Origin of the sequence: Bacillus cereus group sp. MYBK216-1 (assembly GCF_051916495.1) — a bacterium.
Classification (GTDB): domain Bacteria; phylum Bacillota; class Bacilli; order Bacillales; family Bacillaceae_G; genus Bacillus_A; species Bacillus_A thuringiensis_K.
Genome location: NZ_JBQAGT010000003.1, coordinates 230687 through 288357, shown reverse-complemented (window position 1 = coordinate 288357; position 57671 = coordinate 230687). Strand labels below are relative to the sequence as shown.

The window sequence follows — 57671 nt, the reverse complement described above, 5'->3', positions numbered from 1 at the left end:
AACGTTGTAAATTTCCTTATGATTATTGGAATATACGAAGAAATTTACGTATCCGTCTAAGAAAAAAAGTTGAGAAATACACATGTTTTAGCATTCTTTATTTAAAACATAAAAGAACCGATACTTGTTACATGCAAGCATCGGTTCTTTATACAAAATTGCCATTTTTTCTTTTATATAAAATAAATATTTCTCCACTTAATCTGTTGTAAAAAACTCCCTAGTCACATCAATAAATTGCTGCAGTGGCGCTGTCATCCATTTATCTTTATGCCAAGCAATTTGTGTATAAATCGGTGAGATTTCATTTTCTAAATGTAACTCTTTTATCGTCCCCTCTCGTATATCTTTTTCTACTACTATTGCTGGTAACACAGCTATTCCTAAATCTGCAATAACACATTGTTTAATTGCTTCGACACTAACGAACTCAATTTTATTTGCTGGATACACACCTTCTGTACGAAATAGCTCTTCAAATAAAGTCCGGTACGAGCATCCTAGCTCTGTTAGCAACAACGTCTCACTTTCTAAATTTTTTGTAGAAATGGAAGCTTTCTCGAGTAAATGATGCCCTGAAGCAGCTACTATTTTTAATTCTTCTTTCATAAGCGGCTCCACATGTAAAGTATCTTCTGTTTTACATTCGTCCAAAATAAATACAAGATCGACTTTTCCCTCCATCAATTGTTCCTTCGCATCTTTATTGGAATGCGCTGGTTTAAATATAAGCTTGATTTGAGGAAATTGTGCTTTAAACCTCTTTAATATAGAAGGAAGTCTATATGTACATTGACTCTCTTGCGCACCGATTATTAACGTCCCTGCTATTTCCTCATCATCTTTCACAGCCATTTTCGCTTCGTTACTGAGTGCAATCATCTTGTCGGCATATAGTTGAAACTTCCTACCTGCTTCAGTTAAGAAAAGGCGTTTTCCTAATCTTTCAAATAACGGCGTACCTAGCTCAGCTTCTAACGTTTTAATTTGCGCTGTTACGCTCGATTGAGCAAAGTTTAATTTCTTCGCAGTTTGTGTAAAGTTCAAAGTGTCCGCGGCTATTTTAAATGTAATTAATTGTTTTATCTCCATTTATCATCCCTCTTTTCAATCGTAATTTCCGATTGATTTCATCGAAATAACCCTCTTTGCCTATCGATATTTGTATTGTATGATAAAGAGCATCGACAAACAATATAAATGGAGGTATTCCATATGAAAGCACTTTGTTTCGAACAGTTTGGAAATCCAGATGTACTACAATATAAAGAAATACATGACCCAATTATAAACCCAAATGAAATTCTTATCCGTACGAAAGCAATTGGATTAAACTTTGCTGATATTTATAGACGCCGCGGCGATTATCATCTCGCTGGTACCCCGCCTTTTATATTAGGTTATGAAGGGGCTGGCATTGTTGAAAAAGTAGGAGCTGACGTTACGAATATTAATCCTGGAGATCGTATTGCATTTGCTGACGTTCCATTTGCAAATGCAGAACTAGTTGCCGTTCCATCGAAGAAAGCAATTAAGCTTCCAGATTCTATCTCTTTTAAAACAGCCGCTTCTGTCTTATTACAAGGATTAACAGCACATTATTTAACGAAAGATAGCTATCAAATAAAACAAGGTGATATAGCTTTAGTACACGCTGCTGCTGGAGGTGTTGGGCAACTTCTTATCCAAATAATTAAACTACTAGGCGGAAAAGTAATCGGCCTCACGTCATCAAAAGAAAAAGCACAAATAGCTACATTAGCTGGTGCTGATCACGTATTTTTATATAAGGTAGCATGGCCTGTGAAAGTACTTGAAATAACAAACGGTGATGGAGTAAATGTTGTATATGAATCAGTAGGTTCTACGCTAGAGGAAAGTTTTAACGCTACTAAAACTGGTGGCACTGTCGTATTTTACGGAATGGCCGGTGGTAATCCTGCGCCCGTTGATCCACGTATGCTTATGGATACTTCAAAAACATTAACTGGCGGAGACCTTTGGAACGTGCTTACATCTTATGAAGAGAGAAAAGAACGCTCCTCTCAATTATTCGAATGGATTACGACCGAAAAATTAAAGATCGCAAGTCCTACTACCTTCTCTTTACAAGATGGTGCCCGTGCTCATGAATTATTAGAGAACAGAAAAAGCACAGGGAAGATTTTATTAATCCCATAATTATTCCAATAAAAAAAGGAAGCTAGAATGTATTTCTTTGCTTCCTTTTTTAACGTTATTTATGTTCAATCTCGCTTCTTTTCAATAACCCTGTTATTTATATTTTTTCTCTACGCTTCTCTTTCTAGGCCCCTCATTTTTAAGTTTATATAATAAACGAATCTAAATATTAAAGGAAAGAACAAACCTCCTGATATCAACGATCCAATAAATACAGTATCAATAAAAGAAAGAATTCCAAATAATAGCATTCCAAAAAAATAAAATACAATTGCACTCCAATAAATAAAACGTGGAAACTTAGTTTGGAACGAATCACCTTTTTCACACGGTTTTCCAAATAACAAATGAACGAATTTAATCAACATAATCACTTCTCCATATAATTGTTAATATTCTTTTCTTCTTAGAATTGAACATAAATCACATACCGTGTACCATCCATCTTCACACATTCCTTACTTTGTTTTATTTCTCGTATACTTACTTTAGATTCCGAGATGAAATGTAAGGCTAATGTCCCTCCAATACACTGCAAACTAATTTGTTGTTCCTACTCTCTAATTATACCATTACAATAATTTTCATAGTTCATTTCTAACGGAATATTCCGATTTGAATTAATAAATGATATATTAAAAAATAAGGAAAGGAAGCTAGATTTCTCTACCTTCCTTTCCTTATTTTTATATTTCCACACTTTCTTTCCCTTTTGCAACATAGCTCATATCTCCAACCGACTCGACAGTGTATGTTCCGTCTTTATATACAATCTTCGTCACACTAGCATTTTCTACTCCAAGTTTTGTTTTGCTACTGTCTAACATTTCTATTAAGGTAGTAATCAAAAGCCCATGAACGACAACTAAAACGTTACCGCCACCATTTGCAGCAGATTCTTCACTAATTTTATCAATCTCTGCTTTTATACGAGTAGAAAATAATTCCCAATCTTCCGCCTGTTTTGTAGGGTCCGCTGCTCTAATAAGATTAATCACTTCTTGAATAGAAAACTTCATAAGTTCTTCTGGTGATGCAACGCCCGCAGCTTTTCCAACCACATCCCACATATTTTCAAGTTTTTCACCTTCAAAAATACCAAAATTTAATTCTCGTAAATTTTTTCTTTTCTTAAGTTTTAACTTTGTTTGCTCACTATATTTTAATACTAAATTAGCAGTTTCAATCGCTCGGCCGCTATCACTACTATATGCATTCGCAAAATGAACATCTTTTAATCCCGTTCCTAAATTAGAGGCAACTTCCACACCTTTTTCTACTAACGGAGAGTCTGCCCAACCTTGCGCGCGATGGTTCGTATTTAATATTGTTTTACCGTGCCTTGTAACATATAACGTAACTACATTCTCATTGCTATCTGTTTCTCGATTCTTCATTCAATTCTCTCCCTTTACATTTCTATATCAATTTTACCACCTTAATTATTCATTGAGCAAAATATACGTAAGTAGATTTACTTAATAAAAAAAGCTATCTTTCTGTATATCCCTACAAAAAGATAGCATCTTTTATGATTATATTTTCAACCGATACTCTTACTCAGCAAAAGCACTCGAATATTGCACAACTCCTTCTACACCTTGCAGAGCGTTCTCGCTTAGCTCAATCACCATAAACACTTCATCTGGCACTTCAAATGGTGCTTTTATATTCCACTCACTTGCTTTCTTAAAGCCAAATTTCGGATAGTACCCTGGATGTCCTAACACTACAACTGATCCGTATCCAAGTTCTTTCGCTTTTTCTAAAGCAGCTACAATAAGCTTCCCACCAATTCCTTTTTTCTGATGGCCCCTATCAACTGAAACCGGTGCAAGTGCTAAAGATTCTACAGAAGTTCCATCCTGTTCAATCGTAATTTTGGATAACATAATGTGACCAACGATTTCCTCATCTACTGCAACGATTGATAATTCAGGAATAAACGCGTCACATTCTCTAATACGTTTTACAAGTGCATGTTCTGTTTTATCACTAAATTCTTCATGTAAAAATGCTTGTTGTACCACTTCTTCTGTTTTTTCATAATCATTTTATTGTTCTTGTCTAATCGTTACCAATTTAACTTATCCTCTATTCTTTCTTATTTCTTTTTGGATTTTACGAAGCGCTTTTTTCGATCCGCGCTCTATATCATGTTGCATTTTTCTTTCTTTATAATCGACAAATAGTGTATTTAAATCATATCCCTCTGGGTATAATTCCTTTGCTGCTACCTCTAACGTAATACGTTTTACATTCACTTCAACAAATTCACCGTTACAATATACAACGACGTTATAGAAATTATCTATTTCCTTATAGATAATACCAAAATCATCATAATCTAATATATTTACACGATCACCGATTTTGTACTCGTAATGGTTTTCTCTTTTTTCTTGCATGAACTTCGGTTTTCTAATTTTACTTTCATTCACTTTTTCTAGAGCGTACTCTTTATTTTCCATATACGCTCTCGCTCTTTGCAGTACACGCTCTCTTACGTTCATTTTATTCGCAATCCAAAGTGCATTACTTTCACCTGATTTTCCGATAACTAATTTATAAAGGGGCTCTAACGTTTCACTATTAAACTGCATCGCTGCATTCATAAAGTCATCGTGCATTTCTGAGAATCGTTTAATTTCTCCGTAATGCGTACTCGCAACGGTAATACATCCCGTAAGGTAAAACTCTTCTAAAATTGATATTGCAAGTGCTGCACCTTCATTCGGTTCTGTACCGCTTCCTATTTCATCAAATAAAAGTAACGTATTATTATTTGACATGCTCATAATCTCAGAAAGATTTTTCATATGAGATGAAAATGTACTTAGTGCGTTTTCGATACTTTGATTATCACCAATATCTACAAATACATTTTCGAAAATAGCAATTTCTGTTTCTTTATCTCCGGCAATGTGCAAGCCTGACATTGTCGCTAATGTTAACAATCCAATTGTTTTTAACACGATTGTTTTCCCGCCTGCATTTGGTCCTGTAATAATTAAACTACGGTAATTTTGACCGATTTCAAAGTTTAACGGTACTACTTTTCCACTTAAAAGCGGATGCTTACAATTTACTAAATGCATGTAGCCATGATCATTTAATTTCGGCTCTATTCCATCGATTGATTTACTAAACTTCGCTTTCGCAAATACCATATCATATTGGCTAATCAATTCCATGTTAATTTTTATATGATAAATATTTTCTACTACCATGCCTGATAAAGTCGCTAAAATTTGATACTCTTCCATCGCTTCTTCTGCTTTCAAACTTGCGAGTTCCACATTTAACTTTGTAACCGTGTGTGGTTCTATAAATACAGTAGAACCTTTAGCAGACGCTTCAACTATACTTCCCGCAACTTGATTTTTATAAGAAGATTTAATTGGAATCGTATACTTATCATCCTTCTTACTAATAAAGAATTCTTGAATATACTTCTTATTTGCACTACTATTTAAAAACTTCGTTAAACGTTCTTTTATTTTCCCGTCTACCGAATCGATGTTATTTCGAATTCGTTTTAACTCTTTACTAGCAGCAGAATCAATGCTATTTCCTTTTATTGAAAAATTAATTTCCTCTTCAATACTTTTAAATTCAGTCATCGAATTTGCATAAGAAGCTAATACTGGCGCAAAAAATTCTTTATCTAACATAAACTTTTTAATCTTTCTACATCCGCGTAAAAAGTCTGAAACACTGACTAATTCTTCTGGATCTAAAATCATCCCTTTTTCTAATTTTTGAATTGTACTAGCAATATTAGAAATGCCGAAGAAAGGAACATGCCCTTCTGCATCTAATATAGCTCGTGCTTCTGTCGTTTCATTCAAGCGATTTCTCACTACTTTTATACTCGTACTAGGCTCTAATTTGTTTAATAATTCCTTACCTAATCCACTTACACAATAAGATTTCACTATATCCTTTAATTCGTTATATTGTAACTTTTCAAAAGTCATCGTATTCATTTTGTTTCTCCTCACTATGATTGATTTTTATCATAAATGAAGATACCTACTCATTAGATTCCAATGAGCCATATATAAAATTCCATAATTATACAATAAAAACATATACAAAAAAGCTGCGGGGATACCGCAGCTTTTACATTTACAAGGCATGTGTAATAACATATGAGGAAATAAGCCATAAAAAATAGATGGCAGTCCCTTATTACACGCTTTATAAAGTATTGTAGGTATCTTCATAGGTTTTGAAATAAATGCATGACAAAATTAGGGGTATGATGTACATAAAAATCCCCTGGTCTTATCCGATTTATTTCATTAAATTTTTCCTATTTAATACCTACCGCACTCACAAAAAGCACCTCTCATTAAGTTATATTATAGTCATTGAAATCTAATTTATTGAAATCATCATACTATATGTTACGTGAGAAGTAAAGGTGCCATACTTCAGTAGTACGCAACTCTACACTTCAATATTTCTTAAAATAGACCTATATTCGCTGAGGAGAAATTATAAGAAGCGCCTCCGCTATTGCGAATGTCATTTCCTTCCCCTAATACATTTAATAATTATGACAAGCAATGATAGGAGGTTACTATATGAATGAAGAATATAATATTTTACATGGACCTGCTCTGGAACCAAATTTAATCGGTCCCACACTACCATCAATTCCACCATTTACTTTCCCTACTGGACCTACTGGAATCACAGGCCCTACCGGTGCGACAGGTTTTACCGGAATTGGAATAACTGGTCCCACTGGGGTTACTGGTCCTACCGGAATCGGAATAACTGGTCCCACCGGGGTTACTGGTCCTACCGGAATTGGAATAACTGGCCCCACTGGGGTTACTGGCCCTACCGGAATTGGAATAACTGGTCCCATTGGGGTTACTGGCCCTACCGGAATTGGAATAACTGGTCCCACTGGAGTTACTGGTTTAGGGATTCTTCCCGTATTTGGAACAATAACTTCTGAAGTAGGAATCGGTTTTTCAGCAGTAGTTAATACAAATGTTAATTTTACAATCCCAGGACCTGCTAATGGAACTACTCTAAATCCATTAAATAATTCTATTACAATTGATACCACTGGCGTGTACTCTGTTTCCTTTTCAATTGTATTTGTAATACAAGCTATATCGTCTAGTATATTAAATCTTACAATAAACGATTCCATCCAATTCGCAATTGAAACGCGAGTTAGTGGTGGTTCTGGGGTAAGATCAACATCTGCCAGAACTGATTTACTATCTTTAAATCAAGGGGATGTTCTTCGAGTACGAATAAGAGAAGCCACAGGTGATATTATTTATTCCAACGCATCTCTCGTTGTTTTAAAAGTCGACTAATTCGTTTATGAAAATAAAAATTTAAGAATGATAACAATATAAAAAGAAGAGGAAAACTTATATTTCAGTCTACCTCTTCTTTTTCATCACAAAATTACTGTTGAACATATATGGAAACTGATCCTCCACTTACTTGGAACTGCCCCCACCCATCCTTATTAATTGTTACAGTATTTGTTTGATTACCCGTAATATCGTACCATACTTCCCCTGCGTTATTCTTTCCAACATCCATCCACTTTGCCCCTCCTGGTCCATCAGAGATTAATGTTGCTAAACCAGAATTAGCATGTACACTATCACCTTCTCTTGTCCAGCCAATCACATCTGGATGGTCAAAATAATCACGCTGCGTACCATATGCAAAGTTTTTTCGTGCCGTCAAAATCGGATCAATTTTGTCCTTTAACGCTGGAATTTCATAGTTACTATTTCCTTTTGTACCATAGTAATCACCATAGAAAACAGAAGGATACCCCTCTGCACGCGTTAAAATAAATGCATATGCCAGCGGCTTGAACCAAGGGCTCACTACAGATTCCAATGACTGACCAGGCTGTGAATCATGATTTTCAACTAGAGTAACCGCAAGTGTAGGATGATTCGCAACTACTGTTCCTTTTAAAATATTTCTCATATCATAATTTCCATTTCCTGTTGAAGCATAATGAAAATTATAATGAAGTGGTGCATCGAACACAGATTGATTATAATTAACCTTCGCTAAATAATTATTTAAAGTCTGGATATCATTTTGCCAATATTCAGCTACTGTAAACATTTCTTTCCCTGTTTGCTGTCTAACGTGATTTACCCAATCGCGCAAATATTCATGATCAATATGTTTAACAGCATCTAAACGAAAACCATCTAAATTTAATTCATTCGCATACCACGTTCCCCATTTTTTCATTTCATTCGCAACATCTGGATGATCAAAATCAAGATCCGCATACATCAAATAATCATAATTCCCATTCTCGCTAGACACTTCCCAGTCCCATGCTTTACCTATGCCCCTAAATTTATAAATTCGGCTTAATTTCCTTCCTTCATCCCAATCCGTTCCGTCAAAATGATACCATTTCCATTTGAAATTAGAATAAGAATCTCCACGCCCTGGAAAGTTAAATCCCGTCCACGCACTAATTTCATAATCACCTGATACTTCAATATTCCGATTGCTCGGGTCTACCTCAACTGCTGTGACAGTTTCTGTATAATCAGCCCCACCTTTATGATTCATAACTACATCACCGTATACATCGATGTTTTTCTTATGTAAAGCGTCAATTGCAGATTTCAATTGTGCTTTCGTCCCATATTTCGTCCGCACTGTGCCCTTTTGATTGAATTCCCCCAGATCATATAAATCATATGCTCCATATCCTACGTCATTTTGCGTAGTTCCTTTATATGCAGGTGGTATCCAAACAGATGTAATTCCTTTTTCCGCTAAATTTTCAGCATCAGTACGCAAACGATTCCAATGATTCCCATCATTCGGAGCATACCACTCAAAATACTGCATTAACGTTCCATTGTTAACTGTGTCTGCATATGCTTTACTCCCCTCATATATACTAGGTAAAAACATAAAAACTGACAATCCGACTATTGTTATTCTTTTAAACATCTGTACACCATCCCCTTCTAAGAAAGCGTTTGCATAGTTTATCAGAATTATTATAATATTCGTCCCACCGTTAGTAAAGTAGCAATCTCTCACTCTCCCATATTATTTTTAGTCTAATTTCAAATATTCAACGTAGTTTTAATTTCACATCCTATTCAAGATTGTTTACAATTTACCTATAAAAGCATAACGGAGGGATTTCGATGACAGACTTTCAAAAACAATTTTTCGCACGATTACATATAGAAGAAAAAGACACAGTTTCATTTGAAGATTTATCTAACATTATGTACGCAATGGCACAAACTGTTCCTTTTGAAAACTTAAATATTCTCGAAAAGAATTTTAAAGAAATATCAAAAGAAAATTTGAAAGAGAAAATTTTAGTAAATAACCGTGGCGGTCTTTGTTATGAACTCAATCCTACTATGTATTACTTCCTGAAAGATTCTGGATTCGATGTTCATCTCGTTTCAGGAACAGTTTATAACGCTGCAAACTCCATATGGGCTGTTGATTCTGGCCATATCGCAATCGTTTTAACACATCATAATGAACTTTATTTAATTGAAGTAGGATTCGGATCATACTTACCTCTTGCCCCTGTCCCTTTCTCAGGTGAAGTCATTCACTCTGTTACAGGAGATTATCGTATTCGTAAAGAAATGACCGAAAAGGGAAACTACATTTTAGAGATGCGGAAAAACAATGAGTTCTTGGATCAATCTTCTGCTGATGATTGGACGTTAGGCTATGCATTTTATATAGAAGAAGTGGATGAAGAAAAAGCAAATACAGCACAAAAAATTATCGTTGAACATGAAGAATCACCCTTTAATAAAGTACCTCTTATTGTAAAACTAACTGAAGATGGGCATGCCTCTTTAACGAAAGATAGCCTTACAGTAGCGAAAAATGGTAAAAAAACGAAAGAAACCGTTACAAACATGCAATATACAAACCTTTTACATTCAAAATTCGGAATTACACTATAAGTAAGTAAGCCTTGTTATTTTAGCAAGGCTTTTCAATTTTCAGCAGGGATTTTTTGCAATTTGTTGTATTTCATAGTTATATAGAAATATAACTACATGTTTAGAAAGGAAATGATTATGACAGAACTTAAAGATCGATTACAAGTAGCTGATATAGAAAAATGGGATTTAACAGACATTTACCATACAATTGAAGATTGGGAAAGTGATTTTCATAAAATTGAAGTATTAACGAAGGAATTACACGAGTTTAATGGAAATATTCACGACGGCAATAGTTTATTAGCTTATTTAACGAAGAGTGAAGAAATTTCTAGCATAATATCTTTAATGTTCGCTTATGCACGATTACAATCTGACCTTGATACACGCGATACTGACGCGCAATCTCTTGTCGATAAAGTATCACAATTACACGTGAAAGTAAGTGCAGCGAAATCTTTCTTTTCCCCCTTCTTACTTAGCATAGACGAAAACACATTACATTCTTACATAGAAGAAACAGAAGGCTTACAATATTATAAAGAAGACTTATTTGAATTATACCGTTATAAAAAACACGTATTAAATAAGGACCAAGAAGAAATTTTATCACAAATGGGTGAAGCTCTTTCTTCTCCACAGCACACATTTGGTATGTTAAATAATGCAGATATATTATTTGGTGAAGTGACGACTGACGATGGAGAAAAAGTGAACTTAACACGCGGAATGTATGCAAAGTTAATAGAAGATACGAATCGTGAAAAGCGTAAAGAAGCTTATAAAGCATATTACAAACCATATGTTCAGTTAAAGAATTCCATCGCATCTACTTTATCCGCTGCTATTAAAAATAATGTTACTGTTTCGAAATTAAGAAACTATCCATCAGCGCTAGAGAAATCATTATTTGGCGATATGGTTCCGAAAGAAGTATATGAAAACCTAATTGATACAACGAAAAAAAACATTCAAACATTACATACATACAATGAAATTCGAAAAGAAAAATTAAACGTAGATGAACTAAGACAATACGACCTAGGCGTCGATTTAGTAGAGGGTGCAAAACAAGACATTCCATATAGTGAAGCATTTGACATTATGATTGCATCACTAGCTCCTTTAGGAGAAGAATATATTGAGACATTAAAAAGTTTTAAAGATAAACGATATATAGACGTAAGAGAAACACCAGGAAAACGTTCTGGTGCTTATAACTTTGGTGTATACGGTGTTCATCCTTTCATTCTTTTAAATCATCACGATGATTTAAACAGCCTGTTCACTCTTACTCATGAATGCGGGCACGGTATGCATACGCACTATTCACATGGATACCAACCAAGAATTTCTGCACATTATTCTATCTTTGTCGCAGAAGTCGCTTCTACAGTAAATGAAGTGTTATTAATTCACTATTTATTAAAAGAAGCAAAAGAAACGAACGTGCGTAACCATTTAGTTAACCATTTTATTGAGAAATTTAAAGGTACTTTCTTTACACAAATCATGTTTGCAGAATTTGAAAAAATCACACATGAAATGGCTGAGCAAGGTAAACCATTAAATGCCCAAGTCTTCAGTGAAATTTATGAAAAGCTATTTAAAGAATATAACGGTGATTCACTTGTATTTGATGAAGAAGTAAAATACGGATGGGCTAGAATCCCTCATTTCTACCGCCCGTTTTACGTATACAAATATGCAACTGGATTCGCATCTGCCATTCAAATCGCTGATAAACTATTACGTGGTGATCCGAATGCTCAGAAAAATTATATTGAATTCCTTAAAGGCGGAAGTTCAGACTACCCATTAAACTTATTGAAAAAAGCTGGCGTCGATTTAACAACGCGAGAACCGATTGAAAGTGCATTGAAACAATTCACTCAACTTGTTGAGGAGTTTTCAGCTCTATAAAAAAGAGCCTCTCGCTAGAGGCTCTTTTTTATATTCCCTTTCCTTCTATTAAATCATTCGCCATTTTCCTAAATTCTTGATTAAATGCATCATTCATACCATTTTGGACGTTAGAAAATAATATGACGAACGTTCGTTTATCCCAGTTAAAATTATTAAAAGTGTTCCAGCCAGCTAATACACCGTGGTTATGATAATAATCTGGGTAAATATAAAAACTAAATCCATATTTTCTTGCAGGTGATGCAGAAAACATATCTAATATACTTTGTTTAGAAAGTAGTTTACCATCCATAATAGCTTCATCTAACTTTTTCATATCTTCAACAGTCGTATACATTTCACCACAACCATACAGCCAGTTCATTTTTAAGCGAGGCGTGGCTATTAACTTATTATCTTTTTTCGTATACCCTTCTGCTAAGAAAATATCTTCTGGGAGTGTTGCGCCCATTCCAGATTCATGCATTCCAACAGGAGTCAAAATATTTTCTTTCACATATTCAGCAAGTGGTTTATTCGATATTTTTTCTACAATATATGCAAGCACCATATAATTATAATCTGTATATTTCCATCCTGTCCCTGCTGGAAATTGTAACGTTTGTGCCCCAATCCACGTTACTAATTTTAACCGTGATGCTGCGTCAACACTACCTTGTCCCTGTTCTGGTAATCCAGACGTATGTGTTAACAAGTTTCGTAACGTAATGTTTTTATCTGCTGGAAACGATGGGATATATTTATTTACATTGTCTTCAATGTTCAACTTCCCTTTTTCTTTTAATTGCATAATAGATATTGCAACAACTGTTTTCGTAATAGAACCAATGCGATATTTCGTTCTTGGCGTTGTTAATACTTGATCTTTCACATTCGCATAACCGTAGCCTTTTCGTAAAATGACATGATCTTTACTTGCTACAAGAACACTCCCATTAAATCCTTTATCTTTTAAATACTGATCTAATTTTCCAGCTGCAATTTCATAACGCTTTTTCTCATTCGCATCAACTTCCTGCTTAACATCTTTTTGCTTACTATTTACATTAGAAAATGCCTTTGCATCATATTTTTTTCCTTTATTTGCATGTATTAGTGTAACAACACTTCCACAAAAAACAGCAAAAATAAAGAAAATGATTAACCATTTCTTTAACATACTAGGAACCCTCTTTTATCTAGTTTCACTTAACGTATATCCATTCTATCTTTTAATTATCAAGTATATTATAATATTATTTAATATTCACTCTGTTAAAACTAGATTCCTTTTTCTCATTTTCAATTTTGACTACTCTCTATTGTATTTCTTTCTTGCAAAATTTCCAACATACAATCGGATGCATTACACTATAATTTCAAATTCTTTTGTAACATTTGTTACATACTAAAAAGAATGGAGATGTAATATGAAAAACACCGATAAACGCAATCGTTTAGATGATAAGGTGTTTCATTATCGGATAACAAAAAATAACATGGTATTAATTTAATATTACAGAAAACAGATTATGATATTAAAAGGAAATGATGCTGAAAAACTTTTAAATAAAATAAATCATGCAAATAACGATAATGAAAAACAGCTAATTATGGCTAAAATTACAGGTAATTTCAAAAGAGGCAATGAACGAAATTGAAAATGAATCTCATTTACATTTTGATTATACAACAAATAAAAAAAGAAATGTCGGTCATTCAACATTTCTTTAGACTTTCTTCATAAAAAATTTACATTGCTAACATTCCTTCATTTTCTATACTTCCTATATAAGCTGACCGCTGAAATAGTTAGTAATACAACTATGCATAACCACGCATACGTATATCCCTTCTTATCTACAATATAACCAAATAAAGCAGGCGCAGCAATAATGGCAATTTGATTTAATGTAAGTGCAAAACTCACTGTCATCCCTACCGATTCTTCACTTGCTGATTCTGCAACTTCAGTTATAAAAAGACTAAACCATCCAATTGAAAAGAACCCTAACAATGCACTTACACCATACAATACATTCGTTATTGTATGTATGCTCATTACTAATATTAGAATGAAGAAAATAGAAATACAAACAGTTATAAATAAGAGGGTACGCCTATTCCCCTTATAAAATAAATCACTAGTAGCTGCTAATATAACCCTACCAACCATTCCAGAAAAGAACATAACGGAAAATACTTTTCCAGCTAAAATTGGCGTGATTGATTGTTCCAATACTAAAAATTTTATAAAGTGTGCAACTAGAACCATTTGCAATGAAATCATACAAATGCCAGTTATATAAATTGCATACAACTCTTTTTTACACATCACTTCTTTTAACTGCATCCAAAAAGAAAGTTTACTACGTTCTTGTTTAACTTTCTCTTGAGTATATGGTTCCTTATAAAATATAAAAAATAAAAGCCCTCCAATTATACAAATGCATGCAATACTATTTACCGCATAGGCCATATTATATTTTATTGTAAGAAACGGGATCAATACTCCCGCTAATGTACCACCAATCGGTATACCGGCTTGTCTAATCCCCATCGCTAACCCGCGATTTTCTTTTGAGAACCACTTCATTATCACCTTACTTCCTCCTGGCTGCGAAACACTATAAAACGTTCCTACTAATAAAAGTACAAAAAGTAACCCATTAAATCCATTGACCATATTAGTCAGTAAAAACGAACCTCCTAGTAAAAATGAACTTATCGAAATTAACAACTTTTCATTGTATTGATCAAGTAGCCGCCCGACAAAAAGCATACAAAATAGCGGTCCTATATTTACAACACTTACTAACAATCCAATCTCCGTATTCGTAAGTGCATATTCTTCTTTCCAAAATAAAGCAAACGCTCCAACACCATACGTTATAAGTGTCGCTGTTGTTTGAGCAACCGTCGCAAAAATTAACATAACCCACTTATAAGTACTATTCACCCTTTCTTCCATTAACACAATAATCCCTCCACCCCCTTCCATTGTATGAAAGTTCTGATATCATATAAAATAAAGATTTATCATGTGATCCATCAAAAAAAATGATACCTTTTCTGGAGGGATGATACTTGGATATAAAAGATTTAACTGTATTTTACGAAGTTGCGAAAGAAGAAAACATATCTCACGCAGCTAAAAATTTAAACTATGTACAGTCTGGCGTAACAATGCGTATGAAAAAACTAGAAAACGAATTAGGTGTGCCTTTATTTTACCGAAACGGAAAAGGTGTAACTTTAACTTCTAACGGTGAGATTTTATTAACATACGCCAAACAAATTATCCACTTAATGGATCAATCTGTTAAAGCAGTTCAAAGTAATGGGATCGAACCAAGAGGCACTTTAAAAATTGGATGTACAGAATCTACAACCGCTGTAAGACTTCCATCTATATTAACGGCCTATTATGAAAAATATCCAAAAATCGAATTGATTTTAGAATCAAATACGACGGAACAATTGATTAGGCTTGTACTAGAACGAAAACTGGACGGAGCGTTTATAGCTGGCTCTACTCAGCATGCCGAACTTCATACAAATATATTTCGTGAAGAAGAATTAGTTCTCATTAGCAAAAAGCCTTTATCTTCCTTTAAAGACATAGGAGACATGAATTTACTTGCATTTAGTCACGGGTGCTATTATAGAAATTTATTAGAAGATTGGCTTCAAGAAGAAGGAATTTCACCTAAGCGAGTATTAGAGTTTGGAACAATTAAAGCGATACTCGCATGTGTAAAATCAGGTATGGGCATAGCAATTATGATGAAGTCTATTTTAAATGGTCATCAACATGACATATCATTCAACCCTTTACCAAATAGCTTCAAAAAAGTTCCTACTACTTTTATTACTAGAAAAGATATATATCACTCTGCTGCATTACAAAAATTTATGGAGATGACTCACAATGCGTGAAAAGAAAATACGTGGTATGAAACGAAAAACAAACACTGTGATAAAGCAAATTGAGGAACATACAAAAACGTTCCCTTCTACTTTCTATAACGATGAATATTGGAATATGCTATTGCCAGTTTCGCAAGCTTTTATTGACTCTCGTAAAACACCTAGAAAAGTAAAACGGTTATGTATTCAAACCTTATTAAATCAAGCAAATCATTTAATAAATATGAAACCGAGCGATACACATACATATCGAGTTGTTGTTTTGATTTCTATAAATAATTTGTGGGATTCGCAAATCATTATATTTAAAAATGAGGACTACTTTCATAATTTCTTTAATAGAGATAGTGAATTTCAAAAATGGATTCTTCTTTCAAATGAAATTGATTTTTGGGAGACATGGGAAATTTCAGTTTATCATTCCTTCAAAACGCTTCACTTTCAAGAAATTATTTATGATGCAGATGAATGCTATGAAAAAGAGATTACGTTTATCGGGGAGTTAGATTAAAAAGGGTATACCTAAAACACTGGTATACCCTTTTCCACTTATTTTTCCTTCAATACACTATGTAATCGATCCGGATAATTTGTAAACATTCCTGTAGCACCCCATTTGATTAACAGTCTCATATCTGGTTTCTCATTAATTGTATAAGGGTGAATTAACAGTCCATTTTTCCTAGCCATTTTCATATATGACTCATCAATAATTAGTTCTCCGTTATCATTACGTAAGTTTGGTCCAATACCAGCTGCATACTTTTTAATTTCTTGAAAATCATCATTCGTTACACTTTTCGGTTCATGTGTAATGCCAGACCATTCAACAATTTCATTGTTTTCATTTGGATAATACCAAAGCAATTGAACTAACGGAATATTTTCATTCATACTATGAATCTTTTTCAAACTATCTTTACTAAATGATTGAATCATAACACGGCTAGATGACATGTTTGGACCTACTAAATTATATTTATTTAACAATGCTAACAATTTCTCTTCCATTCCTGGATACACATCTGGTGATTTTGTTTCAATGTAATACTTCATGCTTCTTCCATACTTTTGGAAGATTTCTTCAAGAGTCGGAACTTTTTGCCCAACATACTCTTGCTTAGCCTTTTCTGGATACGCTTTATTAAACCACGTTCCTGCATCTAAACTCTTTATTTCGCTTAACGTTTTATCACGTACTTCGCCTGTTCCATTTGTAGTGCGATCAACTGCTGTATCATGCATTGCAATTAATTGGCCATCCTTTGTTAATTGAATATCTAACTCTAAATAATCCGCTTTCATTTTTTTCACTAAATCATAAGAAGCAAAAGTATGCTCAGGTGCATGTCCACTTGCTCCGCGATGTGCAATATTTAAAAACTTATTCGTATTCCATTCATGCTTCCCTTCTGCTTTCGCATGAACAGCTCCCCCAGCAAAGATACTTCCCGTCATAAAGAAAATAACTAAAACGCTAATAATCTTTCTCATCCTTCTAACCCTTCCTACGTTGCAAATTTCAACAAGCTAATGAGATTTACACGAAATAGAAGACACACTTTCATTATTTTTATAAACCTATATTAAAATTCCAATCTTACAAATATACTTTATCTATATTATTAATATAGAAAACTAGTATTATCCTATTTAATTTCTATAGCCCTCCTTTTCACATGTAACTCCCTATTTTGTACGGTTCATTCAATAAAAAAAGCCATAAATTATTTAGAATACACTCCTGTGTCCCTAAATAAATTTATGGCTTTTCTCAAATATCTCCGGCCTCTATTAACTTGTCGAATTTAATCATATCAAACCTATTGAAATTTGTGAATATTTTTTTCAGTACAGTGAAGCACATAAAACAATATTTCTGTAGTTACTTAAAAATCACATAATAAATTTCTCATTACCTCTTCCAATACTATATCTGGATTTACTACCGTTTTTTCCGAACGCCATCCGATAAAGCCATCTGGTCTAATTAATACAGCACCTCCATTCTCTATACCATATAATTTGCTAAAAATATCTTCTGGAGCAACAAAGTCTCCACTTAAACCAACACGATACCCTTTTATATTTATTCCTAATTTAGCTGAAACAGTATGTGCTGCCTCAGCCCAAGAACTATTTTCTACTCCTGTAAGTAATACAAAACTGTTACCGAATAAGTCTAATGTAGAAACTTTCTTCCCTTCATACGTTCCCCATAAATGTGGCGCTCGCGTTCCAGGTCTTCCGTTCAACTCTATGCTATCCATTCTATACGGAGTTACTGAATCATCTATAATCGCCTCTGAACAATACTGATATCCAACTGTAACAGCTAAACCATCCATATTATTCAAACTACCTTCCTCTCTATTCGCAGCACGAAACAGTAAACTACTTGCATAAGCTGTCGTTAATTTTGCAACAGAGTGTCTCTCCTCATGATATGTTTCTAACAATTTTGGTTTTGCCTTCCCTTTTATAACAGCCGCTAATTTCCAAGCTAAGTTATGTGCATCTTGTATTCCTGTATTTGAACCAAACCCTCCTGTTGGCGGCATAATATGTGCTGAATCTCCAACTAAAAAGATTCGATTTTCTTGAAATTTCACCGCTGTACTTTCGGCCGCTTCCCACGGTAAAACACTTAATATTTCTGACTCAATATTTGTACTTCCAATTGCTATTTGAATAATTTGTTTACAACGTTCTATAGTGAAGTCCTCTAACCCCTCTCCTTTTAATGGATCGTAGGCTACATGATAAATCCATTTTTTTACGTTATCAACGGGGATAAGTGCACCAAGAACCTCCGGATGAAGTACCATCGAAAAACCGAATGCATATCCTTGTATAAACTCACTTAAATCAGCTTCAAAATAAATATTCATATAATAGCCACCAATGGTTCCACGACCCTCAGCTTTAATCCCTAACTGCTCACGTATTTTACTTTTCGCTCCATCCGCTGCAATTACATAGTCACAATGTATGACACTTTCTTTTTCTGTTTCACGATTTCGAATCGTTGCTTTTACCCCGTTTTCATTTTGTTCAAATGAAACTAATTCATGATAAAAAGATAGTTGCCCGCCTAGCGTTTTCGCTTCTTGTAACATCATTTCTTCTAAAATAATTTGATAACACGCAGTTTGTTTTGATGGACTAATCTTTTCTATTTTTTGAAGTAATTCTTCATCGTTTCCGTATTGCGTCGCTCTCATTTGTTCCAATTCTTCTTTATTCGCCTCAGCTATTGTATGAACTGCTATTCTTCCTCGGCAGTTCTCTAATGCTTTACCTGCCAATTTAATTTTTTGTTCCAAACCTAATTCTCGAAATAACTCCATTGTACGTAAAGTAAGGCCGCCTGCTTTCGGATGAATGGCAGTAGACGGATGCTTTTCAATAAGTAAGTACTCAATGTTATGTTTTGCAAGAAATAACGCAGACGCTAACCCAGATAATCCCCCTCCAACAATTAAAACTGGTACATAATTCGATTTCATATATTTACCCTCCACATCATTGTTCTGAGCTCAGTGTCATAAATATAATCAAAAAAAACATTAAAATATAGACTTATATTTCATTTTGAATTATCATATAGATAGATTACGCCCCAAAATCCTTTTTACATTTTCATACATCTATAATCCACCTGAATTGTGTCTGTATGAAAATGTAAAACAAAAGAACGTACTTTACGTTGAACTATGTTCTATCGTAAAAATCAAAAATAATGCAAACATTATAAGCGGTCGTAACCTTATCGATTATACAAGGTTACGACCGCTTATTTTATTGTTACATCATTTTTTGTTTTTAAAACTTCATCTATTGTGTTATATAGTCCTTCCAATCCCTTTTCTATCTCCCTATAATTTTCAAAAATAAAAAATTCATTCGTCTCGATTTTCTTTCCCAATATTGCACCTCATACAACAATCATGTAGCATTACCGTATCGAAGTAATGGTTCATTATCTTAAACCTTTCGACTAATTAGCAGGAGGCAAAGTGATTGAAATGAATAAACAAGAACAATTAAATGTTATAAAAAAAGATTTTATTGATTCTCAAAAAGTATTATTGGCAATTGGCGATGAAACACGTCAAGCTATTTTGTTAGTTCTCATGGAAACGGAATGTCAAACCGGATTACGTGTAGGAGAAATCACGAAACAAACACACCTTTCTCGACCAGCGGTATCGCATCACCTTCGGATTTTACGAGAAGCTGGTATTATTTTAATGCGAAAAGAAGGTACAAAAAACTTTTATTATATTGATATACGTACAAAATTAAGTTTATTAAAAAATCTTGTATTAGATATCGAAAAGCTATTACACAACTTTTATTGAAATGTGGAGGTATAAGAAATGAAAGCAATGATAATTGATAAATACGGGAAAGTTCCAATGCGTATGGCAGAGGTACCTACTCCTGAAATAAATGAGCATGAAGTGCTCGCAGAAATTCATGCAGCTAGTATTAACCCAATTGACTTTAAAATACGTGATGGAAAAGTAAAGATGTTACTTAAATATGAAATGCCCCTAATCCTTGGGAATGACTTTTCCGGTGTTATCGTAAAGGTTGGGGCAAAAGTGACTAACTTTAAAGTCGGTGATGAAATATATGCACGCCCAAGAAAAAATAAGATTGGTACTTTCGCGGAATATATAGCCATTCATGAAGATGATATAGCTTTAAAACCAAAAAATTTAAATTTTGAGGAAGCTGCTTCGATTCCACTCGTTGGCTTAACATCATATCAAGCATTACATGACATTATGCAATTACAAAAAGGACAAAAAATATTAATTCACGCTGGGTCTGGTGGTGTTGGTACTTTCGCAATTCAGTTAGCAAAAATAATGGGTGCTACTGTTACAACGACTGCTAGTGAAGCTGGTGCAAATTTAGTAACGTCTCTTGGCGCAGATGAAATTATTAATTACAAAACAGAAAAATTTGAAGATATACTAAAAAATTATGATGCGGTATTCGATACAATCGGCGGTGCAACACTTGAAAAATCATTCAATATTATAAAAAGCGGCGGAAACATTGTTTCCGTTTCAGGTATGCCGAATGCTCGCTTCGGTAAAGAATTTGGTTCAGGATTCTTTAAAACTCTCTTATTTTCATTAGCCAGCAAAAAACTTACTGCACTTGAAAAAAAGCATAATGCTCAATATTCATTTTTATTTATGAAGCCAAGCGGGGGTCAATTACGTACTATTGCAAACTATATTGAAGCCGGAAAAATCAAACCGGTAATCGATCGAGTCTTCCCTTTTGAAGATGCGCAAAAAGCAATGGAATATTCAGAGTCTGGAAGAGCAAAAGGAAAAATAATTGTAAAAATTAAATAATAATAAAACCTCCATTTTCTTAAAATGGAGGTTTTAAATTTGCTGTTAAATAGACATAGTGCAATGAAGTCCTTACAATAGATTGCAAGGGGAAATATTATATTATACTTTTAGTTAACTTTACAAAGAATACATACGTACAAATACATAACTTAAAATACAAAAAGGAGGAGATACAATGACTAAAAATAATGAAACAGGTTGGAATTTAGATAATAGTTATACGACTTTACCACAATCATTTTATACAGAAATCCCCCCTACTCCCGTAAGTTCACCGGAGTTAGTTAAACTAAACCATTCATTAGCGATATCTCTTGGCTTGACCCCTGAAGAACTGAAAAAGGAAGCTGAAATTGCTATTTTCGCTGGTAATGCACTCCCAGAAGGAGCTCATCCATTAGCTCAAGCATATGCTGGCCATCAATTCGGACATTTTAATATGTTAGGCGACGGTCGTGCTCTTTTAATTGGCGAACAAATTACTCCTTCAGGTGAGCGTTTCGATATTCAACTGAAAGGTTCTGGTCCTACTCCCTATTCACGCCGAGGAGATGGCCGTGCTGCACTCGGTCCGATGCTACGTGAATATATCATTAGTGAGGCAATGTATGCACTTGATATTCCGACTACTCGCAGTTTAGCAGTTGTCACAACTGGTGAAGCAACATATCGTGAAACAAAGTTACCTGGAGCAATTTTAACTAGAGTAGCTAGTAGCCATATACGCGTCGGTACATTTCAATATGCTGCAGCTCGTGGTTCAATAGAAGACATGAAATCACTAGCTGACTATACGATAAAAAGGCATTACCCAGAAATTGAAGCTCATGAAAACCGATATACTGCATTACTACAAGAAGTCATTAAAAGACAAGCCAGTCTTATCGCAAAATGGCAACTTGTTGGATTTATCCACGGTGTAATGAACACTGACAATATAACGATTAGTGGCGAAACAATTGATTACGGTCCTTGTGCATTTATGGACAATTACAATCAAGGAACCGTATTTAGCTCTATTGACACACAAGGTCGTTATGCATATGGAAATCAACCATATATGGCCGCATGGGACCTCGCTCGATTAGCAGAATCTTTAATACCAATTCTGCACGAAGATGAAGAAGAAGCATTAAAAATCGCCCAAGACGAAATTTCGAAATTTAGCGTACAGTATGAAAACCATTGGTTCCTTGGAATGAAAAAGAAATTAGGACTATTTAGCAACGAAGAACAAGATCAATCACTTATTGAGCAACTTTTAAAAATGATGGAGAAATATAAAGCAGATTACACTAATACATTCCGTTCATTAACTCTTGATACGTTAGAAAATACCCCTCTATTCGATAGTCCTGAATTTAAAGAATGGTACAAACTGTGGCAATCTCGATTAGAAAAACAAGAAGAATCGAAAGAAAACGCCTACGAGATGATGAAAAATAATAACCCATCAATCATCCCGAGGAACCACCGTGTAGAAGAAGCACTAGAAGCAGCTGTTACAAATGACGACTATAGCGTAATGGAGAAACTTCTTGAAGCTTTATCAAACCCTTATGCGTATTCTACAGATCAAGAAGAATACTGCATTCCGCCTGCACCGACGAATCGCCCTTATCGTACTTTTTGTGGGACTTGATTGTTTAATATATAAAAAGGTGCGTTCATATAAATTGTGTGAACGCACCCTTTTTATATCCCCCTACTCAACTAAAACTTTAAAATGCACATCCCCCGATGCCATTTCTTTAATCCAAAATAAATTCTACACTATTCCAATAGACTTACTCGTAAGCTTGTTAAACAAATATTGAGAAATATAAAACATCATTTCTAAATATTTTTATTTTTGATACTATATTTTATAAGAATATTCAAAAAGTGAGGGGATTTCATGAACGTTCAACTACAAGGTAATGAACAAATTACAAAATTATTTAATGACTGGTATAGAGCTATGTTACAGCATCAAACTACCCATGCAACAAAAATAAAAAAAGATATTGAAAATATCATCTCTAATTCAGAAGAAGATACAAACCTACAATTGTATTATTCACTTTTTAATTTCAGATACAAAATTTTAACAGATGGTTTAAATATTAATAAAGATGATTTTAATAAAATTGATTCTTTCCCACTTCCAGAGAATGGGCTATTTTCTTATTATTATCATTTTTTCAAGGCTATTCACAATACAATTATTGGAAACTACAATGCAGCAAAACACCTTTTCGAGAACGCTAAAAAGCTGCTAATACACGTATCTGACGAACTAGAGAATGCTGAATTTAACTACCGCTTAGCTTCCTATTATTATCAAACATATCAACCACTAGTAGCAATCCAATCTGCAAATGAAGCTAAAGCGATTTTTTCAAAACATATAAACTGTGAAATTAATGTTGCTTTGTGTGATAACATCTTTGGTTTATCTTGTATTGATTTAAAACAGTTTGAACAAGCTGAAATTAGACTTAATTCAGCATTAAATATTCTACAGAAGTATTCAGAGGAGACTTTATCATTAAGAGTACGACATAATTTAGCTTGGCTATATGCAAGTCAAAACCTTTCAGAGTTAGCAATGCGTCATATTTCAGAGGTTACAACTAAGCAACCAAATCACTTTAAAGCACTTTTTGTTGAAGCACGTGAATACTACAAGCTTGGAGAATATACTCAGGCTAAAGAACTTATAAAAAAAGGATTAAACATTTCAAATAAACTAGAAAACAAAGAGTTTCAATATCGTTTCATGATTTTAAGAGAACTAAATAATAAAACTTCTATAAATGATTTAGAAATGATAATTTTGGAAGGAATTTCTTACTTTAAAACAGAAAACCTTTGGGAATGTATACAAGAGTACACTGATGTTCTAGCAAATATGTTTTATGAAAAAGAAGACCATATAAAAGCTAGTCAATACTTTTACATGGCCAATCAAGCAAGAAAAAAACATGAAGAAAAGGGAGCTTTGATATAATGAAAAAGATTAAATTGAGCATCATTGGCTTAGCTGTTATTAGCATCACAACTCTTGGATTAAGCTTCACCTCAGAAACACCGAAAACACAGTTAGGATATGTAGCATTAAACATTGGGGACACCCCTGCACCACAAAGACCTGACCTTGTTCAATCCGTTGACGTAAGTAAAGACTACAACTCAACAACAACTGAAAAAGCACTTTAAAAAACGGAAGACCTTCAATTAAGAAGGTCTTTTTAAATACGCTTATTTAGAATATTTCCCTTTCATGTAGGCTTTATTTTCTCATCAACTCCGCAATCCTCTTACTCTCCTCACTACCAACTTTCTCAAGTTTCTCCACAACTAAATTCTGTCTCTCTACAGAATGATTTTGACTTAACTTCGCTTTTCCTTCTATTTTATTTATCTTTATTTTGAATCCAACTATTCCCTTACTTAATCCTCCCATATAATTCGGATCTACATCATTAAGTGAGTAGGTGCTCTCTGGATCTTCATATTTATTTACTAAATCTTGAAGAGAATCTACTAATGTCTTCTCATCTTCAACAATTTCTAATTCACCATATACATGCACTGCAACGTAATTCCATGTTGGTACTGCATTGTTTGTTTCATACCATGACGGAGAGATGTAACTATGTGGTCCTTGAAATATAGCTAGTACTTGCTGAGTCCCAATATCTTTCCACTGTTCATTCGGCCGTGCGAAGTGACCATGTAAAGTAAGGGTCTCCCTATTTAATAACAACGGCAAGTGCGTTGCATATGGTTCTCCGTTATGTTGAGAAAATAATGTCGCAAAGCTATTTTGTTCCATTATTTCGTACTTCATCTCTTCATCTTGTATTGCGAAATATTTTGGTATGTACATAAGCTCCCTCTTTTCCGCTCTTTTCTATTTTATTTCCTATTATATTTAGTAACCGCATCAATCAACAGGGCCAGTTTGTATTTGTTTTATAATGGCAGCTTTCTATTTCAAAACAATAGGCAGCATGTATTCCATGCTGCTTTAGTTTATTTTTTCTAATATATTTGTAATAAATACGGTCTTACCCTCAATATAACTAGATCGATTTTTCGTCTCTCTCGCTAACTCTTCCTTTAAACGTCCATATTCAGCAGCAACATCGTCATGTTCACGAAGGTAATCTCGAAACGCTATATGCCTTCTCAACTCTTCACTATTTTTATCACACACATATAAATGATGTTCCATCCAAACTGTATTTCCCTCGTTCCATGGAACGAACGCATCCTTTCTTCCAAACGCCTCTCTTCCTTTAAATCTCCATTCTAACTGATGATAGTACCCTATCTTCTCAAGTTTTTTTACTACCTCATGAAAAATTTCGAACTCTTCTATTACAACATCAATATCTAGTATTGGTTTTGATGCAAGCCCTTTAACAGATGTACTCCCAACATGTTCAATAGATACAATGCTGTCTTCCATTACATTGTTAATAAGAGTGTGTATTTTATTAAATTCACTTTCCCATTTGACATTATATTCTTCGATAGCAATTCTCTGCTTCAACGTACCCCTCTTCTCAAAACAAATTATAACCGTTGAATATGAGTATCCTTAAAATCCGTCTCATATTTCAATCCATATCCAAACATTCGATCCATTCCAATATGTGCTGTCCATATTAAGCCAATCATTATAACGGTATCTATCTTAAAATAGACACCTATTAGAACAATTAATATGGATATGATATATGTGTGACATACATTATATATTTTCGCACCAACGTGATTATTGATCCCATACGCTAACATGGATAAATCTGGCGCTAAAAGGAATACAAAAAATATAATCCAACTAAACTCATATATCAAATACATATAAATCGTGGCTAAAAATACAACCATTCCTTCAAAATGTACAATACGTTTTTGCATTATTTATCATTCCTATTTTTCTATATTTATTAATACATTTTCATCGCTGAAAGTATTCTTTGCATTTTTTGACCAGATGGTTGCTAAAATTGGTCCTGCAATGTTATGCCATACCGCCGCTAATACACTTGGGAGTGCAGCAGCAGGTCCAAAATGCGCTGTCGCCAGTGCAACACCTAAGCCAGAATTTTGCATTCCTACTTCTATTGAAATAGCCCTTCTTGTCCCTTCGTCTAGTCCAAGTACGAACGCAGTTATATATCCGAGCAAAAAACCGAAAGCATTATGGAGCATCACTGCAATAAAAATAAGAAGTCCTGAAGAAGTAATGCTACTTACATTTGCTGAAACAACTGCGGAAACAATAATAATAATTGCTACAACCGATATTAAAGGAATAACAGTCATTCCTTTATTAACGATACGAGGGAAAAACTTTTTCACTACTAGTCCTAAAATAATAGGCACAATAATGACTTGTACGATAGAAAGAAACATGGACATAGCATGTACTGGCATCCATTGCCCTGCAAGTAATAGTAAAATGAGTGGTGTAGCAATTGGTGCTAGTAATGTTGATAATGAAGTCATTGCAATAGACAACGCTAAGTTCCCTTTTGCTAAATAAACCATAACATTTGATGCAGTGCCACCCGGTACTGAACCGAGCAACACTAATCCAGCTGCTAATTCCGCTGGTAAATTCATAACGTAGGCTAGTACGTATGCGACAAGTGGCATAATAATAAACTGAGCACATACACCGATAATAACTGGCAATGGTTTTGTAGCGATGATTTTAAAATCAACAGCCTTTAATGTTAATCCCATCCCAAACATTACAATCCCAAGTAAAATCGTTATGTAACTAGTTAACCCTAGAAATGGCACGGGAATGAAGTATGCAATAGCTGCCATACAAATAACCCAAAATGCAAAATACTTTCCAGCTATATTACTTATCGCTTCTAGTACTTTCATCCAATCAGCCCCTATCTTTTAATTGAAACACCTTATTCGGATTCAAAATATTTTGCGGATCAAGAGCTTTCTTTATTTTCTCCATTACAAATAATGCCGCCCCATGTTCTTCTTCTTGATACTTTCGTTTTCCGATTCCAACGCCATGTTCTCCTGTACACGTTCCTCCTCGTTTAAGAGCATACAGAACGATACTTTCGTTTATTTCGTCCGCCTTCTTTACTTCCTCTTTATCATTTGTGTCAATCATTAAGAGTACATGGAAATTCCCATCTCCAACATGACCTAGAATACCGCCAATAAGCCCTACTTTATCTAATACCTCTTTCGCATGTTGAATCGCTCCAGCTAATTCCGAAATTGGCACACATACGTCTGTACTCATTAGCTTTTTACCAGGATAACTATGCACGTAAGAGTACGCTAAGTTATGTCTTGCATCCCACAGTTTATTTCTCGCTGCTGTTTCCGTCTCAAACGCAATTTCTATACATTTATGATCAAGAACGATTTCTTTCGTAAATTCAATATCTTGCTTTAACCCTGCTTCATTGCCGTGAAACTCTAAAAACAGTGTCGGTTCTTCTCTGTAACTTGTTTCATTGTAATAATTTACTTGTTTCATAGATAATTCATCAACGAGTTCAATTCTCGCGATTGGAATACCTGCTTGTAATATGTTAATTACAGCTTCTACTGCATCATTTATAGTTGGAAACGATGCCCTCGCAGCCATAACATGTTCTGGTATACCGTATACTTTTAAAGTTAACTCCGTGAAACATCCAAGTGTTCCTTCTGAGCCTACGAAAATACCATTTAAATGATAACCTGATGATGACTTCGCCGCTAAATTCCCGGTATGTATTACTCCTCCATCAGCAAGAACGACTTCTAAATCTCGAACTTGATCACGCATTACCCCATACTTTACCGCTGTCGTTCCGCTCGCATTTGTAGCAGCCATTCCTCCTAACGTTGCATCAGCTCCTGGGTCTACACTAAAAAATAATCCATACTTTTTCAATTCTTTATTAAGCTGAGAGCGCGTCACCCCTGGCTGTACTCTCACAAGAAAATCCTTTTCTCTTATTTCAAGTATTTTGTTCATAAGAGAAAAGTCCATTGTAATTCCTTTTTCGTAAGGAATTACATGTCCCTCTAAACTGGACCCTACTCCAAATGGAACGACAGCTGTTCCGTGCTGAATCGCTATTTTCATTATCGCGCTAACTTCTTCGGTCGTTTTTGGAAAAACAACTACATCAGGTAAACTACTACTATGGTAAGATTCATCTTTACTATGTAACTCTCGTACTATCATATTTATTACTACTCGATCTTCAGGAAGTATGCCTTTTAATTCATTTACTACATGTTCAATTGTTATTTCCATAATCAACTCTCCTTTTTAATTTTAAAACAAGTATACCATCTTTATACAAAATAATTAGAAAAATAAGATTATTAAACCTGAACATACAAAAAAGAACCTGCAGCACACGCTACAAGTTCTTTTTCACTACATTTTAAACGATTTCTTTATTAACAACATAAACCAAATTAAAGTACCTGCCATCAACGAATGAGAAAATCCTACAATATAAGTTAACCCTTTAAAGTCAGCTCCATTTAACTGAAGAAGCCCTCTCGCTGCTAGCGAACCTAACATTAATGTTAATGCAATATTATGTAAAACAAACCACTTATTAAACCCTTGCACTTCATGAAACGCGAATACTTTTGCTAATCCTAAAGCAATTAAAAAGAAGAAAAAGCCAAGTACAAGTGTATGTGTATGCAAAAGATTTAACAAAGTAGATCCTAAAATCCCTTTATACTTACCATACTCCCTAGCGAAAATCCCTGATAATAAACCGATAATCAAATACGTAAACGATGCATTATATAATTTCTTCATTATGTACCTCCTTGAGTAGAATGTGTAGTGTGTCATATTTAGTAATAATGATAGTTATATAGTAAAAACTCCTAGTCACCTAGGAGTCATTGTATAAGCATCTCACTCTTTACAATCAGTCCTAATTATAAAATATCTCTCTATACAAAACAAACGAACTTTATGTGAACAAACAAAGCCCCACTAAAATATGTTGCACTTTTGTTTTACACAATCCATACTAATTGTTATAACTTTTTAAAGGTGGTGTAATCATTGATAGTTCTTGAAACCGAGCGTCTTAACCTTCGTTGGTTTGATATAAAAGACGCTCCTTTTATTCTTGAGTTAGTAAACGATCCTGCATGGATTCAGTTTATTGGTGACAAAGGAGTTAGAAACTTAGAAGATGCAAAAAAATATATTGTAAACGGTCCCATCGATATGTATAACAAACTCGGATTTGGCCTTTACTTAGTAGAACGAAAAGAAGATCTCACTCCACTTGGTATGTGTGGCCTTATTAAAAGAGATTCATTAGAAGACGTTGATATCGGATTTGCCTTTTTAGAGACATTCCGTTCAAAAGGATATGGCTACGAGTCAGCTTCTGCGACAATCGAATACGGTGTACAAAAGCTCGGCATGAAACGAATTGTAGCAATTACTTCTGTAGATAACATCGCCTCAGGAAAGCTTTTAGAAAAAGTAGGATTACGATTTGAGAAAATCATTTCAGATTCAGGAGAAGATTTAAAATTATTTGGGTATAACGCATAGTAAAGAAGGTCGCCGTGAATCGCGACCTTCTTTACTATTTTACTGATCTCGTCATAATACTTTTAGTTCCATTATAGTTTTGCAGTAATTCTTGTGATTACTACTATGCCTTTCATATCACATTTTTTGGAAATTCATAGAAATATAACTTTCACATTTAAATAAATTATATTAATATATTAAATAAAGGAAGTGAGAATAAATGGAACAACCGCTATTTTTATTAGTTCTTCAATTCATTGCATTCATATTAATCATTTGTATCGTATATGGAATCTTGTACAGTACCGTATTGAAATTAAATATGCCTAAATGGACTGCACATATAGTAGCTACGGTATTTTCATTTGGTATCGCCTATCAAGCTTTTATAAATTTTATTTAAAAAAATTTTTTAGCAATTACTTCTACAAATATTGTTGATGCAGTAAAATTTTTAGAAAAAGTAGGATTGTAATTTGAAAGGATTATTTCAAGATCAGGAAATGTAACCATTTTTTATAAAGTCTGTCTAGCGCAAAATAGTAAAGAAGTTATTTCCGCTGAAAATGTGTTTGCATAACAAGGAATGAATTTAATCGATCCTGCAAAAATTTTATTTTAATTCTGGTTCTATTGTTTGGAATCGTTCTAGGGTACCATTTGTGTGGACTTTAAAAATTTTCATTTGCGCACCAAAATGTTGCGTTAAGTAAAATGTATCACTAGTTATTAAATTTCCAATCTTCCAATCAGGTTGATATGTACTTTCCATGGAACTTTCTAAATCCCCAATCATTATTAAATTGATATATAAGGAAATTTCATAAATCTTCAATCACAGTTTCTTAGTTCACCTAATAGAACGTATAAAGACTCATATCATCTTTTGATTATTTTTGGATGTTTTATTCTACGTATATTCGACACAAATTGATTGTTTTTTATGAATTTTCTTGAAAAATATTGTAATATCACTCCATTTTTTCTTCTATTTTGTTATGATGTTTATAATTAAATTGGATTAGGATTTTTTTAGAAAATGGGGGCGTATATTATGAGTGTCTCAGTAAAAGGAAATGAGCAATTAACCTCTCTATTGAACGACTGGTATCGATCTATGCTATCTCAGCAAGTTATAAAAGCTACTAATCTAAAAAAGAAAATTGATGAAAAAATTAATAAGTTAAGCATTGAACCGGATCAAGAGCATCAGGATCAAAATTTGTTACTATACTATTCACTACTCGAATTTCGTTACAAGGTCTTAACAGATAGCCTTGGTATTCAACAAAATAGTTTTGATACTATTAGCGATTATGATATGCCTACAGATCAATTTCTACAATTCTATTATCATTTTTTCAAATCCATTCATTCCACTTTTATATCAAATTATACTGAGGCGGAGGAACATTATAAACTAGCAGAAAAAATATTGGTAGCTATACCAGATGAAATTGAACACGCCGAATTTTACTATAGAATTGCTACTTTCTATCACCATACCTATAACAATCTCGCTTCTATCGAATACGCAAATAAATCGAGAGCAATCTTTTCAAAGTATGAAGGTTATGAAGTAAAAACAGCCTTTTGTAATAGTTTGCTAGGTGGTTGCTGTATCTATTTAAAACAGTACGAACAAGCAGAAGAATATCTACATTGTGCAATTGATTTACTACAAAAAAATGGGGAAGAAGATTCCTTGTTATACGTAAAAAATACGATGGGTTGGTTGTATTCTGATCAAAGTATGTCTACTTTAGCTATTCGTCATCTTTCAGAAGTAACAGAGAAAATCCCTACACACTTCAAGGCCATCTTCCTACAAGCTAAGGAACATTATAAATTAGGAGAACAATCAACGGCCAACCAACTCATTGATAAGGGATTACAGATTTGCAGAAAAATTCATAACGAAGAATACACACACCACTTCTCTATTTTAAAAAGATTAAACGAAAATATTCCATTGGAAGAATTAGAAAAAATCATTCAAGAAGGAATCTTATACTTTGAGGAAGAAGAGTTATGGGAATATGTTGTCGAATACGCCGAATTATTTGCCACAAAATGTAGACAATTAGAGAACCACCAAAAAGTAAGTGACTATTTCCATATTTGTTATCAAGCAAGACAAAAATCAATCGCAAAAGGAGTGTTAAAATAATGAAAAAAATTAGCTTATTATTATCAGGCATTGCTTTTATTGGGGTATTAACGGTGGGAATTTTTCAGTTTTCTAAAACAGATCAGCTTGCTACTCATGGGCATTATCCTGCTCCTTCATATAGTGTTGGCGATTATGGTGGTGCGCCACCACAAATTTAATGTAAATGTATTTAAAAACCCTCCAAATGGAGGGTTTTTAAATGGCTTATCTGCCTGTTCAATACGCATAGAGATTACATATTATACTTATTTACTATGTTATAAGATTTTTCATTTCCACTCTGTAACAAGATTCTAGCATTCTCTCCTAGAATCTCAACTTAAATCTTAAATCCACCAATTAACTCTTGAAGTTCTTCCGCCATCTGTGCTAATTGTATTGCTGAAGAATTTATCTCTTCCATAGAAGCATGTTGTTCCTCAGATGAACCAGCTATCGTTTGCATACTTGAAGAATTTTCTTTTACAGCCATAGCTATTTGATTAATCGATGTATCAACTTTCATTGCATCAGTTGTCATTTTATTTGATAGTTCTACCATACCCTGCACTTTTGATACGATATCATTTGCAGATTTTGAAATCTCATAAAAACTTTGTTTTGTATCATTCGCAACCTTAATTCCCGACTGTACTTCTACGCCTACTTCATTCATAGCTTTTACAGTCTCATGTACGTCTGCTTGTATTTCCTTAATTAAACTTCCAATTTCCATTGAAGATTCGGATGATTGCTCTGCTAGTTTCCTAACTTCATCAGCAACAATTGCAAACCCTCGCCCCTGTTCTCCTGCTCTAGCTGCTTCAATTGCTGCATTCAATGCTAATAAATTTGTTTGTTCCGCAATATTTTGAATCGCTTCTAATATACTTCCAATTTGTTGCGATTTCTTATCTAATAATTTTATTACATTATCGGATTGAGAAACAGAGTGATGGATAGATTGCATTTGTGCTACAGTTTGTTCTACTAATTGTTCTCCTTCATTGGCTTTTTGTTTTGTGTATATGGATGAAGCCGATACTTCAGATGCATTCTCAGCTACATATTGAATATTTCGTGTTACCTCACCAATTAATTCAGCTCCAGACTCAACTTCATTATTTTGAACCTCTGCACTGTTCGAAATTTCTTCCATCTCTTTTGTAATTTGTTCTGTCGCAACACTTGCTTGCTCTACACTAGCAGTTAGTTCCTCAGAAGACGCAGCTACATGTCCTGCCGATGTGTTAATTTGAGAAATAATATTACGTAACGACTCTGCCATTGTATTGAAACTACCACCCAATTGACCAAGTTCATCCTTTGAACGAATATCTATTTTCTCGGTTAAATCTCCTTGACTAATTCTTTGAGCTGAAATGACTAATTGTCTTAGTGGAGTAATTATAGATCTGAGTATGAATAGAATTACAATCCCACCTAACAATAATGAAGCCCCTATTATAGTGAGCGTTTTATAAAAAATAGGATTAGTAGCTTCTTCAATTTCTTTCGTAGGCATTACGCCAGCTATTTTCCAACCTATTTTTTTGTTTGTCTTAAAGCTTATGTTTCGATCTTCGCCATTGAGGCTATAAGTAATTACTCCATCTTCTGTCTTATACAATTCATCCGCTAAAGTTTTCTCTAATTTCTCTCCAGGCTTTAGTGATGGATGAACAACTATAGTTTTATCTTGACTAACTATAGATACAAATCCTTGTTTACCAATTTTTATCATTTTGGATGTTTTTACGATATCTGTAATATTCAAATCTACGCCAATGACACCACTTTTATCTGCATTTTGCTTTGCAATTGCAATTACCATATTTCCTGTAGACTTTGATTTATAGGGAGATGAAACAATAATCTCTCCATTTGCTTTTACTGCATCCTTATACCAACTACTTTCTAACGGATTAAACCCTTCTGGTATTTTACCAACCGGTGCATGAATAAATTGATTGTTACTGGATGCCGTATAAATCGTTTCTATCTCTGGATGTAACTGTATATATTGATCAAATTTACTCTGTACATTTTGCGATTGTTCAGGATTATAATCCCCTTGTGTAAGTACTTTTGCAAAATGAGTGACATCTATATGCTTATTTTCTAATTCATCATCAACAATCTTATCTAAAATACTTATATTATCTTTTGCTGATTGTAGAATTGTTTCATTAAGATCTGTTTTTGCTTTATTATAAGATGATACTCCTACGATAAGGCTTGGTATAATTAATATTGCTATAAATGCCATAGACAACTTCGTTTTAAGCTTTATTTGTCCCAATCTTTCTTTTATATTAAACACTAGATACTTCTCCTTTTCATTTTTACTACTTATATAGTTTATTTAAATTTTTCTCCTTTATTTTTCCACATTCATTTATGGTACCATTCGAAATGAAACCACAATTACATCCTATTATCTTCACTTTAACATTTAACGATTTAAATTTCACAGGCAGAGTTTTATCTGTCCTCCTTTCGAATATGTTATTTTTCTAGATTCAGCAATTATTAGACTACGAATTATTCCAAATAAACTGGATGCAACATATACTTCACTTAAAAATAATTATTGGATTTGTTTGGATAAAAATCTAGTTTAGCGCTAATCCAATCGGATGAAATTCTTACCATAATACATTCACTAAATATAACTAAGTACATTTATTTCTTTAAATACTTATATTTAACTGTCTTTTAACCATTCTAACTGTATTACTTCATCGTTTTATCTATTCATTACAACCACTTTTATTTTATTGAATCACTAAAACATAAATTCTAAATAGGAGAATAAAATAAATTAGAGAATTATATTGTAACATATATATATAAGTTTTTAATATTAAAATTTAAAAACTTTACTCTTTTTTTATATGCAATATTACATGCGAAAAGCCATAATTTTTTTGTTATACTATGCATGTGGATTTTTCATCCAAAATCCACCCAAACGCATATTTATGTATATGCCACCCTAATTGATGAAAGTGAGAAGAGTGTTTATCATTTTTCTCACTTTTTTATTTAGGCTCTGTTAATATTGATTATTGATAAAAAGTATTAAATAAGGGAAGACACCTTAGAGTTGGTGCTTCCCTTATTTGTTGATTATTCAAATCTAAAATAGGCATTTTCTAAACCTATTCTTTGCTTTAATGTTCTGCCCAAAGCATAATTATTTGGTAATTCTTTTTCAATGACACAAATAATATAACCTGCTTTTCCTGTTGTTAAATTAGTTAGTTGTAAGTAGTTAGTGTTGTCGTAGATATAAGAAATAATATATTCATAGAAATTATTTTCTCTATTCATACCAACATTGTACAACCTAACTCTTGCTCCTACCCAAATTTCCTCATCATCATCAACATTACTTAAAGGCATCCATTTCGAGTTATCCAATATTTCACCCTTTTCTTAATTCATTCGTTTATACACGAATGTTGCTAGACACAAACTATCATAAGCATCCGTCATTTCATTGATTAGACGACCACCGACAGAGAAAAAAGACTCAACATAGCTTTTTACCCATTGAAACACTTGCTCTTTTAGTTATTTTTACATTTTGAATCTACGAAAATGAATTCCCTTATAAAAACTCTAACAGAGAATCTTCCTTCCAAATTTCACCTAGGGAATTATTTGTTTTCCAAAAAACCTACCAACATCTTTATCAACTCATTTTAGAATATTTAAACAATAATTCCATATACATTACCTGCATAAATTATTCATTTTCTTTTATATAAGACCTACCTTTTTACTTTTGATAGATTATTAGACATTGGATTATTATACATAAATCCCAAAAACATGCGGTATTTTGTAGAATTTTGTCTATCAATATGTATGTACACCCTTTTGTAGTGGATATAGACTGTGAGGTGTAAGGAGATACCTTACAAAATAATAAAAAGGAGATTATAGAATGAGTAGATTAACAAAATTCTCAAAGTTAGTATTTGCAACTTTAATCGCGGGAAGTAGTCTAAGCACCTTTGTTTCGTCACACAGTGTACAAGCTGACACCTTAGATCCTAATTACCAAGACAAAGTAAAATTCATACCACCTTCTAGTGCTAGGCCAAAATTGGAACAAAAAAACACTATTGTTCCAGAAGCAAAATTTGTTAAAAACCATTATGTAAAGTATTCTAAAGCACATTTCCAAACTAAAGAAAGTATACCAAAAGAGATTTATTATTCTTCAGAAGGCTTTAAGGGCTATATACAGGCAAGTACCGTTTGGGATATGGGAGATCATTTCGCAACACTATATTCCGGAACCGTTATTCGATGTTAGACTTTTAATCCATTCTCCCCTAATGCTTAAAATGATTAATAACTCACTGCCAATACTGTAATATCTATTGTTCATAAAATAAACCACAAAATCTTTCGATTTCATGGTTTATCAAATATAAAGATAATGCTAAACGAATACTCTAACATTACCTTCCCCAAAGTTAATTATAGAGTATTTTCAAAAAAAAGACACTCTTGTAGTGTCTTTTTTATAGTATTTTCAAAAGAATTCCACCTACTAACACCTTTTTGTTGCACCTATTCGTTTATTTCAATATGATACTTTTCCATCTCGTATATGCAATAGACAATGATAGCTAAACTCCAACTGACACTATAATAATTATGTGTGTAGAAGTCATAGCCCGCTTTAATACCTTTCTCTATTACAACTAATGTAAATCCTAAAGCCACCCATCTGTTAATTTTCATCTTTATAAACGTTAAAGAGATAATTATTAAAAATAAAATATTTGTAAGATGATTTATCATTAGCTCATATTTTTGAATGTATACTGCCATTATACAAGCAACGATATTAGTCGCAATGCCAAAGGCAATCACCGCTCTCCAAACCCTGTCCGAAAGTCCCACTCCTGAGTCAGTCCCTTCCTAAACAAATATCCCTTTCTTTAATTCGTTCCTACACCCTATTCAAGATATGCTAAATTATCCTTGTCTGATGAATATCTATTTATCTTTTCATATAGAGCAAACAAAATTTCTACTCATAATTTTTTCTTTATTAGACAAACTATGTCTAAGCCGTTTGAACTAGCGGCTTCACTCTTCTGGTAATGGGATAGCACAATTTATTGAATTGACTAACTCATTCAACCCACTGGCACCGGCAGGCAACAAAATAGTTGTCTGCCATTTTCATGTATACTTTTTCTAATTTCATTTCAAACCAAGTGTGTGCTGTACTGATTTCAAAAGGACAGAATTTCATTTTTTAAAATGTAAAAATGATGAGGTCCTGTCTACTTTTGGTATAGGACTTTTTCTTTTCACACATACTATTTTTGAACCTGTTTACCAATACGTGTCCTAATAGTATCTTGAATTCCTCCTAAAAAGGGCTGCAGATACGACTGCATGCCCTTTTATTTACGTTGTTTCTCTATACCCAATAAAGCAATTAAAAGCTAAAAACACACTATTACACATTCTTTTCATTCCAGATTATGTTAAAATTTCTTAAGTTGCTTATTTCATAGTCGAATTATGATTTCGTATCTAATTCAGCAATATCTGAGCTGTATCTATTATAATTAACAACATAACAATTGAAGTACCAAGGCTCACACTCCCTTCTACTGTAAAAAAAGGTGATGTTCTTATTATTGAGTTTAATAAATATGCAATTGATAAAAAGGAAACAGAAAAAAGCAGACGTGAAATTCAAAATTTATTGGATAAACTATTTGAATAGTAATATTAATTCATCAAACAAGAAGAGCTATCCAATAGGACGGCTCCTCTTTATTTCACATACACATAGGCTTTGTTCGCAATAATATAGCATGTTTTTCTTTTGCTGTTGTGAAATATACAATTAAAAAAGTGAGCAATATAGTTATATTGTTCACTTTTTTGATACATTTATGAAACATTCATGTGTTATCTTCATTACGTTTTTTCTTTTTATAAAACCATGTGCACTAGAAGCCCTAGAGCCCTAAACTCTAGGGCTTCTTCATTTACAATGAGTATATTTTGTCTTATTTACTATTCATTACCTTTATAAATAATTTCTAGCACTCCTTTGTGATTTCCATTTTAACATTAGAATAATTATGAGCAACTCAGAGTAGTCATTGAGCACTTTTTATGGCGCTTTTTATTTCTAACTAGATTAGGACTTTGTTAAAGAACTAAATAAAATCCAATATTCTACTAATAATCACAATACAATCTGTTTGTTACTCAAGTTGTATTAAAAAGAGCAGTTATTACAACTAACTGCTCTTTTTTATTTTGGTTTCTTGCATTTCTATATAAATTTTTTAATCCTATTCGTACTATTTTTGCAACTTAAAATATCACTAATACGTAAACCTGTATTGTATAACAATTTTACTACATTGTTTGGGACAAATTTTAATTTAAACCATATATTATCTATATTTATTAAACCTTTTCTGTTTTTGGAAAAGAGATACCAAAAACTGTTTTATTCCATGGACTACTTTCAACCCATATCCTGCCCTGATTTTTTTCTACTAAGGATTTAGCAATAGCAAGCCCTAATCCACTACCTCCATTAATAGAATTTCTTGATTGGTCACCACGATACATTCGTTCAAATACATGATCTAAATCATGTTCCGCGATTCCCTGTCCTTTATCCCAAACAAGCAATTGGAATTCTTGATTTGATTCCATGAGTTCTATCCCAAGTACTTTTCCTTCTTTCCCATATATAATAGCATTTTTTATTAGGTTATCTATAATTCTTATAATACTTAGATAATCAGCCGTGATAAAACATTTTGTTTTTGGTAAACTAAGCTTTAACTCCAAATTATTCTTCTTGATTTCAGGCAAATACTCAATTAATACTTCTCTGGTAATTTCAGTTAACTCTAGAAATTCAGGATTTATTAAAACTTCATCTGCATCTAACTTTGCCATATTAAATATTTCATTGATTAATTGCTTTAAGTTGCTGGATTTTTTTGAAATAATTTCAAGATACTCTTTTTTTTCTTCTCGAGAAACAGCTATATCATCTTTTAAAGCATCAATATATCCTATAATAGATGTAAGAGGAGTTCTGATATCATGAGAAATACTTGATAAGAGCCTTTTTCTCGCATTTTGAGATTTAATGGATTCGATTTGAACTCTCTCTAACTGTTCAATTAATTCATTCACAGAAAATATCATTTTATTAAATACATTATCTTCATTTACAATTAACCTTGTTGTTAAATTCCCTTTAATTACACGTTGTAACCCCTCAATCATTATTTTCAAACGATTAACGAAGTGAAACCTTATCAGTAAGAGAAAAGTCGTAAAGAAAAATAGTACTATGTACAAAACAAGTTTATTTATTCCTAATAGCTGATTATTTAAATCTGTAAAAAAAAGTCCTATAATACATAATAATTGAAGAATATTAAGTAAGATAATTTTATCGCTATACATTTTGGTCACCTACAAACTTATATCCTATTCCCCAAACTGTTTGTATTAATTGAGGATTAGAGGGATCCACTTCTATTTTTTTTCTAAGTTTTCGAATATGGACCATGACAGTATTATCATCTTCTAAATAGTTGTCCCCCCAAACATTACGGAATAACTGAGATTTAGTAAACACTTGCTCCGGATTTGAAGCAAAAAACCTTAGTAGTTCCATCTCTTTTGCAGTCAAAGGAATCTCTTTCCCCTCTTTGAAAACAGTATATTTTTTCATATCAATTGAGATTTCCTTAAACTCTATACGTGTTTGTTCTCTATCCCCTGCCTCACTTCCTAAAACTAAAAATCTCCTCATAAGAGCTTTAACTCTAGCTACTACCTCATTTATACTAAAAGGTTTTGTAATATAATCATCTGCGCCCATACTTAAACCTAATATCTTATCAGTTTCATGATTTTTAGCAGTGAGCATTAGAATAGGAACATTCGTTTTTTCTCTTAACTTTCTGCAGACCTCAATCCCATCAATTTTTGGCATCATAAGATCTAATATAAACAGATCATATTTGTTTTTATTAAATAACGAAAGAGCGTGCTCGCCATCTATAGCAACATCAACCTTATATAATTCTCGCTCCATATATTTTTTTAATAAATCTCTAATTTCTTTTTCATCATCCGCTATAAGAATTCTAATTTCTCGCAAAATAACACCTGCTTTCATAATTTCTATTATACATGTCCAAAATTATTGCGCTTATTCCCTTTAATTTACAAGTCATCAAAATAAGAAAATTGGCATTTCTTAAAAGAAATGCCAATTCTCAAAAATTAAACTGTTTCAAACGCCAATATGTCGTTTATTATATTAGCATTCTTTTTAAGAATATCTAGCTTTGAATTTGATAACATTTCCATATGGGTTCCGTACCCTTGAATTATCCTGAAATTCTTCGTAGTAGCATTCTCCCACAGTAAATTATTTTCATCTTCTTTTTCTTTTACTGATTTTATATAACTTATATTTCCATCAATACTGCCATTTGTTGTTGTACTCTGTACATACATATAAGACTTCATAATTAATTCTATCAAATAATCACTAGCTAATTTTTCTAAATCTTTATATTTTTTCAGATTGAATTTTTCATGAAGTTCTCTCTTACACTCTTCCTCTGTATAAAGATTCTGTTCTACAATCGTACGGTATTTTGAATCAATAAGAATAAGATTTTCTACTTCAAAACCTTGTCTATTCAATTCTTTTGCCACATCGAATGCAAGAATTCCACCAGCTGAATATCCCACTAATGTGTACGGTCCTTCTGATTGAATATCTTTTATTATTTTAACATATTGTGCAATTCTATTTTCAGATTTAATAAAATTAAAACTGTAAACCGAATATGACTCAATATGCTTTGCTAGCCCCATATATGCTATTCCTATTGAAGCAGCAGGTGGGAAACAAAATAGTTTTTTATTGGTGCTTGTTGAGCTACTAAGTTGAATACAATCCTCTGTATAATCCTTTAACATTTCTTTTGCACCTTCTAAGAACGCTGAAAAACTTCGGACTGTAGGTTTATCAAATACATCTTTAAACGGTACTCTAAAGTTTAACTCTGCAACTATCCTTGAAACAAATGTCATAACGTTTAAAGAATTCGCTCCGATATCAAATAAATTAGTATTCATACCTATTTTTTTGATATTTAAAATTTCTTCCCATATGCTAACAATTTTTTCTTCTAAATCATTTCTTGGCGGTTCGTATTCTAATCCATATTGGACATTTCCATCTGGTGCTGGTAATGAATTTATATCTATTTTACCATTTGTTGTCAACGGCAATTCCTTAAGCTGTGTAAAAAATGCCGGTATCATATAATTTGGAAGTTCTTTTGATAAATATCTTCTCATCTCTGTAACAGTAATTGCTTTTTCTTTATTCTCTAAAACAACATATGCACAAAGATACTGACTATCCTCACCGTCTATTCTTGCAACAACTTTTGTTTCTTTTATATTATCTAATTTTAGAATTTGATTCTCTATTTCTCCTAATTCAATTCTATAACCACGAATTTTGACTTGATGGTCAGTTCTGCCTATAAATTCGATATTTCCACTAGGCAACCATCTTGCAAGATCCCCTGTTCGATACATCTTTGCTCCAGGTACATATGGATTTGATATAAATTTTTCTGCTGTCAATTCAGGTCTATTTAAATAACCTGTAGCAACACCATCTCCACTTATATAAAGTTCTCCTTCTATTCCTACTGGTAATATCTTTTGATTATCATCCAATATATAAATTTGAACATTATCAATTGGCTTCCCAATAGGTACCGATATGTGTTTATCGTCATTAAGGCTATATTTATAAATCATACAGCCAATTGTTGTTTCTGTTGGACCATACTCATTATAGATTTCAACATTATGATTGAAACTTTTTAAAATCTCTCTTGCTAACTCAGTCTTTAAATCTTCTCCACCCACTATTAATCGTTTTATACTTGAATTGCTGTTATCAATATCTCTTATCAACCTTAAATGGGATGGTGTCAATTTTACTATACCTACTCTATTATCCTTAAAGATTTTTCTTATAATTGGTTCATCCCCATCATTATTGTAAATAACTATTTTATTTCCAGAAATTAATGGTGTGAATAATGATGTAATTGTAAGGTCAAATGAGAAAGATGAATACAAGGCAAAATCTAAGGCCTCTCCTTTGACATATTCCTTATTCGCCCATGTTATATAATTGACTAGGCCTCGTTGCTTAAGCATAGTTCCCTTTGGCATACCTGTAGAACCCGAAGTATAAATCATATAAGCCAGATTGTTAGTATTACTTGTTACTTTTATATTTTCAGTAGAATAATGATTATACTCTTCATCTAAAAATACTATTTCTTTACTTAACCTCACTGCATCTTTACCTTTTGTAAGTATTATATTTGTTCCACTATCCTCTACTATATATTTAATTCGCTCTTCAGGATATTCAGGATCTATTGGTAAATATGCTGCTCCAGATTTTAAAATCCCCATAATTCCTATAATCATCTCTAGAGAACGTTCAAGCATGATACCTACAACTGTGTCTGGTTGAACTCCTTTATTCTGGAGTAGCCTAGCTATTTGGTTAGATTTTTCATTAAGTTCTTTATAAGTAAGTTGCTGCTTATCAAATACCACAGCTACCTTATTTGGAGTCCGTTCTACCTGTTCTTCAAATAAGCGATGAATTGTTTTTTCTTTTGGATACTCTGCCTTTGTTTCATTAAACTCATTCAAGAAATAATGCTTTTCTTCTTTTGAAAGGATTTCTAATTGATTCACATTTTTATTTTCATCTTGCACAACTTCGTCCATAATATTTTTTAGATGATTTGCTATGTTCTGGATGAGTTTTTCTGAATAGAGATTTCCATCATATGATATTTTGAGAACAAGCTGTTCACCTGGAACGACAACTATTGTAAATCCATAGTTGGTTTGTTCAATCCCTTTAATATCCTTAAACACGAAACTACTCTTACTTTCTTCTTCCTGAAGTAAACGTTCATCAAGTGCATAATTCTCAAAAATCATTACATGATCAATTAAATCCCTTTTCAAATCACTAAGAGACTGTATATCTGAAAGATTCATATAGTTGTATGCTTGGCTTTCTATTGCTTGTTGCTGTACCTCTTTTAAAATATTTTTAAAGCTCTTCTGTTCTTTTATATTAATTCTCGTTGGAATTGCATTAATGAATAATCCAACCATTTTTTCAATTCCAGCTACTTTGGCATCTCTACCAGAAACGACAGAACCAAATACAACATCGTCTGTATGATTATACTTGGCTAAAATAATCCCCCATAAAGTTTGTAGCACAGTGTTTAACGTAACATTATTTTGATTAGCCAATTCAGTCATTTTTTTCGTAAGTTCCCTTGAAAATTCAATGAGCGTCTCTTGTCCATGGTACTCTCTTGTACTATCAATTTTGAACGATGGAACTTTCGCAGGTTTTTGATATCCTGCTAAATATTGTTTCCAATATTGAATTCCCTCTTCTTTTTCCTGTTCTCCTAACCATCTAATATAATCACTATATGGTCTTGGCTCTTCTAAATTAGGATACTGTCCTACTTGTTTGTTTCCATAGATATGGAACAATTCTCCCAAAATAATACCTCTGCCCCATCCATCGAACAAGATGTGATGATTACTCCATATAATTGTATAAGCCTTATCATCAGTTTGAATAAGTTCCAGTCTAATTAAGACATCTTTACTAAAATCAAAACCTTTTTCTCGATCTTGTTCAATGTAGGTTGTTATACTTTCTTTTTGCTGATCTATTCCTTGCTGTCTAATATCTCGATATCTAAAGCCAATCTTTCGACCTTTTATAATTACATTTTTTGGTTGTTCTGTAATTTCATATTCAATTGCTGTCCGAAGGATTTCATGTCTTTTCATAATATCGTTCAAGCTTTCCTCGAATAAGTTGACATCAATAAACCCTTTGACATCAATGACAAGTTGTTCAAAGTATGCACCTGATTGTGGATCTTCTAATGCATGGAATAGCATACCCTGCTGCATATTAGCTAATGGATAAATCTTTTCTATTTCTCCCCACCTATTTTTCGCCTTTATTTCCTCTAGTTGTTCGAAGCTTAATTCTTTGTCTCCGTAGTCAAATGGTGTTTTTTCAGCCTGTTCCTTAGAAATGCAATGGTGGATTACATCAAGAAGAGCAGCCTTGAAAGCTTCCGTAAACTCCACTACGACATCCTCTGCATATACTTTTGTATTATAAGTCGTATCAATAGTGAGCTTTCCATCTAAGACAATAGCATTGATTTCTATAGGTGTTTCTCTTGTATGTTTACCTCCAATCGACTCTCCTGCCGATATCCAAGAAGAAGAAAAGATTGTATTATTGAGATCTGCATCCATTTGACCTAAGTAATTAAACAAAATAGGTGGCTGTTCAATACTCCATAAATCTGAATCTCCACTCAATTGTTTTAAAACCCCATAGCCTATTCCCTTATTCGGAATTCTTCTAAGAGACTCTTTCACTGTTTTAATAGTCATTGAAAGGTCCTTTTCATCTCCTAAATTGATGTATACAGGATATTTGGTTGTAAACCATCCAACTGTTCGGCTAATATCTACATTTTTTATAATCTGTTCTCTACCATGGCCCTCTAGATTAATCCTAATTTTATTTTCACCAGTTACTCTCCTTGTAGCTATTAAAAGAGCACTAATCAGTAAATCATTGATTTCAGTATGATATGCTTGATTTGTTTCTCTTAACAATCGGCTTGTTTCCTCTATTCCGAGAGCGGTACTAAAAGTATCACTATCCTCATATCGGAATAGTCCAACTTCCTCTTTTTTCTCTAAAAAGTTAACATTATCCTTTAATGTGTTCACCCAATATTGCTTTTCTCTAAGGATTTTTGCACTCTTAGCATACTCGTTGAGCTGAGTGGCATACTCTTTATAAGAAGTCGTTTTTGGATAAAACGCTATTGGTTCTCCTTTCATTAGCTGGCTGTATCCAAGTGCAAAATCTTCAAATAGGACTCTCCAAGAGATTCCATCCACCACAAGGTGATGAATAATAAGTAACAGATGGTCTCCAACATTCGTCTTAAACTGTGCTACATTTACAAGCGGTCCTTCTTGTATATCAATTTTCTTCTGTAATATTGTCGCAAGTTCTTGAATTTTCACATCTGGATTATCTTCTCTCGAAACGTCATAAACATAAAAACCAAATTGATTCTTTTCCACTTCTCGATTGAATTGAAGTACTTCATTATTCTCCTCTTTATAAATCATTCGTAAAGCGTCATGATGTACAAAAATTGCTTCCATAACTTCTTGTATCATTTCCTCACGGAATCCATCTTTCCTATACAACATAACTGCATGATTATAATGATTTACATCTTCTTTTCCATTCATAAAATACGCTTTTTGAATTGGAGTGAGCAACACATCTCCTGTTTCAATTTCATAAGAGCCTTCTTGTATTGTCTCAATATTGACATAGTTGCTTAAAAACTTGATTTCCGGATAGGTAAATAGATCTTTCATCTCTAACGTGATACCTTCTCGTGATAAACGTGAGATAATTTGTAAAGCTTTAATAGAATCTCCACCCGAAGCAAAAAAGTTATGGCTAATCCCAATTGACTTGACTCCTAATATATCTTCCCATACCTTCACAAGTTTTTCTTCTACCTGATTTCTTGGTTTTTCATAATCTACTCCCTTACCCACATCTGGCTCTGGTAAAGCTTTTTCGTCTACTTTTCCATTTGCCGTAAGTGGAATACGCTCCATTTGAACAAAATAAGATGGAATCATGTATTCAGGGATTTCTACTTTTAAGTACGCTCTTAATTCTTCAAATGATAGGTCCCTCTGGGATGTAATATATGCACATAGATATCTTCTTTCGTCCTGACCTTCTCGGTCAATCACGAATGCTTCTTTAATTTGTTCGTGTTTAACTAAATGACGCTTAATCTCTTCTGTTTCAATTCGATAACCTCTTATTTTCACTTGACCGTCAATCCTACCTGCAAGCTCAATTCTACCATCTGATAGTCTTCGAGCAAGATCCCCTGTCCGATACATTTTTTTATTTGGTTCAAACGGATTTTGAACAAATTTTTCTTCGGTCAAATCTGCTCTGTTTAAATATCCACTTGCTACGCCATCTCCTGATAAGCATAATTCACCATAAACACCTTCTGGGACAAGTTTCATTTGTTGATCCACTACGTAAGCCTTCATATTCTGAATTGGTCTTCCAATAACAGGGCATTCTTTGAAAGCTGCCATTGTATCATATTCAATAACTTGATATACCGAACCAATTGTCGCCTCTGTAGGTCCATAGTGATTCATTACCGCATGATTTGGGTAATGTGTATAGAATGTTTCAACATCTATTGGATTGATTTTCTCTCCACCTAACACGACTAATCTCAAAGTTTTACAGCTCTGATTATTTGAGAAACTCGGATCATTCACCAAGACGTTAAAGAGAGACGGTGTTAATTTCAAATAAGAAATCCCTTGTTCTTCTATATACTGTAATGCTTTCTGAGCATTAGTATATACTTCTTTTGTAACGAGATGCAGTTCACATCCATTTAAAAGTGATGAATATAGACTTGTATAGCCCAAGTCAAATGCATAGGAAGATACTAACATTGCCTTATCTGTTTCTTTTAGATTCGCTTCCTTTGTAAACCAAGTCATGTAGTTTACAACGTTGTTATGCTGAACACATACACCTTTAGGTGTACCAGTCGAACCTGATGTATAGATGATATATGCATTATGATTCCATTTATAATTGACTAATAAATTTGATGTATCCCTCTCTTTTATAGAATCATCTTCCATGGAGATTACTTCTGCATTAAATTGGAGAGTTTCTTTCCTTTCTCCTTTTACTATCAATAGGCTAGCATTACTGTCCTTTAAAATGACATTCGTTCTTTTATCCAGTTGTTCAGGATCTATTGGTAAGTAAGTAGCTCCTGCTTTTAATACGGCCATAATTCCAATAATCATTTCAAGAGATTCTTCCACTAACATACCTACTGTTATCCCTGGCTTTGCTCCTTTTTCTTGAAGCAACCTTGCCATTTGATTCGCTCTTTCATTCAGTTCCAGATACGTAAGTTTCTGATTTTTAAATACCACGGCTACATGGTGAGGTGTTCGTTTCACCTGTTCCTCAAATAATTGTGAAATTGTTTTATCTTTCGGATAATCAGCTTTTGTATCTTTATCATCCTGCAATAGCATCTGCACTTCTTCTTCTGAAAGCAACATAATATCCTGAATGCTTTGTTCTGGCTTCTCAATAATTTCTTTAAAAACCTGGATTAAATGTTTAGCTAATCTTTCTACAGTTTCCTTCTTAAATAATTTAGTTCTGTAATTTAATACACATTTGATACTACGCTCTTCTTCAACAGCGGTAAGTGTTAAATCAAATTTAGAAACATGCGCCTTCATTTGATATGGTGAGAAAGTTAAACCTTGTATTTCAAAATCATCATAGTCAAAGTTTTGTAAGACGAGCATTGTATCAAACAAAGCACTTCTGCTCATATCTCTCTTTAAATCTAATTTTTCAACTAATTCATCAAATGGATAATCCTGATTTTCATAAGCTTTTAAAGCATTGTCTTTAACTTCTTTTAAATAATCCTGGAATGAAACGTCTCGTTTTGGATAATTTCTCATTGCAAGAGTATTAACAAAAATACCCATAATCTGTTTCAAATCATCATGAGGTCTTCCTGCGATTGGAGATCCCACTACGATTTCCTCTTGCCCCGTATATTTTGAAAGCAGTGTTGTGTATCCCGCTAACAGAAGCATGTACAGCGTCACACCATGTTCCTTCGCCATCTTCTTAAGATTAACATATATGTCACTATCGATTTCAAAATGTACAAGGTCACCTTCTGTACTTTGAATTGGCGGTCTTTTATAATCTGTTGGCATATTTAGTACTGGTACTTCTTCTTTAAATACATGCATCCAATACTCTTCTTGTTTTTTCATTTCTTCTTGAGTAAACAATTCTCTTTGCCATACAGAATAATCTTTATATTGAATGCTTAATGGAGATAATTCTTTCCCGTTGTATAACTCAGCTAATTCCTGTGTAAAGATCCCCATTGATACACCATCTGATATGATATGGTGCATATCTAATACAATTACGTGCTCATCATCTGTAACATGTATGATTTCAACCCGTAAAAGAGGAGCCTTCTCCAAATCAAACGGTTTAACAAATCCATTGATTATATCATCTAGCTTATTGGTACCCATTTCTCTATACGTCACTTGGAAATCTATGTCTTTCTCAATCTTTTGAACTGGTTCACCATCTACCATTACAAAAGAAGTTCTTAAAGCTTCATGTCTTTCGATTAATTTATGGAAAGCCTTCTCAAGTTGCTGAACATCCAAATCACCTTTTATCTTCATGGCGAACGGTATATTGTAAGATACTCCGTTACCCTCTATTTTGTTTAAAATATAAAGTCTTTTTTGTGCAGATGAAAGTGGATAATAATCTTGTTCTTCTACTTTTTTGATCGATGCATATACACTTTCTTTTGTAGAGTCAATAAATTCTCCAATCCCTTTTATAGTAGGTGTTTGGAAGATTTGTCGTAAAGGTATCTCCACCATAAGTTCCTTATGGATTTTAGAAACCATCGTAGTTGCTTTAAGAGAATGACCTCCTATTTCAAAAAAGTGCTGGTTGATACCGATTTTTTCTACTCCTAAAATTTCCTGCCAAATGGATACAAGTCTTTCTTCGACTTCATTCCTTGGTGCCTCATACTCTACTCCCACAACTGCACTTTCATCAGGTTCTGGTAAGGCCTTTCGGTCCACTTTTCCATTGGCTGTAAGTGGTAGTTTATCCAACTGAACGAAAAACGCAGGAATCATATACTCTGGAAGCTCTTGCGCCAAATCCTTCCGAATTTCTTGTAATTTGGATTCTTTCTTACGTGTTTCAGACGTAAAATAAGCACATAAATATGGTTGACCATTATTATCCTCTCTTGCGATGACAACGGCTTCTTTAATCTCTTTCTGTTTGAAAAGTTGATTCTCTACCTCACCAAGTTCAATCCTGAAACCTCGAATTTTCACTTGATGGTCAATTCTACCTAAAAATTCGATATTCCCATTAGGCAATAACCTTGCAAGATCTCCTGTCCGGTACATCCTTTCCCCTGGAATGAATGGATTTGGAACAAACTTCTCCGCTGTGAGCTCTGGTCTGTTTAAATAACCACGTGCCAAACCTTCCCCACTTACACAAAGTTCACCTGCAACTCCTAATGGCACTAAATTATTTTCCATATCAAGGATATAAACCCTGTTATTACTTATTGGTTTACCAATAAGTACCTTCTGATCTTCCTGTTTTAATTCACATATTGTAGAACAAACACTATTTTCTGTTGGACCATATTCATTAAACAATTTTACGTGAGGTATTTTCTGAAAATGTTTTGTAATTAGATTTTCATTAAAACCTTCACCTGCAATTGTCACAAATCTCAAATCTAATAAAGGCTTATCAATAGTGTTTAATAGATTATTATAATAGCTTGGAACGGCTAACAAATTAGTTACTTTATTATTTTGAATAATATTTATAAATTTACTGAAATTCATTCTTATATCTTCTATTAAAATTAATTTACCTCCAGAAAGCAAAGTAGTAAAAATATCTTCAACAGAGCTGTCAAAAGAGAAAGAAGGCATCTGTAACGTAATATCACTGTCACTATATTGATATGATTCTATTCTCCAACATAACGTATTGAGAATAGATTTATGATTCACCATTACACCCTTTGGTTTTCCAGTTGAACCTGAAGTGTATATTATATAAGCCATGTCAGCGGACTTATTTAGACTAGGCAAGTTTTCTGTAAATCTATCCTTAATCTTTTGTACATTTATATCAATACAAGTTAAATCATAATCTACTTGTTTATTTTCTTGTTTTAACAATATTTCTATACCACTGTCTTCCAACATATATCTTCTTCTATCCTCTGGATACTCAGGATCAATTGGAAGGTATGCTCCCCCGGCTTTTAATATCGCCATCATACCAACTATCATTTCAATCGAACGTTCAACCATAATACCAACCACAGTATTAGATTTCACACCTTTTTCTCTTAGCAGAGCAGCGACTTGATTAGATTTTTCGTTAAGTTCCCAATAAGTCAATTGTTTATTTTCAAACACAACTGCAATATTTTCAGGTGTCCTTTCTACCTGTTCTTGGAACAATTGATGGATCGTCTTCTCTTTTGGGTAATCTACTTTTGTATCATTAAATTCATACAATAAAGTTGTTCTTTCTTCTTCTGCAATTATGTCTATTTCATTTATTTTCTTATTCTCATCTGCAATCACTTGTTCAGTTACTTTTTTAATGTGCATTTCGATATTATCTATTATTTTGTCATCATAAATATTTCCATCATAAGTCAAAACTAAATTTAACTGCTCACCTGGAGTTGCAGCAATACTAAAACTATAATTGCTCTGCTCTTCTGCATGTATATCTTCTACCTCAAAACCTATATCCATTTTTTCATTTCCGGCAATACGTTTATCAACAGCATAGTTCTCAAACACAATTATATGATCTATAAGATCATTCTTTAATTTACTCATTGCTTGAACTTCAGCTAAATTCATATAGTTATAATTATTACTAGCTATAGCTTCACTCTGTACAACCGTTAAAACCTCTTTAAACTTCTGATTCTTTCCAAGGTTTATTCTAGTTGGAATGGCATTAATAAATAAACCAATCATCTTTTCAATTCCGTCTACTGGTGCTTCCCTTCCCGATACAATAGTTCCAAATACTACTTCGTCTGTATTATTATACTTCGCCAAAATAATACCCCAAATACTCTGGAATACTGTATTAAAGGTTACGCTATTCCTATTAGCAAGCTGTGTAATCTTATTTGTTAATTCGTTCGAAAATTCAATTACTTTTTCTCTTCTTAAATACTCACTATTATTCTTAGTAATCTGTAATTTTGGTATTTGCGCTTTCTCTTCATAACCATCTAAATATTGCTCCCAATAACTTTTACCTTCTTCTTTATCTTGCTCTTCCAGCCATTTTATATAATCGCTATAAGGTTTCGTTTCTTCTAACTCATATTCTTCACCATTTATTAATTTTCCATATACAGTGAATAACTCACCTAATACGATTCCAAGACACCAACCGTCCAATAAAATATGGTGATGACTCCATACCAATTTATATAAGTTTTCATCTGTTCTAATCAAACATACTCTCATTAAAGTATCTTTACTTAAGTTAAATCCCTTTTCTGTATCTTCTTCTCTATAATTTTTTATGAATAACTCTTTTTCTATAGTTCCTCTTTCACTTATATCGCAATATTGAACACCTATTTCTCTATCCGCTATTATTATTTGTCTAGGCTCCCCAACTATTTCATATTCAAATGATGCTCTTAGTATTTCGTATCTTTGCATGATTTTATTAAAACTTGTTTTTAATATCTCTACATCAACGTATCCTGTTATATCCATGACAGTTTGTTCAAAATATGCTTTTGAATTTTTGTTTTCCAAAGCATGGAACAGCATTCCTTTTTGCATATTTGCTAACGGGTAAATCTTTTCAATTTCGAAATCTTTATACTTTTCTTTAATATCCTTAAGTTCACTTAGAGTTAATTTAGTATCCCCATAGTCATAAGGCGTTTTTTCCACCTCTATTTGACTAACACAATGATCAATTATAGTTTCAAGACTTTCTTTAAACTTATCATTTAATTTCCTGATTGTTAGTTCATCAAACTCTAGCTCATTAAAGGTAGTATTTATAACCAATTCATTATTAATAATTATCGAATTGATTTCTATCGAATTATTTCTTGAAATCTTTCCTCCAATTGTTTCCCCATAAGAAAATTTTGATTCAGAAAATTCATTTCTGTTAACATCATTATCCATTTCACCTAAATAGTTAAATGAAATTGGTGCTTTTTGTTCATTTAATAGATACTTCTCTTTTGATAAATATTTTAGTATACCAAATCCGATTCCCTTGTTAGGAATTTTCCTTAAAGTTTCTTTTACCATTTTTATATTAGTAGCAAGATCGGTCTCATTGCCTAAATCTATAAGTACTGGATACATAGTTGTAAACCAACCTACAGTCCTACTAATATCTACATTTTCTAAGATATCTTCTCTTCCATGTCCCTCCATATTTATTTTTATACAATTTTCACTTGTTATCTCTCTAGCACCTAATAATAAGGAAGTTAACAATATATCATTTATTTCTGTATTGTATGCTCTATTGGATTTTCTTAATAAACTTATAGTCTTTTCCTTATTTAAAGAAATACTAACTGTTTTACTATTTTCGAATGTGTCACTTTTGAGCTCTTTTTTTCTAGGTATAAATGCAACCTCAGTATTTGCTATCTCTTGCCAATACTCTTTTTCCTTTAATAATTTATTGTTACTAGCATACTCCCTCAGCTTAGAGGAAAATTCTTTAAAGGATTCAGTCTTGAATCCAACGTCTAACTTCTCACCTCTTAAATCCTGAGAATATAGAGTTTCAAAATCTTCTAATATTATTCTCCATGATACTCCATCTACTACAAGATGATGAATGGTAATAAGCAGATGATCACCTTGATTCGTTTTAAATAAACAAAGATTAACGAGTTTACCATTTTTGATGGAAGATTTCTTTTGGATATTTGTCGCTAATTCATATATTTTCTCTTCCTTATTCTCTACTCCCTCAACATCATGAACGTATAAATCAAAGAGGTTATCCTTATAGCCTCTATTATACTGAATGATCTCTCCATCATTTTCTCTATAAATCATTCTCAGGGCATCATGCTGCTCTAATATCTTATTAAAGACTCTCTCTATTCTCTTTTGATCAAATCCATCTTCCCTAAACAGCATAAATGATTGATTAAAATGATCTAGTTCTTCTTTATTTTTCTCAAAATACCATTTTTGAATTGGAGATAATATTACTTCTCCTGTAACTATTTCATAAGGTTTTAACCGTTTGTTTTGCTTTTTTACATACTTACTAAGATCTTTAATTTTAGGGTTTGCAAATAGATCTTTCACTTCTAACTTAAGATTTATTCTAGACAATCTGGACACAATTTGCAGAGCCTTAATAGAATCTCCACCTGATACAAAGAAATGATGATTTATCCCTATATCCTCTATGCCTAGGATATCCCTCCAAATCTCAACAAGATGTGTTTCAACTTCATTTCTTGGTGCCTCATATTCTACCCCTGATTGACTACTTCTATCTGGTTCTGGAAGTGCTTTTCGATCCACTTTATCGTTTGATGTAAGTGGTAACTGGTCAAGTTGAACAAAATAAGAGGGAATCATGTAATCAGGAAGTTCCTTTTCTAAAAATTCTCTTATCTTGGCTGAAGATATTGCTTTTTCAGACACAATATAAGCACTTATATACGTATGATTTTTCTTATCCTCTTTTGCTACTACTACGACCTCTTTTATATCTTGATGTTTTAACAACTGGCTCTCTATTTCACCAAGTTCTATTCTATACCCACGTATTTTTACTTGATGGTCAATTCTTCCTATGAATTCAACATTTCCATCAGGCATCCATCTTACAAGATCACCTGTACGATACATTTTTTCTCCACTGACGAAAGGATTTCCCACAAATTTCTCGGCAGTTAAGGCTGGATTATTTAAATAACCTCTTGCCAATCCAACTCCAGATATACATAACTCTCCTGTTACTCCAATTGGACAAAGCTGATTATACTTATTTACTATATAAACTTTAGTATTATACACCGGTTTTCCAATTGGAATATTATCATCATTTTTATTCATTAAGAAACTTGTAGTTACTACTGTATTTTCGGTTGGACCGTAGGCATTTACAAGTTGATAGCGAGTATTCTTATTTAAAATTAACTTTTCGCCACCGGATACTAACATTCTTAAAGAATGATTATCTTGTAATATAAATTGTTCACTTACCTTAGATGGGAATGTTGCAACTGTTATGTCTTTACTATTCATATATTCATTTAATTTATCTAGATCAAGCCTCATATCTTTGCCTAAAACGTGCAAAGTAGCTCCGGTGATTAAACAAGGGAAAATTTCTCCAATAGATGCATCAAATGAGACTTTCAAATAGTTTGTAATTCGATCTCTTTCTGTTATTTTATGAAAATCTACATACCAATTACATAAATTGACTAAGGAATGATGTTCCACTAACACCCCTTTTGGTAAACCCGTGGAACCAGACGTATAAATGACATAGGCTAAATCATTTCTATTATTACGCCTTTCCATATTAATTTGCTCTTGATTTTTTATTGTTTCATCATTAATTGAGATTTTAGTTATACATTCATTATTGATAAAATGAAGTTTATCGTATAAATGAGTCTGCGTTAATACGAATTTTGCGTTACTATCTTCTACCATATATTTAATTCGCTCTTCAGGATATTCAGGGTCTATTGGTAAATACGCTGCCCCTGATTTTAATATACCCATGATACCGACAATCATATCTAAAGAACGTTCCACCATAATTCCTACAATCATTTCTGGATGAACACCCTTATCATAAAGTACTCTAGCTACTTGATTGGATTTTTCATTGAGCTCCTTATAAGTAACTTGTTGCCCCTCAAATTCTACGGCAACCTTGTTTGGAGTTCTCTCTACCTGCTCCTCAAATAATTGATAAATGGTTTTATTCTTTGGATAATCCATATAAGTTTCATTAAATTCATTCAAAAGAATGTGCTTTTCTTCTCCCGAAAGCATATCTATTTGACCTAAACAAACTTCCTGATTATTAGTAATTTCTCTTAAAATACTAACAAAGTGCTCTGATATTTTAGCTATTGTCTCTTTCTTAAACAATTTTGTACAATATTCTAAATCAAATTTTATGATGTTATTAGTTTCTACTGCTGATAATGTTAAATCAAAATTTGCTATATTAAGTTCACTATCATATGTTTCAAAACTTAACCCTTTAATCTCTTCATTAGAGGTATCTAAGTTTTGTAGCACAAACATCGTATCAAATAATGCACTTCTACTCATATCTCTTTGTAAGTCCAACTTTTCAACCAGTTCATCCAAAGGATAATCTTGATTTTCATAAGCCTTTAATGCATTTTCTTTTACTTCTCTTAAATAATTACGAAATGTTTTATCTTCATTTGGATAATTTCTCATCGCAAGGGTATTCACAAACATTCCGACAATATTTTCAAAATCATGATGGCTTCTTCCTGCAATTGGAGATCCTACCACAATATCATCTTGACCCGTATATCTTGAAAGTAAAGTTGTATATCCAGCTAACAGAAGCATATACATGGTAACCCCATTTTCTTTTGCAATTCTATTAAGGTTCTTTGTCAACTCACTATCTATTTCAAAACTTCTTCGAGCCCCTTCAACACTTTGTGTCGGCGGCCTTTTATAATCTGTTGGCATATTTAAAATAGGTACTTCTTCTTTAAAAACATTTATCCAATATTCTTCTTGCTTCTTCATTTCCTCTTGAGTAAACAAGTCTTTTTGCCATACTGCATAATCTTTATACTGTAGGTCCAATGGGGATAACTCTTTCCCTTCATACAGTTTACAGAGCTCTCTATTTAAAATGTTCATTGAAACTCCATCTGAAATGATATGGTGCATATCTAGGACCATCACGTGCTCATCATCTGTGACATGTATAATTTCAACCCTTAAAAGAGGACCTTTCTCCAAATCAAACGGTTTAACAAATCCATTAATCATTTCATCTAGCTTATTGGTACCCATTTCTCTATACGTCACTTGGAAATCTATCTCTTTTTCAATCTTTTGAACTGGTTCACCATCTACCATTACGAAAGAAGTTCTTAAGGCCTCATGTCTTTCGATTAGTTTATAGAATGTATTCTCAAGCTGATGAACATCCAAATCACCTTTTATTTTCATAGCGAAAGGCATATTATAAGATACTCCGCTACCCTCTATTTTGTTTAAAATGTAGAGTCTTCTTTGGGCAGATGAGAGCGGATAATAATCCTGTTCTTCTACTTTTTTGATCGATGCATATACACTTTCTTTCGTAGAGTCAATATATTCTCCAATTCCTTTTATAGTAGGTGTTTGGAAGATTTGTCGTAAAGGTAGCTCCACCATAAGTTCCTTATGGATTCTAGAAACCATCGTAGTCGCTTTCAGTGAATGGCCTCCAATTTCAAAAAAGTTGTGTTGAATTCCTATGTTTTCTATATCTAAAATATCTTGCCAAATGGATACAAGCTTTTCTTCGACTGTATTCCTTGGTGCCTCATACTCTACTACTCCTGCAACCGAACTTTCATCAGGACTTGGTAAAGCCTTTCGATCCACTTTCCCATTTGTAGTAAGTGGTAGCTTGTCTAGCTGAACAAAAAAAGCAGGAATCATATACTCTGGTAACTCTTTTGCCAAAAACTTTCGAATTTCTTGAACCCTAATCTCGCCCTTCGATGATTCGGAAGTAAAGTACGCACATAAATATTGATGATGACTATTATCTTCTCTTGCGATAACAACAGCTTCTTTTACTTCCTTATGTTTTAGAAGTTGACTCTCTATCTCACCCAGTTCAATCCTGAAACCACGAATTTTCACTTGATGGTCAATTCTTCCTAAAAACTCAATATTTCCATCAGGTAACATTCTCACAAGGTCTCCTGTTCGATACATTCTCTCTCCTAGAATGAACGGATTTGGAACGAATCTCTGAACTGTTAATCTCTCGTTATTTAAATACCCTTTACTTAATCCGTCTCCAGAAATACATAGTTCTCCAGGCACACCAAGTGGAAGCAGGTTAGAATTTTTATCTACTACAAAAACCGAAGTATTTGCTAACGGTTTTCCTATTGGGATAACCTCAGTTACTTCATTAACAAAATAATAAGTAGCATATACCGTGCTTTCAGTTGGACCATAAACATGAATAATTTTATCTTTGCCCAATTTCTCAAGGGCTTTGTTCACATGTGAAACTGAAACTCTTTCACCACCGAATAATATTTTTCTTATTTTATCTAAACAATCTATTTCTAAATCTACAAGCGCATTAAATAAAGCTGTGGTAATAAACATAATACTTATCTGTTCTTCCTTTATTAACTTAGCTAGTTTAACAAGACTTAATACAGTGTCCTTCTCAACCATTATTAACTTTGCACCATTTAGAAGCGCACCATAAATATCAAATATAGACCCATCAAAAGCATAATTCGAAAGTTGTAGTATCGTATCATTCTCATTAATTTCAATATAATTTGTATTCTTAACTACTCTAATTGCACTATAATGCGGAATAACTACTCCTTTTGGTGTTCCTGTTGATCCTGAAGTATAAATGATATAAGCTGTAT

General features: G+C 33.1%; 40 protein-coding genes and 1 pseudogene (1 of these 41 cut by a window edge). 18 read left to right on the top strand and 23 right to left on the bottom strand.

All coding sequences use genetic code 11. The annotated features are described in order from the left end of the window. Window positions 1–198 precede the first annotated feature (198 nt). The gene (locus ACTFRH_RS11670) at window positions 199–1092 is read right to left on the bottom strand and encodes a LysR family transcriptional regulator (RefSeq protein ID WP_000403850.1); all 894 of its coding nucleotides are present in this window, start codon (window positions 1090–1092) and stop codon (window positions 199–201) included. A 123-nt stretch (window positions 1093–1215) separates the two neighbouring features. On the opposite strand from ACTFRH_RS11670, the gene ACTFRH_RS11665 reads away from it, so the two are divergent. Further along, window positions 1216–2181, top strand: a complete 966-nt coding sequence (locus tag ACTFRH_RS11665; RefSeq protein ID WP_000645234.1) for a quinone oxidoreductase family protein — start codon at window positions 1216–1218, stop codon at window positions 2179–2181. Between the two features lie 110 nt (window positions 2182–2291). Here ACTFRH_RS11665 and ACTFRH_RS11660 read toward each other — a convergent pair whose 3' ends face one another. The 4 genes and pseudogenes from ACTFRH_RS11660 to ACTFRH_RS11645 form a co-directional block, all read right to left on the bottom strand. Continuing rightward, window positions 2292–2549, bottom strand: a complete 258-nt coding sequence (locus ACTFRH_RS11660) for a hypothetical protein (RefSeq protein WP_000905654.1) — start codon at window positions 2547–2549, stop codon at window positions 2292–2294. Between the two features lie 318 nt (window positions 2550–2867). After that, a complete protein-coding gene (locus ACTFRH_RS11655; RefSeq protein WP_000797115.1) occupies window positions 2868–3578 on the bottom strand; it encodes a histidine phosphatase family protein in 711 nt (236 codons plus the stop codon). Window positions 3579–3737: 159 nt separating this feature from the next. Next, window positions 3738–4262, bottom strand: a pseudogene (locus ACTFRH_RS11650) (GNAT family N-acetyltransferase). 6 nt (window positions 4263–4268) lie between these two features. Beyond that, window positions 4269–6170, bottom strand: coding sequence for an endonuclease MutS2 (locus ACTFRH_RS11645; RefSeq protein WP_001095182.1), 1902 nt, complete (start codon window positions 6168–6170; stop codon window positions 4269–4271). Between the two features lie 603 nt (window positions 6171–6773). On the opposite strand from ACTFRH_RS11645, the gene ACTFRH_RS11640 reads away from it, so the two are divergent. Beyond that, entirely contained in the window at window positions 6774–7529 is a 756-nt protein-coding gene (locus ACTFRH_RS11640) for an exosporium leader peptide-containing protein (protein ID WP_001001584.1), read from the top strand. A gap of 94 nt (window positions 7530–7623) precedes the next feature. Here ACTFRH_RS11640 and amyS read toward each other — a convergent pair whose 3' ends face one another. After that, window positions 7624–9165 (bottom strand): alpha-amylase, encoded by a 1542-nt coding sequence (gene amyS / locus ACTFRH_RS11635; protein WP_000476396.1) that lies wholly within the window; start codon window positions 9163–9165, stop codon window positions 7624–7626. 203 nt (window positions 9166–9368) lie between these two features. Between amyS and ACTFRH_RS11630 the strand changes: the two genes are divergently transcribed. Together ACTFRH_RS11630 and pepF are read left to right on the top strand one after the other, a co-directional pair. Next, complete coding sequence (locus ACTFRH_RS11630) at window positions 9369–10160, top strand: arylamine N-acetyltransferase family protein (RefSeq protein WP_000129190.1); 792 nt, start codon at window positions 9369–9371, stop codon at window positions 10158–10160. A gap of 117 nt (window positions 10161–10277) precedes the next feature. After that, complete coding sequence (pepF, locus tag ACTFRH_RS11625; protein ID WP_000137531.1) at window positions 10278–12065, top strand: oligoendopeptidase F; 1788 nt, start codon at window positions 10278–10280, stop codon at window positions 12063–12065. A 28-nt stretch (window positions 12066–12093) separates the two neighbouring features. Here the strand turns inward: pepF and ACTFRH_RS11620 are convergent, their stop codons facing one another. After that, entirely contained in the window at window positions 12094–13227 is a 1134-nt protein-coding gene (locus ACTFRH_RS11620) for a serine hydrolase domain-containing protein (protein ID WP_000915170.1), read from the bottom strand. Window positions 13228–13579: 352 nt separating this feature from the next. On the opposite strand from ACTFRH_RS11620, the gene ACTFRH_RS11615 reads away from it, so the two are divergent. Further along, window positions 13580–13708, top strand: coding sequence for a hypothetical protein (locus ACTFRH_RS11615; protein WP_000600991.1), 129 nt, complete (start codon window positions 13580–13582; stop codon window positions 13706–13708). Window positions 13709–13818: 110 nt separating this feature from the next. Here ACTFRH_RS11615 and ACTFRH_RS11610 read toward each other — a convergent pair whose 3' ends face one another. Then, window positions 13819–15048 (bottom strand): MFS transporter, encoded by a 1230-nt coding sequence (locus ACTFRH_RS11610; RefSeq protein ID WP_003302165.1) that lies wholly within the window; start codon window positions 15046–15048, stop codon window positions 13819–13821. A gap of 86 nt (window positions 15049–15134) precedes the next feature. Between ACTFRH_RS11610 and ACTFRH_RS11605 the strand changes: the two genes are divergently transcribed. Further along, window positions 15135–15986, top strand: a complete 852-nt coding sequence (locus ACTFRH_RS11605) for a LysR family transcriptional regulator (protein ID WP_000351673.1) — start codon at window positions 15135–15137, stop codon at window positions 15984–15986. Further along, a complete protein-coding gene (locus ACTFRH_RS11600) occupies window positions 15979–16488 on the top strand; it encodes a DUF3916 domain-containing protein (protein ID WP_001208344.1) in 510 nt (169 codons plus the stop codon). The genes ACTFRH_RS11605 and ACTFRH_RS11600 overlap by 8 nt, the downstream gene beginning before the upstream one ends. Before the next feature lie 38 nt (window positions 16489–16526). Here ACTFRH_RS11600 and ACTFRH_RS11595 read toward each other — a convergent pair whose 3' ends face one another. Continuing rightward, window positions 16527–17471 (bottom strand): glycerophosphodiester phosphodiesterase, encoded by a 945-nt coding sequence (locus tag ACTFRH_RS11595; RefSeq protein ID WP_001226346.1) that lies wholly within the window; start codon window positions 17469–17471, stop codon window positions 16527–16529. A 395-nt stretch (window positions 17472–17866) separates the two neighbouring features. Further along, window positions 17867–19486 carry an FAD-dependent oxidoreductase gene (locus tag ACTFRH_RS11590; protein ID WP_000841671.1) on the bottom strand — a complete coding sequence of 540 codons (1620 nt, stop codon included), beginning with the start codon at window positions 19484–19486 and terminating at the stop codon, window positions 17867–17869. A 510-nt stretch (window positions 19487–19996) separates the two neighbouring features. On the opposite strand from ACTFRH_RS11590, the gene ACTFRH_RS11585 reads away from it, so the two are divergent. From ACTFRH_RS11585 to ACTFRH_RS11565, 5 genes are all read left to right on the top strand, one after another. Beyond that, window positions 19997–20341 (top strand): ArsR/SmtB family transcription factor, encoded by a 345-nt coding sequence (locus ACTFRH_RS11585; protein WP_000571881.1) that lies wholly within the window; start codon window positions 19997–19999, stop codon window positions 20339–20341. Between the two features lie 18 nt (window positions 20342–20359). Next, a complete protein-coding gene (locus ACTFRH_RS11580; protein WP_000646408.1) occupies window positions 20360–21358 on the top strand; it encodes an NADP-dependent oxidoreductase in 999 nt (332 codons plus the stop codon). Window positions 21359–21536: 178 nt separating this feature from the next. Further along, window positions 21537–23003: a protein adenylyltransferase SelO gene (locus tag ACTFRH_RS11575; RefSeq protein ID WP_000164913.1), complete on the top strand. Its 1467-nt coding sequence runs from the start codon at window positions 21537–21539 to the stop codon at window positions 23001–23003. Window positions 23004–23258: 255 nt separating this feature from the next. Further along, a complete protein-coding gene (locus ACTFRH_RS11570) occupies window positions 23259–24353 on the top strand; it encodes a hypothetical protein (protein ID WP_001102730.1) in 1095 nt (364 codons plus the stop codon). Further along, entirely contained in the window at window positions 24353–24562 is a 210-nt protein-coding gene (locus tag ACTFRH_RS11565; RefSeq protein WP_000721431.1) for a hypothetical protein, read from the top strand. Before ACTFRH_RS11570 ends, ACTFRH_RS11565 begins: the two co-directional genes overlap by 1 nt. Before the next feature lie 73 nt (window positions 24563–24635). Here the strand turns inward: ACTFRH_RS11565 and ACTFRH_RS11560 are convergent, their stop codons facing one another. From ACTFRH_RS11560 to ACTFRH_RS11535, 6 genes are all read right to left on the bottom strand, one after another. Beyond that, window positions 24636–25235 carry an FMN-binding negative transcriptional regulator gene (locus tag ACTFRH_RS11560; RefSeq protein ID WP_000275795.1) on the bottom strand — a complete coding sequence of 200 codons (600 nt, stop codon included), beginning with the start codon at window positions 25233–25235 and terminating at the stop codon, window positions 24636–24638. A gap of 141 nt (window positions 25236–25376) precedes the next feature. Then, window positions 25377–25904, bottom strand: coding sequence for a GrpB family protein (locus ACTFRH_RS11555; RefSeq protein WP_000813519.1), 528 nt, complete (start codon window positions 25902–25904; stop codon window positions 25377–25379). Window positions 25905–25927: 23 nt separating this feature from the next. Next, window positions 25928–26275, bottom strand: a complete 348-nt coding sequence (locus ACTFRH_RS11550) for a DUF4260 domain-containing protein (protein ID WP_001172059.1) — start codon at window positions 26273–26275, stop codon at window positions 25928–25930. A gap of 12 nt (window positions 26276–26287) precedes the next feature. Continuing rightward, window positions 26288–27256, bottom strand: coding sequence for a bile acid:sodium symporter family protein (locus ACTFRH_RS11545; protein ID WP_000865850.1), 969 nt, complete (start codon window positions 27254–27256; stop codon window positions 26288–26290). A gap of 4 nt (window positions 27257–27260) precedes the next feature. Beyond that, window positions 27261–28652 (bottom strand): FAD-binding oxidoreductase, encoded by a 1392-nt coding sequence (locus ACTFRH_RS11540; RefSeq protein ID WP_000406568.1) that lies wholly within the window; start codon window positions 28650–28652, stop codon window positions 27261–27263. Between the two features lie 126 nt (window positions 28653–28778). Then, the gene (locus tag ACTFRH_RS11535) at window positions 28779–29177 is read right to left on the bottom strand and encodes a DUF2871 family protein (protein WP_000737895.1); all 399 of its coding nucleotides are present in this window, start codon (window positions 29175–29177) and stop codon (window positions 28779–28781) included. A gap of 255 nt (window positions 29178–29432) precedes the next feature. Between ACTFRH_RS11535 and ACTFRH_RS11530 the strand changes: the two genes are divergently transcribed. Both ACTFRH_RS11530 and ACTFRH_RS11525 read left to right on the top strand, forming a co-directional pair. Continuing rightward, window positions 29433–29936 carry a GNAT family N-acetyltransferase gene (locus ACTFRH_RS11530; protein ID WP_000636202.1) on the top strand — a complete coding sequence of 168 codons (504 nt, stop codon included), beginning with the start codon at window positions 29433–29435 and terminating at the stop codon, window positions 29934–29936. 202 nt (window positions 29937–30138) lie between these two features. Further along, on the top strand, window positions 30139–30321 hold the full coding sequence (locus ACTFRH_RS11525; RefSeq protein WP_000437510.1) for a hypothetical protein: 183 nt from the start codon (window positions 30139–30141) through the stop codon (window positions 30319–30321). 210 nt (window positions 30322–30531) lie between these two features. Here the strand turns inward: ACTFRH_RS11525 and ACTFRH_RS11520 are convergent, their stop codons facing one another. Next, window positions 30532–30714 carry a DUF5065 family protein gene (locus ACTFRH_RS11520; protein ID WP_003302152.1) on the bottom strand — a complete coding sequence of 61 codons (183 nt, stop codon included), beginning with the start codon at window positions 30712–30714 and terminating at the stop codon, window positions 30532–30534. Between the two features lie 258 nt (window positions 30715–30972). Here ACTFRH_RS11520 and ACTFRH_RS11515 point away from each other — a divergent pair, with 258 nt between their 5' ends. Both ACTFRH_RS11515 and ACTFRH_RS11510 read left to right on the top strand, forming a co-directional pair. After that, window positions 30973–32088, top strand: coding sequence for a Rap family tetratricopeptide repeat protein (locus ACTFRH_RS11515; protein ID WP_000116959.1), 1116 nt, complete (start codon window positions 30973–30975; stop codon window positions 32086–32088). Continuing rightward, window positions 32088–32249: a hypothetical protein gene (locus ACTFRH_RS11510; protein WP_000724107.1), complete on the top strand. Its 162-nt coding sequence runs from the start codon at window positions 32088–32090 to the stop codon at window positions 32247–32249. Before ACTFRH_RS11515 ends, ACTFRH_RS11510 begins: the two co-directional genes overlap by 1 nt. Before the next feature lie 161 nt (window positions 32250–32410). Here the strand turns inward: ACTFRH_RS11510 and ACTFRH_RS11505 are convergent, their stop codons facing one another. Further along, window positions 32411–34393, bottom strand: a complete 1983-nt coding sequence (locus ACTFRH_RS11505; RefSeq protein WP_000481854.1) for a methyl-accepting chemotaxis protein — start codon at window positions 34391–34393, stop codon at window positions 32411–32413. An 809-nt stretch (window positions 34394–35202) separates the two neighbouring features. After that, a complete protein-coding gene (locus tag ACTFRH_RS11500) occupies window positions 35203–35478 on the bottom strand; it encodes a hypothetical protein (protein WP_003302147.1) in 276 nt (91 codons plus the stop codon). 547 nt (window positions 35479–36025) lie between these two features. On the opposite strand from ACTFRH_RS11500, the gene ACTFRH_RS11495 reads away from it, so the two are divergent. Next, window positions 36026–36400, top strand: a complete 375-nt coding sequence (locus ACTFRH_RS11495) for a hypothetical protein (RefSeq protein WP_000088956.1) — start codon at window positions 36026–36028, stop codon at window positions 36398–36400. Between the two features lie 260 nt (window positions 36401–36660). Here ACTFRH_RS11495 and ACTFRH_RS11490 read toward each other — a convergent pair whose 3' ends face one another. Then, the gene (locus tag ACTFRH_RS11490) at window positions 36661–36996 is read right to left on the bottom strand and encodes a hypothetical protein (protein WP_000524436.1); all 336 of its coding nucleotides are present in this window, start codon (window positions 36994–36996) and stop codon (window positions 36661–36663) included. Between the two features lie 673 nt (window positions 36997–37669). Here ACTFRH_RS11490 and ACTFRH_RS11485 point away from each other — a divergent pair. Next, complete coding sequence (locus tag ACTFRH_RS11485; protein WP_046945785.1) at window positions 37670–37837, top strand: DUF3006 domain-containing protein; 168 nt, start codon at window positions 37670–37672, stop codon at window positions 37835–37837. A gap of 698 nt (window positions 37838–38535) precedes the next feature. Here ACTFRH_RS11485 and ACTFRH_RS11480 read toward each other — a convergent pair. From ACTFRH_RS11480 to ACTFRH_RS11470, 3 genes are all read right to left on the bottom strand, one after another. Beyond that, the gene (locus tag ACTFRH_RS11480) at window positions 38536–39558 is read right to left on the bottom strand and encodes a sensor histidine kinase (protein ID WP_000286658.1); all 1023 of its coding nucleotides are present in this window, start codon (window positions 39556–39558) and stop codon (window positions 38536–38538) included. Then, window positions 39551–40261 carry a response regulator transcription factor gene (locus ACTFRH_RS11475; protein WP_001206989.1) on the bottom strand — a complete coding sequence of 237 codons (711 nt, stop codon included), beginning with the start codon at window positions 40259–40261 and terminating at the stop codon, window positions 39551–39553. Before ACTFRH_RS11475 ends, ACTFRH_RS11480 begins: the two co-directional genes overlap by 8 nt. A gap of 125 nt (window positions 40262–40386) precedes the next feature. Beyond that, a protein-coding gene (locus ACTFRH_RS11470) for a non-ribosomal peptide synthetase (protein WP_033703281.1) crosses the window boundary here: on the bottom strand, window positions 40387–57671 show its 3' portion. Its footprint extends 1810 nt past the window's final position; only the last 17285 of its 19095 coding nucleotides appear in the window; its start codon lies off the right edge, out of view; its stop codon occupies window positions 40387–40389.

Bases quoted from the DNA above. Each gene is read 5' to 3' on its own strand.
- ACTFRH_RS11670 (WP_000403850.1), bottom strand. From the start codon at position 1,092: ATGGAGATAAAACAATTAATTACATTTAAAATAGCCGCGGACACTTTG.
- ACTFRH_RS11665 (WP_000645234.1), top strand. From the start codon at position 1,216: ATGAAAGCACTTTGTTTCGAACAGTTTGGAAATCCAGATGTACTACAA.
- ACTFRH_RS11660 (WP_000905654.1), bottom strand. From the start codon at position 2,549: ATGTTGATTAAATTCGTTCATTTGTTATTTGGAAAACCGTGTGAAAAA.
- ACTFRH_RS11655 (WP_000797115.1), bottom strand. From the start codon at position 3,578: ATGAAGAATCGAGAAACAGATAGCAATGAGAATGTAGTTACGTTATAT.
- ACTFRH_RS11645 (WP_001095182.1), bottom strand. From the start codon at position 6,170: ATGAATACGATGACTTTTGAAAAGTTACAATATAACGAATTAAAGGAT.
- ACTFRH_RS11640 (WP_001001584.1), top strand. From the start codon at position 6,774: ATGAATGAAGAATATAATATTTTACATGGACCTGCTCTGGAACCAAAT.
- amyS (WP_000476396.1), bottom strand. From the start codon at position 9,165: ATGTTTAAAAGAATAACAATAGTCGGATTGTCAGTTTTTATGTTTTTA.
- ACTFRH_RS11630 (WP_000129190.1), top strand. From the start codon at position 9,369: ATGACAGACTTTCAAAAACAATTTTTCGCACGATTACATATAGAAGAA.
- pepF (WP_000137531.1), top strand. From the start codon at position 10,278: ATGACAGAACTTAAAGATCGATTACAAGTAGCTGATATAGAAAAATGG.
- ACTFRH_RS11620 (WP_000915170.1), bottom strand. From the start codon at position 13,227: ATGTTAAAGAAATGGTTAATCATTTTCTTTATTTTTGCTGTTTTTTGT.
- ACTFRH_RS11615 (WP_000600991.1), top strand. From the start codon at position 13,580: ATGATATTAAAAGGAAATGATGCTGAAAAACTTTTAAATAAAATAAAT.
- ACTFRH_RS11610 (WP_003302165.1), bottom strand. From the start codon at position 15,048: ATGGAAGGGGGTGGAGGGATTATTGTGTTAATGGAAGAAAGGGTGAAT.
- ACTFRH_RS11600 (WP_001208344.1), top strand. From the start codon at position 15,979: ATGCGTGAAAAGAAAATACGTGGTATGAAACGAAAAACAAACACTGTG.
- ACTFRH_RS11595 (WP_001226346.1), bottom strand. From the start codon at position 17,471: ATGAGAAAGATTATTAGCGTTTTAGTTATTTTCTTTATGACGGGAAGT.
- ACTFRH_RS11590 (WP_000841671.1), bottom strand. From the start codon at position 19,486: ATGAAATCGAATTATGTACCAGTTTTAATTGTTGGAGGGGGATTATCT.
- ACTFRH_RS11580 (WP_000646408.1), top strand. From the start codon at position 20,360: ATGAAAGCAATGATAATTGATAAATACGGGAAAGTTCCAATGCGTATG.
- ACTFRH_RS11575 (WP_000164913.1), top strand. From the start codon at position 21,537: ATGACTAAAAATAATGAAACAGGTTGGAATTTAGATAATAGTTATACG.
- ACTFRH_RS11570 (WP_001102730.1), top strand. From the start codon at position 23,259: ATGAACGTTCAACTACAAGGTAATGAACAAATTACAAAATTATTTAAT.
- ACTFRH_RS11565 (WP_000721431.1), top strand. From the start codon at position 24,353: ATGAAAAAGATTAAATTGAGCATCATTGGCTTAGCTGTTATTAGCATC.
- ACTFRH_RS11560 (WP_000275795.1), bottom strand. From the start codon at position 25,235: ATGTACATACCAAAATATTTCGCAATACAAGATGAAGAGATGAAGTAC.
- ACTFRH_RS11550 (WP_001172059.1), bottom strand. From the start codon at position 26,275: ATGCAAAAACGTATTGTACATTTTGAAGGAATGGTTGTATTTTTAGCC.
- ACTFRH_RS11545 (WP_000865850.1), bottom strand. From the start codon at position 27,256: ATGAAAGTACTAGAAGCGATAAGTAATATAGCTGGAAAGTATTTTGCA.
- ACTFRH_RS11540 (WP_000406568.1), bottom strand. From the start codon at position 28,652: ATGGAAATAACAATTGAACATGTAGTAAATGAATTAAAAGGCATACTT.
- ACTFRH_RS11535 (WP_000737895.1), bottom strand. From the start codon at position 29,177: ATGAAGAAATTATATAATGCATCGTTTACGTATTTGATTATCGGTTTA.
- ACTFRH_RS11525 (WP_000437510.1), top strand. From the start codon at position 30,139: ATGGAACAACCGCTATTTTTATTAGTTCTTCAATTCATTGCATTCATA.
- ACTFRH_RS11520 (WP_003302152.1), bottom strand. From the start codon at position 30,714: ATGATTGGGGATTTAGAAAGTTCCATGGAAAGTACATATCAACCTGAT.
- ACTFRH_RS11515 (WP_000116959.1), top strand. From the start codon at position 30,973: ATGAGTGTCTCAGTAAAAGGAAATGAGCAATTAACCTCTCTATTGAAC.
- ACTFRH_RS11510 (WP_000724107.1), top strand. From the start codon at position 32,088: ATGAAAAAAATTAGCTTATTATTATCAGGCATTGCTTTTATTGGGGTA.
- ACTFRH_RS11500 (WP_003302147.1), bottom strand. From the start codon at position 35,478: ATGCCTTTAAGTAATGTTGATGATGATGAGGAAATTTGGGTAGGAGCA.
- ACTFRH_RS11495 (WP_000088956.1), top strand. From the start codon at position 36,026: ATGAGTAGATTAACAAAATTCTCAAAGTTAGTATTTGCAACTTTAATC.
- ACTFRH_RS11480 (WP_000286658.1), bottom strand. From the start codon at position 39,558: ATGTATAGCGATAAAATTATCTTACTTAATATTCTTCAATTATTATGT.